The sequence below is a fragment of the uncultured Fretibacterium sp. genome, from assembly GCF_963544685.1.
Taxonomy (GTDB): Bacteria; Synergistota; Synergistia; order Synergistales; family Aminobacteriaceae; genus CAJPSE01.
In genome coordinates this window covers 1-57,435 of the sequence record NZ_CAUUGJ010000002.1, presented here as the reverse complement: position 1 = coordinate 57,435, position 57,435 = coordinate 1, and the positions used below count along the sequence as shown (strand labels likewise).

Below are 57,435 nucleotides of genomic sequence, written 5' to 3'. Positions count from 1 at the left end.
CACCGTTGTTTATCGAAATCCTTATAAAAACCTGACCCGCAGGCGAGAAAAAAAAAGATGCACCACAAGCGTTATTATTATGAACCGGAGGTAATACTCCCGCCAGATTACCCCTACCCCCAGCGATATACCGCTACAAATAAATAGAAAACGTTTGATGATGAGCCATCGGGCATACCGTTCACAAAAATGAGGCCCCTGACGCGGATCTCGGATTGCACGCCACAGCCATGCGCAGGGAACGGGAAATATCCAGACCAGCGTAACGATGGCCCACAGCAGACTCAGCGCCAATCGCCAGCTCATCATCCGATCATCCGTCCCTTTTGCGCATTCAGTAGCCAGACGCCACGATCCCGGTCGTAGCGGACATAGCCGTTGTTTACCCCCCATCCCAGAACGGTCCGGCGCATCTCCGCCATTCGCGCCCGGTCGGAAAGGTCCGGATCCCGCCCCTCCTTCAGTGCAAGAATCAGCTCCCGGTAGTGCGGCATCCACTCCCTGCGGATGGCATTGGCAAAGAGAAAGAACACGAAAGTCATCAGAATCGTCATCGGGATGCGAACGCAGAGAAAGGATAAGACCGCCGTATCCTGAACGAGAGCACATGAAGGATTCCTGATCGTTCGGACATCGTCATAGGTAAACCCCATGATCTGAACCAGAAGGAACGAAACCGCATAGAGGGTGCTCTGCCCCTTCAGAAAATAGGCTGCAGCGCGCAGGCAGGGGTTATCCCAAGCCCAGGCCCATGTATGAGAAAAATTGATTACCGCCGCTTTCTCCGAGATGGCCCTGCGATGTTCCGAGCGATACGATTCCATTTTCTTCAAAAAATACTTCTCGTTCAAACCGCCATACCACAAAGCGAGCATTTCCTTGTCGGTCAGCACCTCCTCGTCGTCCGCATCGAACAGGCCGTGTATGGGAGCTTCGAAGTAGAGCGCCAGAGCCCACAGCGAAAAAAATATTCCGGCCACATCCAGGCAGCGCGCCGCGTAGAGCGGGTGGAGTTCGGCATAGAACCCGATCGGCCCCAACGCAATGACGAAGCTCATCAGGCAAAATGCCTTCAGCACTCCGAAAACGGCATAAGCTCCCTCCTGCACGCTTGCACGAGGCGGAATGAAGTTCGAGGAACGCCACAGGTGAACGCACGGGATGAAAAAAGCCAGAAGAGCCGCCATAATAAGCCATGAGATTCCCAGGGAAAAGCTCAAGGGCATCACGCTCACCGCCCTCCTCTCCCGTATTTCAGCCGCCAATGATCGGCATACCGGACATAGCCGCTGTTCCATGCCCAGTCCAGAACAGCCCGGCGCATCTCCTCCATACGCACACGATCGGCAAGATCGGCGTCCTGCCCCCATTTCAGAGCCTCGGCCAAAACTCGGTAATGGGACATCCATACCCTGTATCCCCTCTTATACGACAACACGAAAAACGGAATGACGATGAGACCCCAAGGGATAAGAATGCTGCGAAGCAACAGCCCCAGATTTTCCAGCATGGCGGTATGCTCCATGCGGTCCAGAAAGCCTCCGACACAGGAACCGCCCCAAATAACACCCATTGACGCCGTTGCCAGCAGGCTGAATACAGCTTTACAATAATAGGCGGAGGCACGCATGTGGGGATTGTCCCACGTCCAGGCCCTGAAACATTCCCTTGGAATATCAGGTATAAATTCGAAAACCCACCGCCCCTCCTCACGGAATTTCTGCACGTAAATCCTGCTCAAGCCGCCGTACCACAGCGACAGCATCACCTCGTCGGTCAGCGCCGCCTCGGCCTCCTCGCTGCACGGCCCCAGGCTTTTGACCTCCGCACGTATCTCCATCGGCCTCTCGCCTCCATGATATGCAAATCCGTACCATCGGCGTTTTGTCCCCGGCATTTCGCTGCGGCCGCGTCGGATCGTCATGCCGTCATTCGATCAGCCGGCCGCCTTTCGAACCCCTGGAGGGAGCGTTCAGCCGCCAGCCCTTTTCACGGTCGTAGCGGACATAGCCGCTGTTCCACGCCCAGCCCAGAATCGTCCGGCGCATCTCCCCCATACGCGCCCGGTCGCACAGGTCCGGGTCCCACCCCTCACGCAACGCACGGGACAGAGCCCGACATTGAGGCATCCACTGGCTGTAAACATCAAGCGACAACATGAGGTGTGGGATCCCCAGGAGAATAAAAACGACCATAAATACATAAAAGGACACTCCGAAACTATCCCGTGCAAAAGTATGCTCGAAATCTTGCACATAATTGACCAGATACCAATTTCCAAGAAACAGGGCTGCGGACGCAATACCCAAGATCCCCCATACAGCCTTGCAGTAGTAGACAAAGACACGCAGATAAGGATTATCGGAAGCCCAGATACGTGTAAATTCTCGGGATGTATTCGTCTCCTGGGCAGGACAGAAAAACCATCGTCCTGCGCTGCGAAATCTCCTGACGTAAACTTTATTCACCCCCCCATACCAGAGGGACAAAATCGTCTCATCCGTCAACGCTGCCTTGCCCTCCTCGCTGCATGGACCGATACTTCCCCGTCGAGTCCTCATCTTCATTATTCTTCCTCATGTCTATAATTTCTTAGCGGTTTTTTTGCACATAAAATCTTACAGTATTAACTATGCTTGATATTGCTATCACGATAACGTATATTATTATTATCGACAGTGAATAGGATTCCATCCTTTTCCCCCAGATAAAAAACAACCCCAGCAGAATCCCGGCACAGTTTCGCTGTAATTGAAAAAGAACATCTTTCCAGGCATATTCGTCGACAAAAGATCTTTCCATTCCCCGAACACAACCCCGCCGCCATAGGCGTAGGCGTATCCAGGGAACAAAGAATATCCAGCCAGATGCTGTTATCAACCACAGAAGCCCCAATGAGAAACGTGTCTCCATGTTATTCGTCGAACCTCTGCTCATTTAGTTTCCAACATTGATTTTCCCGATCATAGCAGACATACCCCTTCTCCTGCCCCCAGGCCAAAATGGTCCGGCGCATTTCTGCCAACCGTGCCCGGTCAAACAGGTCCGGGTCCCGCCCTTCTTTCATAGCGCAAAACAGCGTATGGTAATGTGCCATCCACTCCCGGCGAATGGCACAGGCAAAAGTGAAAAGTACAATTCCCATAAAAATCGTCATAGGAATATAGATACACAAATCGGAGGCTTCAAGTTCACTCAGTTTATTGAGGTGACCAAGCATATTATCGACGATACCAATCGACAGCAATATCGACACAAACATAACGCCCTGTCCTTTGAGGTAATAGGCAAAAGCACGCAGGCGAGGAATATCCCAAGCCCACGCCCTTGTACGAGGAAAGTTAATTTCCAGCTTTCCTCTACTGAAAAACTTCGAATGGTACATATCTTTAAGGTATCGGATATAGTTCGCGTTCAATCCCCCGTACCACAAAGAAAGCATTTCCTCGTTTTCCAAAACTTCCTCATCATCCGCACCGAACAGGTCGTTTATGGGGGCCTCGAAATAGATCAGCCATAGTCCCAAAAGGAAGAGCATCAATGCAAATCTTACGCAAGAGGACTCAAGTTCTTTCCAAATTCCGCCCAATCCCACGACAATAGTCGCCCCGACCCAACAAAGTATCTTCAAGCTCCCCAAGACGGCGAATCTGCTGAAGTAAGCTCCGGAACGCCTGGGCTGATAATTCCGTGCTCGCCATAGATATCCTATAGGGTACAGAAATATCCCCAAACATACAATCAGCCATAAGATGCCCAGCGAAAAACGCAGAGTCGTCATCTCGCCGTCCTCTTGCCTTCAATCACCGTCACCCAATTCCCGATACACGCACCCATCGCCCTTTCCCTCCATGATATGTGAATCCCCCGGGTTAATCGGGGGATTTGCGGAATACCTTACGTCCTGTCGTCGGGCGCATCGCCCCCCAACAGCATCACCGTATGCAGTCCCCACCCGCCGGCGGAGAAACTGCAGGAGTGCTGCGTTGGAGAAAAGGCATGAAAAAGCCGTTGAGCTCCCCCCTTGGGGGAAATATCGTAGGACCTGCTGCGTCCCCTTACCTTCCCTTCTCGCAATTTCATCGCTTTGATAACCGCATTCCACGCATTGTGGAGGGCCTGCTCATGTTCCTGAGGCATCCGCGGTACCGATAGTTTCAAGTCCACATCCAAATAATCCAGGCTCCCAGCCAGGCCCCTGGCGATGACCTCGCCCAATGCCCGGACCTCCGGCAGCTTCAACATCAGTTCCCGAACCTCTGCCTCATACCCTTTTACATGCCTCTGCATCAGCACTATGGGCCAGATTTCCGTCAGCGCGGTGCTCATGCTGTCGATTATTATGGTTTTATCCCCCGGAATGTAGAACCCCTTCAGAAATATCCGCTCGTCCTCCTCTCCGTCTCGCGGAGGCAGGAAGGTATACAGACTGCATGTCACGTCCCGGGGCAAATTCAAAGGGCCAAAGCGGCCATCGGATGTCGGCCTCAACTCCACATCATCAAGCAACAAGGAAACGGTCAAGGAGGATAGTTCCACGCGAACTCCCTCGGGCAGAACGATCCGGCCGGTGATTTCCTTCCGACGAAGGAACACGACGGACTCGCTTCTTCCGTAACTGCCGACCACATACAAGGGGCCGGAGTCCGCCCTTTCCGGCAGCGGCGCCTCGAAGTGACCGGGCTCGCCCCCGGAGTTGTCCACGGACAACACGTCATCGCTGAACACCACACTCAGGGCCACGTTCAGGTTCCTCCCCTCGACGCGCACCCTGCCGCCGTCCGTCTGCACGGCGGAGGAAATGATCGGCGTGTGGACGTTCACCACACGGACCGTTATGGCGTACGTGCGCCGGTTGCCGAGGAACAAAAAGACCTCCCAGTGCCCCTCGCCCGTTCCCTCGGGCCAGCTGAACGACGCCTTGCCGTCCGTCACGGACGCGGGTCTCAGGTTCAGCGGTGTACCACGCTTACCGCCATGCCGCCACGACTCGCGAATCGCTATCCATGCGCTGCCCGCATCGGCCCCCGGAACGAACGAGCCCTGAAGCTCCACCTCGTCGCCGGGGACGGCCAGACCCTCCGCCCCCAGCGTCCTGTCGAAGAGCCCCGTAATGTAGGGCTGCGGCTCCTCCAGGTATTCCGCGGGCCTCAGCCGGTCGGGGTCGTTCACATCCAGAAGGCCGTCCTGATCGTCGTCAAAATCGATGTAATCGCGGACCCCATCGTCATCCGAATCCTCGATCCCCTCCACGCCGTCCGGCACCCCGTCGCCGTCCGTGTCGTTGCGGGGAAAAAACTGATCCAAGGGCAGGTTGAACGTTATGATCCTGTCGAAGGGGTAATATTCGATATAATCGGGAATGCCATCCCCGTCCGTATCGCTTTTCAGCGCCTTCGGTGGGTTCGGATCGGGATTCGAGGGCTTGGTGCTAGGGACCGGAGGCTGCGGCCTGGGCAAGGGCTTGGGGGAAGGAGGATTGGGTTGAGACGCGGGCGAGGATCGAGGCGGAGCTTCGGGCCCCGCCCCGCCGGAGCTTCCTCTGCAACCTCCCAGGGAGAGCAGCAGCAAGAGGAAGAGCAGGAACAAAAAGATTTCGTAGACGGACCGCCTTTTCACGAACATCGACCTCCCTTGCACGGCCCGGATGGGGCGGGCGCTTCACGCCCCGCAAGCTCCCATCCGCCCTGCCGTCAGGGCCAATATTTCGCAGACTTCGTCCTCACGATCACCGTCCAAAAAGAAAGGTGAGCCAACCGCATTGTAAGAGAAAGCGCACAAAAGGTCAAATCCATAGGGCGAACAGGCCGGCAGCCATAAGGTTATTCCCCGGGCGACGGAGATCGCTCCCCGGCTTCCGCAGCCTCCCGCATCGCCTCGAAGAGCCCGGAGGCCCCCGGAACCCCGCCGGGCCCGACGGCATGAGCGCCCAGAATGGTCCAGCCCCGCTTCTTCTTCAAAAACGGGGCCAGCCCGTCGAGTTTGCCCTCCGCCGAGGTACCACCCTTCCTGACCGAGACCGTGCGCAGCCCGAAGGCGGCCCCACAGTTCCGTATCGCCGTCAGGCCGGTGAGAAGACGGACGGGCTCGGGAAGGGGGCCGAAACGGTCCTCCATCTCCCCCATCAAGGCCATGAGCTCGTCCAGCCCCACCACCTGAAGGAGACGCCGATAGAGCGTGACCCGCACCCCCTCCTGAGGGATGTAGAAGGCGGGGATGGAGCCACCCTGGTCGTAGGCGACCTCCGTCAGCCGGTTCTCCACGCCGCGCAGGCGGTCCAGCTCCTCCTCCAGCATCCGATAAAAGAGGCTGAAGCCCCCCGTCCTGCTCTTTCCGTGCTGCGTGGTTCCGCCGATCTCCCCTCCGCCCCGGATGTCCAGGTCCCGCCGCGCAATCGAGTAGCCCGACCCCAGGTCCGTCAGAGTGGATATGGCCTCCAGTCTGTCCGCCGTCTCCTTCCTCAGTTCCTCACGCTCCGGATAGAAGAAGTAGGCAAAGGCGCTTTCCCCGCGGCGCCCCACCCGGCCGCGGAGCTGGTACATCTGGGCCAGCCCGAGCTCCTGGGAGTCGTCCACGATGATCGTGTTGGCACGGCCCACATCCAGGCCGCTCTCGATGATCGTCGTGCAGATCAGGATGTCGATAGCCCCCGCGTAGAAGTCCAGCATCGTCCTCTCCAACTCCCGTTCCGGCATCTGGCCGTGCGCGGCGTGGATTTTGGCCTCGGGGAAAAAAGCGGCAAGCATCCGCCGCTGTTCCTCCATACGCGCGATGCGGTTGACGACGAAATAGACCTGCCCTCCCCGCTCCAGCTCGCAGGCCACGGCCTTACGCACCAGCGCGGTCTGCCAGGGCCCCGCGAAGGTCGTTACGGGCAGGCGGTCCTCTGGGGGCGTGGAGAGCACCGAAATACTGCGCAGCCCCCTCAGCGCCATCGCCAGAGTGCGCGGTATGGGGGTTGCCGACAGGCTCAGGATATCGACCGCCCCATAGGTCCGCTTCAGACTCTCCTTGTGCATGACGCCGAAACGGTGCTCCTCGTCGACGACGAGAAGGCCCAGGTTCTTGAACTTGATCCCCTTCTGGAGCAGCTTGTGCGTCCCGATGACGATGTCGACGGACCCGTCCTCTGCGCTCGACGCGGTGCGCCCCGCCTCCGACCTCGAGGTGAATCGGGAGAGTATTCCCACAGAGACCGGAAAGCCCGAGAGGCGGGAACGGAAGGTTCCGTAATGCTGCTGAGCCAGGATCGTCGTCGGGACCAGTACGCAGACCTGACGCCCCGCGGCGACGGCCCGGAAAGCCGCCCTCAGCGCGACCTCCGTCTTGCCGAACCCTACGTCGCCGACGAGAAGGCGGTCCATCGGAAAGGGGCCGGACAGGTCCTCCATGATCTCCGCCGTGGCCTTGAGCTGGTCGGCCGTCTCCGTGTACGGAAAGGCCCTGACGAACGACTCGTAAAGCTCGCCCGGCTCCGTCAGGGGGTCTCGGCGCTCCAGCTCGCGACGCGCGAAAATCTCGATCAGGGCCCTGGCCTCCTCCTGGGCCCGTTTCTTGTCCTTCTCCATGGACTTGCGCCACCGGGAGCCCCGAAGGGTATCGAGCTCCGTCTCGTCGCTCTGGTGTTCCGCCAGCGCCGTGAGCTTGTGGGACTGGAGGACGGGGACCAGAAGGCGCTTGTTCTCGGCGAACTCGAGCACCAAGGCGTCCATGGAGGCCCCCGCCGAGACGATCTCCTCGATGCCGCGGAAGACGGCCAGCCCGTAGTCCTCGTGTACGACAAGCTGCCCTGCCGACAGCCGATCCCGCCACTCCAGCGGAGCGCGCCATTCCGAGGAGGCCGCTCTGGCGGAGACCCCGGAGAGCTCTCGGTCCGAGATGAAGGCACGTTTCGCGGCCCTGTCCACGAAGCCAGAGGAAAGGGCCCCTTTCCGGACCTCGACGAAGGGAGTCTGAGCGAACGGTCCGTTCTCCCCGTCCAGGAACCGGGCGTTCTCGCTGTACACGCACACGGCGCAGCCGAGCCGGTCCAGGTCCCGGCAGAGGCGCAGGACCGCCCCGAAGTCCCCCTTGAAGGGGGGAAGCTCCTCCACGTCGAGCTGAGCCTCCGTCCAATCCACTCCGCGCGTCACCCTCAGGCGCGGATAGCGTGCCAGGTCGCGAAACACCTCATTCCAGGAGGGGACGGGATCGACGTGCGCCTCCGAACACAGTTCATCCCAAAGCCAATGGAAGGAGACGGCCTGCGCCTCGATACTCTGAGGTTCATAGAGGATGACCCGAGTATCGGCCGGCAGCAGGGCCGGCGGCATGAAGGCCTGCGCGCCGGAGAGGCTGTGCAGGGAGACCGAGTCGAGCCCGGCTGCGGTCTTCTGCGTCGAGGGCTGAAAGGCGCCGATCCGTTCCACGACGTCGTCGAAGAACTCGAAACGCAGAGGAAGGGCGTGGGCGGGGTCGAAGACGTCCATGATGAAACCGCGCAGGACGTACTGACCCGGCGACCAGACGAGGTCCGCACGCTGATATCCGCTGCGCTCGAGCCAGGCCACCAGGCGGTCCCTGGCATATTCCTCCCCGCAGGTCACGGGAAGCTCCCCATCGGCCATGAGACAGGGGGACATCAGGGCCCCCGGGGTCGCCACCAGAACGCCGCCCTCCGTCGTCCAGCGCCGGATCGTCTCCCCCCGCTCGAGGAGAAGCGGCCGGCTGCCGATCGTCTGCAGGGTCAGAGGAAGCTCGGCGAGGCGGAAGAGGGGCCTATCGGGAAAAAATGCCTTACGGTCCAGTGCAAACTCCGAGGCCTGGCGCACGTCGGGAAAGACGGCTGCGACGCGTCCCTCCGGACACATCCAGGCCCGGGCCGCGCCGCCGGCGCGGTCGTGCACGCTTCCCCCGCTCTCCCAGAGCTCCTTCAATCCATCCAAATCGCCCACCACGGGGCGCTGCCGTCCCTGCACGCTCAAACCTCCCCAAAGAAAAAGGTAAAAAACAAAAAAACCGACGGAGGGAATCCGTCGGAATCATCGTCAGCGGACAAAAACAAAAAATGCCTCACAAAGTCAGCCGCGCAGGACCTCCAAGGCGCCGTTCCACATATCGCGGGCGCTGGTGGCCACGGAAAGGTTCGCCTCGTAGGCACGGCTCGCCACAAGCATATCCGTCATCTCCCGAACCAGGTTGACGTTGGGAAAGGCCACATACCCATCGGCGTTGGCGTCCGGATGCTCCGGCTGGTAGACCAGACGGGACGGGGTCTGGTCCTCCTCGATCTCCAAGACGCGAACCCCCCCGATGTCCTGGTACCCGCCGATCGTCTTGTCCAGCATCTCGGCGAAGACCGGTACCCTGCGCTTGTAGGGCCCCCCCGCAAGGGTGCGGGTGGTGTTGATGTTCGCCAGGTTAGAGGATATCGTGTCCATCCACAGGCGATGGGCCGTCAACGCGCTGCCCGCGACCTCCATGCTCTCGAATATTCTCATGATCCGAGCTCTCTCCTCAACACCGCAAAAACTACCGTCCCGCTATGACGGTGCGGTAAATGGCAAGTTTTTTGGCCGCCAGACGGTTCATGGCGTTATACATCATGCGCGTCTCCGCCAAGACCGCCATCTCCCGTTCCGGGTCGACGTTGTTGCCGTCGAGTCGATACGCTTCGTCGCGTATCTTCAGCTCCACGGGCTTTACATCCGAGACCAGGAGAGGGCGCGTGGGGATATGAGCGGGGTCCGTAACGGTCATGCGCAGTTTTTCCCCCGATTGGATGACGTCCCGAAGCTGGTCCTCGAAGGAAACGTTGCGCCGGGTGTAGCCCGGGGTATCCGCGTTGGCCACGTTTCTCGACACGGCCTTGAAGCGCTGTGCCAAGCCCTCCATGTCCTTCTCCAGTACGCTCCAGGTGAACTCGCCCAACATGTTCCTCACTCCTCCCCGCCCAAATTATACTACAGCGAGAGACCTGCGGAACAAAAAACAAACCTGTTTGCCCGCACCCTATTCCCCGGGTCCCCTGCGCGTCAATAGGCGACGCGGGCGGATGAGGCCACCCCCAGCTCCTCCACGAAAAGAGGGCTGAGCACCTTGATGTAGGTTCCCTTCATTCCCAGGCTGCGGCTCTCGATCAATCCGGCGCTCTCCAGCTTGCGCAGAGCGTTGACGATGACGCTGCGGGTCACGCCGACCCGATCCGCGACCTTGCTGGCCACAGCCACCCCCTCCTGTCCCCCGAGCTCCGCGATGATGTGCTTCATGGACTCGATCTCCGAGTAGGAAAGGGCGCGCATCGCCATCTGAACGGCGATACGGTCGCGGGAGTGCTCCTCGATGGTGCGGTTCCGGTCGTTGAGCATTTCAATACCGACAAGCGACCCCAGGTACTCCGCCAGCAGCACGTCCCGGACGACGAAGGGCGCATGGAAACGGACCAGAAGAACCGTCCCCAGCCGTTCCGCCGCAGCGCCGTAGATGGGGACGTACATCAGATGTTTCTCCGGCCTCTTCACCGAGCTGGGGTCATCGAACAGAAACGCATCCTCGTCGCAGATCACGGACTCCCGGTAACGGTTCATCTTGTCGGCCAGGCTCGCCGGCATCGCCCCCGCCCTCATGCTCTCCAGAAGCGTCCGGGACTCGTACTCGGGAAGCCAGGTATATCCCAGAAGCTTTCCCGGCTGATCCACGATGTAGACATTGGCGGTAGAAAACTCCGAGAGCAGTTTGGCCAACCTGGTGTAGTCCAGAGGGTCCCCCTCGCGGCGGCTCTGCAGAGCGCGCCCCACCTGCCGGGTCTTCTCCAGAAGATCCATCAGCGCCGCCTCGACGGCATCGGAATCCTTTATGCCCAAAGCCTTCGCGTTCAGCAAATTCCCTTTTCCGTCGTCCAACGCGACGGTAGGCCTTTCCTTCAAGTCGGCCTTTCTGGAGTTTCGGGGCGTCCCAGCCTCTTTTTTCATCGATCGAAGTCCTCCTTGAAACCTTTCGGTCGCCTCGCCCATTTCCGGCGGGCGCTCCTCTTTGTTTGGCCGAACCCGTCTCCGGGGCGGGGCCCCCGGTTTTCTGGAGACTCATGCCAAACATCGTAAAAAACTCCGAACCCATATTCGACAAATTTAGGATATAATAACAAAGACCGCAGAATAATTCAATACAATAGAAACAATGCCCAATAAAATGTCAAAGCGCTCCGGGCCTCCCAAAACCACAGGAAGAACGGCTGAAGGACAGACGGAAGCAAGCGGCAGAGCGATCCTGGATTTACAATTTACAATCCAGCATACGGGTTCGTTCCGAATCGCCATGAATTTCTACGCATATCATGGGGTCCGACAAAGCCAAGCCCCCTGACTCGTCAGGGGGCTTGTACGTCTATGAGATTCATTGAAATGATTGACTGGTGGACTGTGAGGGACTCGAACCCACGACCCGCTGATTAAGAGTCAGCTGCTCTACCAACTGAGCTAACAGTCCGTTTCTCTTTGGCGCGCCCGGCAGGATTCGAACCCGCGACCTACGGATCCGAAGTCCGTCGCTCTATCCAACTGAGCTACGAGCGCGTATTTTCCTATGGGGTGAGCGAGGGGACTTGAACCCCCAACCCCCGGAACCACAATCCGGTGCTCTAACCAATTGAACTACGCTCACCATTTTCAACTCTTGGCGCGCCCGGCAGGATTCGAACCCGCGACCTACGGCTTAGAAGGCCGTTGCTCTATCCAGCTGAGCTACAAGCGCGTCTCGTTCGTAATGGAGCGGGAAACGGGATTCGAACCCGCGACCTACGGCTTGGAAGGCCATCGCTCTAGCCAACTGAGCTATTCCCGCGTCGACACACTTTAGGTCTGCGCTGGTCGGGGCGAAAGGATTTGAACCTTCGACCCCCTGCTCCCAAAGCAGGTGCGCTGACCAGACTGCGCCACGCCCCGAAAAATAATGGTGGAGCTGAGGAGATTCGAACTCCCGACCTCTTCCGTGCGAGGGAAGCGCGCTCCCAGCTGCGCTACAGCCCCGTTGCAACAACGAGCAGTATTTTATACGCCAGACCCGATCTTGTCAATAAACGGCGTCCGTTTTTCAAAAAAGCAGGAGCCGCAACGACATCCGTCACTTCCCCCGATCCGACGGACGGATCCTCCCGGCCCCTCGACGGGGTGGAAAGGAGCCGATCTCCCAGCGGATCGGGGCGTGAACGAACGGAACGATCCGTTATGCCTCACACCACGGCGTGGTCGTGGTCATGGTCATACTGCTTCATGGGGATGACCTCCATCCCATGTTTGGCGCGGTAGTCGTTGAGCGCCGTATGGATGGCCTCCTCCGCCAGAACGGAACAGTGCATCTTGATGGGCGGCAGACCATCGAGCGCCTCGGCGACGGCACTGTTCGTCAGGTTCCAAGCCTCGTCGATCGTCTTTCCCTTGATGAGCTCAGTCGCCATGCTCGACGACGCGATAGCCGACGCGCATCCGAAGGTCTTGAACTTGACGTCCTCGATGACGTTGTCCTTGACCTTCAGATAGATTTTCATTATATCCCCGCACCTGGGGTTTCCGGCCTCGCCGACCCCATCGGCATTCTCTATCTCTCCCACGTTGCGCGGGTTGCTGAAATGCTCCATGACCTTCTCGCTGTAATCCAGTGCCACTTTGTCCACCCCCGAAATATATCTTTCGTCGAGCGCGCCTCCTGCCTTTTACCGGCAGAAGGCGAGCCGCCGCTACTTTCCTCCGCGGCGCTTCAGGAAGTCCTCCCAAAGCGGCGACATGGACCGCCGCCGGGCCACGATCTCCGGAAGCACGTCCAGAACGTAATCGATCTGTTCCTCGGTGGTTCCGCGCCCCAGCGTCATGCGGAGGGAACCGTGCGCCATCTCATGGGACAGCCCCATAGCCAGAAGCACGTGGGAGGGCTCGAGCGACCCCGAGGAACAGGCGCTGCCCGTCGAGGCCGATATCCCCTTCGAGTCCAGATCCAACAGGAGGGTCTCCCCCTCTATGCCGATGAAGCTGAAGTTCGTGTTGTTGGGCAGCCGCGCGTCCCCCCGTGCTCCATTCAGTTTGGCGTCGGGGATCCTGCTCAGGACGCCGTCGATCAGCCGGTCCCGAAGGGCGCAGAGGCGCGCCTTTTCTTCGGGCAGGCGCGCTTTCAGCCTCTCGATGGCGGCACCGAGGCCCACGATGCCCGCCAGGTTCTCGGTGCTGGCACGCCGTCCCTTCTCCTGGCCGCCGCCATGGACGAAGTTCTCGAGCCGCAGCCCCTTGCGCAGGTAGAAGGCCCCCACTCCCTTGGGGCCATACATCTTGTGCGCGGACAGGGACAGCATGTCGATGTTCAGGGCCTTGACGTCGATATCCAGCTGGGCCGCCGCCTGCACGGCATCCGTATGGAACAGAACTCCCCGCTGCCGGCAAAGCGAACCGATCTCTCCGATGGGCTGGATGGTCCCCACTTCATTGTTGGCAAACATCACGGAGACCAGAACGGTTTTGTCCGTCATCGCGGCCTCCAGGTCCTCCATGCGGACGCGCCCGTCGGGGTCGACGGGCAGGTAGGTCACGCGGAACCCCTCCACCTTCTCCAGGTATTCCGCCGTGTGGAGGATGGCGTGGTGTTCGATCTTCGTCGTAATCAGGTGGTCTCCCTTGCTTCGCAGGCGCTCCATGGTCCCCTTCAGCGCCCAGTTGTCCGCCTCAGTCCCGCTGCCGGTAAAAAAGATTTCGTCGGGACCGGCATTCAGGGCTTGGGCCACCTGGCCGCGTGCCGTATCGATCGCTTTGCGGCTCCTCACGGCAAAGGAATAAACGGACGAAGGATTGCCGAAGACCTCCGTAAAATAGGGCATCATTGCCGCCAGCACCTCGGGATCCGTCGGCGTCGTCGCCGCGTAATCGAGATATGCGCTTTGCATCGTCGTCCCCCCTAGTCGAACGTGGCTCAAGCCATTTCCTCAAATGCCCTCAGGGCAGAGATAAAATTCCGAAACATCATGGGGGCTCAAAATTCCTCCCCCTCATCCTGAAAAAGCGTCCTGTTCCGAACGAGGTCCTCCAAAGTCGTCGCCTTCAGTATCTCGTCGATCGAATCCCGAACCTTCCGCCACAGTGAAAAGGTGGGACAGATGTCTATCTGGTCGCATCCCGCCTCCGTCTGACAGTCTCCGAAGGTGATGGTCTCCCCCAGAGCTTCGACGATCTCCGCCACGGTGATCTCCCCGGCAGGGCGCGCTAGGAGATACCCTCCCTGGGCGCCGCGCACACTGCGCAGGATGTCGCCCCGCCGCAGCCTGGCGAAGAGCTGTTCCAGATAGTTGGCGGGAATGTCCTGACGCCGGGCGATGTCGCTCACGGCGACAGGCCCCTCGCCGCCTTGGGCGCAGAGGTCGGACAGAGCCCGCAGACCATATCGTGTGGTGGTCGACAACTTCACATGAGATCCCTCCTCCCAAGTCTGAATAAAGAATATCATACCCTATAATTTTTATCAAGATTTATTGTGCACAATCGTCGTTCTGTGATAATGCAGCTGCGCCATAAGCGGGAAAGCGAATCTTTGCGTTACGCGTATTCGAGCTTGGGGAGTTGATCAACCCTTCGGTCCACCCCATAAGCAGCCTGGAGGAAACGCCCCCGCGGCAGGCAGGCCTTCTGGATAGTATCGGGATGGAGCGGGGGGGGATAGCATTGTCACAAAAAGAGATCAAGCGGATCGAGGTCGTGGAGCTGCCGGTCAACGGGAGGAGGACCGATCAGGAAGCTGCTGAATATCGACCGCCAAGCGGAAAAACGACACATCAGCATATAAGGCTCATGAACAGCGGTGCTACAAGCACGGTCAGCAATCCGGTTACGACGATGGCAAGCCCGCTCATTGCCCCCTCCACTTCACCGATCTCCAACGCACGGACGGTCCCGAGGGCGTGCGAGGCGGTCCCTATGGAGAGCCCCACGGCCAGAGGGTCCTCGATTCCAAGCAGGGAACAGATCTTCGATGCCATGACGTTGCCGAGGATACCGCTCACAACGATGGCTGCAACCGTGATGTCGGAGATGCCCCCCAGCTCCTTGGAAAGCCCGATCCCTATGGCCGTGGTGATCGACTTGGGCAGCAATGTCGCGAACTGGACCCGAGAGAGCCCGAAGAACCATCCCAGGACCAGAAGACAGAGCGCATTGGCAATCACACCGAGGAGGATGCCTGCCAATACCGCCCCGGCATGTTTTCGAAGCAGGGGCAGCTGACGGTACAGGGGAACGGCCAGACAGATGGTCGCAGGCGTCATCAGCAGAACCAATGGCCGCACGGCTTCATCGTAACGGGAGGTATCAGCTCCCAAACGGTACAGGATCGCTGTCAGAAATATGATCCCGACCAGGAGGGGGTTGATCAGGGGGTTCTTCAAGCGCCTGTTGAGGACCAGCCCCAGAAGATAGGCCGACAGCGTAAGCCCCAGCCAGAAGTAATCGGAGCTTTCGATCAGGTGCATCGTTTCGCGCAGGTCCTTTGGAATCATTGTATCCGTCCCCTCCCGCTTTTCCGGCGGACGATCCCCTGTACGGCATATCCCGTGACGGCCATGACCACAACGGTCGAAACCACCGAGATGGCCAGCAGGGGGACCAGGATATCGCGGAGCTCGTCCCATAGATCGAGCAGTCTGGCGCTCACGGGGAGGAACGTTAAAGGCAGAATGCTCAATAGAAGATCTCCGGCCCTCTCGACCTGACAGAGCTTGACGATTTTGAAAACGAGGCAGAGGAACAGGAGCAAAAGTCCATAGATACTCGCCGGCACCGGAAAGGGCAGGATGTAGTTCAGCGCCTCCCCCGCAAAGGTTATGCCCAGAATGATCCCGAATTGACTGAGATAATGCATGGCCACCCAACTCTCCCGAACTCCGAAAAATGAAAAACGCGGAGGAAGCGTTCTCCTCCGCGAAGACGATCCTGTGGAAAAATAATGATACACCGCCGTACGCTTTTTGTCCTCCCCAAAATCTTCCTTTTTCAGCAATGTTCCTCAACTTTCAATGATATGATATCAAAATGGGGACGGTCATAAACCCGGTGACCTGGCGATGGGCGAGCGCCCGTCGAGGACCGGGGATGTCCCTCGGCCGGGAGACGATATCGTTGTCGTAAGCCCCGGACGAAGTCCGGCCATCCCGTTTTTCCCGGCAGAAAAGCCCATATGGAAAGAAAAGCCCGCATGGGATGGAACACCCTCGCTGCAGGAGCCGCCCGAAGTGGAGAGGAGAGACTTTGCGATGCCAATGAAGGATGAGACGATGACCCTGGCCCTGGACTTCCCGAACGGACTGCCCAGGATGCCCGAGTTCGACCCCGGCTGCCGCCGCGCGCCCGACAGAGGGTACACGCTGAACGTGCGGGAGACGGTGCTGGCGCTCAAAAACGCGCTGCGCTACATCCCCGAGCGTTTTCACAGGGAGATGGCGCCGGAGTTTCTGGAGGAGCTGAGGACCCGAGGCCGCATCTACGGCTACCGGTTCCGCCCCGAGGGCCGGCTCTGGGGCAGGCCCATCGGCGAGTACAGGGGGCGCTGCACGGAGGGACGCGCGTTCCAGGTGATGATTGACAACAACCTGGACTTCGACATCGCGCTCTACCCCTACGAGCTCGTCACCTACGGCGAGACCGGGCAGGTGTGCCAGAACTGGATGCAGTACCTCCTCATCAAGAAGTACCTGGAGGTCCTGACGCCCGACCAGACGCTGGTGGTGGAGTCCGGACACCCTCTGGGCCTGTTCCGGTCGAAGCCCGAGGCGCCGCGCGTCGTCATCACCAACGCGATGATGGTGGGGCTGTTCGACAACCAGGAGGAGTGGCACCGCGCCATGCAGCTCGGCGTGGCGAACTACGGACAGATGACCGCGGGCGGCTGGATGTACATCGGGCCTCAGGGCATCGTGCACGGGACGTTCAACACCGTGCTGAACGCCGGGCGCATGAAGTTCGGCGACAAACCGGACGTCCTGAAGGGGCGGCTCTTCGTCACCTCGGGCCTGGGCGGCATGAGCGGCGCCCAGCCCAAGGCGGCGGACATCGCGGGCTGCGTCTCCGTCACGGCGGAGGTGGACGAATCCCGCATCGCGACGCGGCACGGTCAGGGCTGGGTCAAGGAGATCGCGAAGACGCCCGAGGAGGCGTTCGGCCGGGCTCATGATCTGATGCGCAAGGGGGAGGTCCGATCCATCGCCTTTCACGGCAACGTCGTGGACCTGCTCCAGTACGCGGTGGACCACAATATAGGCATCGACCTGCTCTCCGACCAGACGAGCTGCCACGCGGCCTACGATGGCGGCTACTGCCCGGCGGGCATCACCTTCGAGGAGCGCACGCGCCTGCTGAAGGAGGACCCCGACCGCTTCCGCCTGCTGGTGGACGAGACCCTGCGGCGCCATTTCAACCTGGTGAGGACGCTCGTCGAGAGGGGGGCGTACTTCTTCGACTACGGAAACGCCTTCCTGCGCGCGGTCTTTGACGCCGGCGTGACGGAGGTGGCCAGGAACGGCCGCGACACCCACGAGGGCTTCATCTTCCCGAGCTACGTGGAGGACATCATGGGGCCCATGCTCTTCGACTACGGCTACGGACCGTTCCGCTGGTGCTGCTTGTCCCGGGACCCCGAGGACCTGAGGCGGACGGACAGGGCGGCGATGGACTGCATCGACCCCAACCGGCGCTTCCAGGACAAGGACAACTGGGTCTGGATCCGCGACGCGGAGAAGAACGAGCTGGTGGTCGGGACACAATGCCGCATCCTGTACCAGGACGCGGAGGGCCGCGTGCGCATCGCGCTGAAGTTCAACGAGATGGTGCGCAACGGGGAGATCGGGCCGGTGATGCTGGGCCGCGACCACCACGACGTGTCCGGGACGGACTCGCCCTACCGCGAGACGTCCAACGTCAAGGACGGCAGCAACATCATGGCGGACATGGCCACGCAGTGCTTCGCGGGCAACGCGGCGCGCGGCATGAGCCTGGTGGCGCTGCACAACGGCGGCGGCGTGGGCATCGGACGGGCGGTCAACGGCGGGTTCGGCCTGGTGCTGGACGGCTCGTTCCGGGTGGACGAAATAATCCGAAGCGCCATGAGCTGGGACGTCATGGGCGGCGTGGCGAGAAGGGCCTGGGCCCGCAACGAGAACGCCCTCGCGACGGCCGCGGCCTTCAACGAAAAGCGCACGGGCGAGCACATCACCCTGCCCTACCTGGCCGACGAGGCCTATTTGACGGAGCTGGCCGGAAGGCGGCACGGCGCCGACACCCCCGAAAGCTCCCGATAGAAATACAAAAATCAGGAGGAGACATCCGAAAAAGGGGCGGGATCATTCCCGCCCTCTTCTCTGGCTGAGCCCTTGCGCTATACTATATTGCGAATCCACATCAACATTTTTGAGGGGTGTTGAACGATGGAGAAGAAGGAACTGCTTCTGGGCAACGAGGCGATTGCGGGGGCGGTCGTCGCTGCGGGCTGTCAGGTCGCGACCGCCTATCCGGGGACGCCGTCCTCGGAGATCCTTCCGGCCATAGCCCGCTTCGCGGACGCGCAGGACGCGGAGATCGCCGTGGAGTGGGGCGCAAACGAGAAGGTCGCCTACGAGATGGCCGTCTCCGCGGCCTTCGCCGGGGCCCGTGCCTGCTGCGTCATGAAGCACGTAGGGCTGAACGTCGCCGCCGACCCTTTCATGACGACGGCCCTTTACGAACTCGAGGGCGGCATGCTCCTCATCGCCGCCGACGACCCCGGCCCCCACAGCTCGCAGAACGAACAGGACAGCCGCTTTTTCGCGATGTTCGCCAAGGTCCCCTGCCTCGACCCCGCCGACGCAGCGGAGGCCGTGGCCATGGTCGCCGACGCCTACGCGCTGTCCGAGCGGTACGGCGTCGCCACCGTCCTGCGCCCGACGACGCGCATCTCTCACTCACGCCAGGCGATTGCGCTGCCCTCCGTCCGGGCCGGCGGCCTGCCCGTCAAGTTCGACCGCAACCCAGCGCGCTGGTGCCCGCTGCCCGCTCTCGTGCGTATCTCCCATCCCAAGCACATCGCACGGCTGGAAAAAATCCGCGGGGAGTTTGAGACGGATTGGGCCCGCTACAACTACGAGCTCCCCGCCTCGAAGCCGGCGAAGCTGGGCGTCATCGCCTCGGGGATCGCCTTCGCGTCGCTGTGCGACGTGCTGAAGGAATGGGGCCGGGAGGACGTCGATATTCTCAAGATCGGCACGCCGTTCCCCCTGCCGGGGAGGATGGCGGACGCGTTCGTCGCGCGGCACGAGCGCGTGCTGGTCCTCGAGGAGAGTTACCCCGTCATCGAGATGCAGCTCACGGACCGGACGAACGTCCGGGGACGCTGCGACGGAACGGTCCCGGGCGCAGGGGAGCTCCTGCCCGAGCTCATCGCCTCGATCCTGACGGAGGTCCTGGGGGAGAAGCCTCCCAAGGCGGATGTCCTTCCGGATTTCGCCCCCGTCATCGAGGACCTGCACCTCGTCCCGCGCAAGCCTCAGCTCTGCGCCGGGTGCCCGCACCGCAGCAGTTTCTTCTCCATCCGCCGGGCGCTTCCCAACGCCATCAACCCATCGGATATCGGCTGCTACACGCTGGGCATCAACCAGAAGGGCATCGACACCAGCGTCTGCATGGGCGCCGCCGTCACGGTGTCGTCGGGATTTTTCCTGGCCCACGAGGTCACGGGCCAATCCCGGCCCATCGTCGCGACCATCGGGGACTCGACCTTCTTCCACATGGGCGTGCCCGGCCTTCTCAGCGCCGTGTACAACCGCCACGCGTTCGTCCTCTGCATCCTGGACAACAGCTCCACCGCCATGACGGGGGGGCAGTCGCATCCCGGCCTGGGGGACAAGCCCAGAAGGGACGACTCCGGCGTTGCCGTCGACCTCAAGCAGCTGGTCCGCGGATGCGGCGTCGCCTTCGTCGAGACCGTGCCCGCCTACGACCACGCCGTGGGGGTCGACGCGGTCAAACGCGCGTGGCAGCACGCGGAGGCGCAGCGGACCCCGGCGGTCCTGATCTTCAGGCATCCCTGCATGCTGCTGAGGCGCCCGCAGCCGGTCATCCCCATGACCGTCGACCACGAGAAGTGCGTGGGGTGCCGCTACTGCATCGACTACTTCGGCTGCCCGGGGCTGCATTTCGACGAGCACACAAAAAAGGTCTCGATCGACCCGCTCTACTGCATCTCCTGCGGGACATGCGAGCCGGTCTGTCCGCACGGGGCCATCGGGAAGAGGGAGGCGAACTGAGATGCGTCGGGACAAGGACATGCAGTACGTCGTCGTCGGGATAGGCGGCCAGGGCATCCTCTTCACCAGCAGGGTCCTGGGGCGGGTGGCGATCGGCAAGGGGCTGCCCGTGATCGGCAGCGAGGTCCACGGCATGGCCCAGCGCGGCGGATCGGTCATCAGCCACTTCAAAATCGGCGGCTACCGCAGCTCGCTGGTCCGCACGGGGCAGGCCGATGTCCTGATGGCCTTCGATCAGTCGGAGGGCATCCGCAACCTCCCCTACCTCAGGGAGGGAGGGACCTTCGTCGTCAACGTCCACGACGATGCCGTCTTCCAAAACGAGCGGCTCGCGGCCTATCTCTCGTCCCGGGGGATCGACGTCTGCCGCTTCGCGGGCTACGACATCCTGAACGCGCACATGAAGGGCAACTACCTCTTTCTGAACGTCCTCATCCTCGGCGCCGCCAGCGGCATGGGCATCGTCGGACTGGAACGGGACCTCGTCGAGAAGGCGCTCGAGGAGCTGGCTCCGCCCAAGCACCTGGAGGCAAACCTCCGGGTCTTCGAGCTGGGGCTGTCCGCCTCCGGGAGGTAAAACCTCCTGAGCCGTCACGATCGCCCGGAACGCTCCCGGACGCTTCTCCCGCTCGCGGCGCGCGTCGGGGCCCTCCCCCGCCCCGCCTTCACCCTGACGGAGGTGCTCATCGTCCTGTCGATCCTGGGACTGATGGCAGGGGCGGCGGCAGCGATAAACTGGGGCCGCGCGTCCCCCGAGCGGGAGGCGGGACGGGCCATGCACTGGATCCTCCGTTCCCTGACGAAGGCGAACCGGACGGGGCGTTCCTTTACCCTTCGGCTCAGCGCCGGGACCTCCGCGGAGACCCTGGCCCTGAGGTGGAAGGACGACCCGGATCCGGAGAGGTTCCCCGCTGCCCCGGGGCTCCGGTTCCAGCTCGTCCGCCACAGCGCCTTCGCCCCCGAGAGCATCTACAGCCCTCAGTGGGGAACCTTCACCCCGGCGGCCACGGTCCGTATCACGGCGCCGCGGGGGGCGAAGCCCCACTACCTGATCCTCTCGGGCTATGGCCGGGTGCGTACCGCTTCGTCGCCTCCTCCGGGAGGAGTGGAGTAATTCCAATTTCAAATCCTTCGTAAACTTCGTTGTTTTTGCTCGCCTCGCTCGACGTACCATTATGTACGCCTTCGCTTCATCTCGCAAAAGCCGCCTCGTCCACGAATGATTTAGAAATGGAATATGGGCATTCTTTTGTGTAAAATATACCGGATATATCGGTCGTTCTTCAATAAAAGAGAAAATGAAAGAGAAAAAGGCCCAAGGGCCGCCAAGGAGGGATGTTCATGATCTCGGTACTGAGAACGCACACGAACCTGAAGACCCCGGGTCACGAGGAGCTCTCCCTGGACAATCTCCGTCCCGGAAGCTGGATCAACATGACCGCACCCACCCGTCAGGAGCTGGAGGATGTGGCCCGTCTCGTCGCCGTGCCCCTGGATTTTCTGAGCGCCGCCCTGGACGTCGAGGAGTCGAGCCGCATCGACTTCGAGGAGATGGACGAGGACAGCGGCTACGACGCCTGCATACTGGTCGTCATCAATATCCCCAAACACCCCGAGAGCTTCGACTTCGACACCATCCCTCTGGGCATCGTCATCACCCCCGACACCTTCATCACGGTCTGTCTGGAGGAGAACCCGATCCTTCCGGGGCCGAGGGGCGGCGTCAGCGGGTTCTGCACCTGGAAGCGGACGCGGTTCCTGCTTCAGATCCTCTACAAGACGGCGGGGACCTATCTCCAGTACATCAACGAGATGAACCGGATGTCCGACAAGATCGAGGAGGCGCTGCGCCGTTCCATGAAGAACGAGGAGCTCTTCAAGCTGATGGACCTGGAGAAGGGCATGACCTTTTTCACGGGCTCCCTGAGGAGCAACCGCGTGGCCGTCGACAAGCTCGTCCGGACGCTCAAGAATCCCCAGTTCGACGAGCTCATCAAGCTCCGGGAGGAGGACGACGACCTACTCGAGGACGTGATCGTCGAGTACGACCAGGCCTACGACATGGTGCGGGTCTACAGCGACGTCCTGGGGGGCATGATGGACGCCTTCGCCTCCATCATCTCCAACAACCTGAACATCGTGATGAAGTTCCTGGCCTCCGTCACCATCATCATCTCGATCCCGACCGTCGTCTCCAGCTTCTGGGGTATGAACGTCGGCGTCCCGTTCCAGGAGCATCCGAGCGGCTTTCTGTGGGTGATGCTCGTCGCCCTCGGCCTCAGCGGCGCGGCGGCCTATTGGCTGTGGAAGAAGAGGATGTTTTAAGCAGACGGCCGCCTCTTCAAGGGCGTTAGCCCTTGAATGGCGTGCCGGTCGCTTATGCCAAAGGGCAGCACAATTGCTGCCCTTTGGCGAAGCAGCCGACCAGCCCTTTGGGGCCTATCGGCCCCAAATGCTGTGTCGGCGCTTACGTCGAATCGAAGCCCATAAGCAGGCAACCGCCTTCCGTGAGGCGTCAGCCTCGCGGGGCGCGTTGGTCGCTTACGTCGAATTGAAGCCTTGAGGCTTCAATTCGACGCAGTGAGGTGATACAGTTTTTCCAGGGCTGGTCGCCTGCTTGTCAGGCCCCAAAATTGAACGGTAAACGAAGGAGGGGCGTGTCGTGCCCCAGGTGCTGTCGAACAGACGAATTTCCCGGGACTTTTATCTGATGCGGGTGGCACAGCCCAACGACGCCCGAATGGGGCAGTTCTGTATGCTGCGCGCCTGGGGCCGCTATCCCCTTCTCTCGCGTCCCGTCAGCGTCTTCGACGCCGACACCGAAACGCTGAGCTTCCTGTACCGGGTGGTCGGCGAGGGCACGGACCTGCTCGCTCGGTGCCGGGAGGGGGACGCGGTCGAGACCGGCCGGGTCCTGGGCAACACCTTTCCCCTCGTCTCGGGAAGGGTCGCCCTGGTGGGCGGCGGGGCCGGCATCGCCCCCCTCTACCTCGCCGCGAGGACCCTCGGGGCGCACGGTCCGGCGACGGCCGTCGACCTCTTCCTCGGCTTCAGCGACGAGGTCCTGCTGGCCGAGGAGTACCGCGCCGTCGGCGACAGGACGACGGTGAAGGTCGGGGGCTTCATCACGGACGAGATCGACCCCGGAGACTACGACTGCGTGCTGACCTGCGGTCCGGAGGTCATGATGAGGACGCTTTACGGCAAATGCCGAGCCTCCGGGACGAAGCTCTACGTCAGCCTGGAAAAGAGGATGGCCTGCGGCTTCGGCGCGTGTCTCGCCTGCAGCTGCGGAACGACGAGGGGGCGCAGGAAGGTCTGCACGGACGGCCCCGTCTTCCCCGCAGAGGAGGTGTTCTGACGATGGCGAATGCGGCGTGCCCGGCGGTGAGCTTCGCCGGGGTCGCGATGAAGAACCCCGTGGTGCTCGCTTCGGGCACCTGCGGATTCGGGCGCGAGCTCGGCGGATACTTCGACATCTCGAGGCTCGGCGGGATCGCCTCCAAGGGGCTCACGCTGAACCCGCGCAGCGGCAACGAGGGCATCCGCGTCTGGGAGACGCCCAGCGGGCTCATGAACAGCATCGGGCTGGAGAACCCCGGCGTGCGCGGTTTCCTCGAGGACGAGCTCGACTGGATCAACGGGCACGACGTGGCGAACATCGTCAACCTGGGAGGGCACAGCATCGAGGACTACATCGAGGGCGTTTCGCTCCTCAACGACGCGAAGCTCGACCTGCTGGAGCTCAACATCTCCTGTCCCAACGTGAAGCAGGGCGGCATGAACTTCGGGGTCAGGACGGAGACGGCGCGCGAGGTCGTCCGCATCCTGCGCCGGGAGTGCCGGCACAAGCTCGTCGTCAAGCTCTCCCCCAACGCGGAGGACATCGTGGCCCTCGCCCGGGCCTGCGAGGAGGAGGGGGCGGACGGCCTTTCGCTCACGAATACCTACCTCGCGCTGGCCGTCGATATCGACAGGCGCAGGCCCGTCTTCGAGAACGTCTATGCCGGCCTCTCGGGCCCGGCCGTCCGGCCGATCTCGCTGCGCATGACGCATCAGGTCGCCCACGCGGTCAAGATCCCCGTTATGGGGATCGGAGGCATCGCCGCCTGGCGCGATGCGGTGGAGTTCATCATGGCCGGCGCGACGGCGGTGCAGGTCGGCACCGCGACCTTCACCAAACCGGACATCGCCCTGGACATCATCGAGGGGATCGAGGCCTTCATGGAGAAGGAGGGTATCGCGAACCTCTCCGAGATCCGGGGAATCGTGTAGAGGAATTAGAATTAGAATGGTCCCCGCGTCGAGACCTTAAAATCGGGACTGCCGGCTTGACCGGCGGTCCCGATTTGTCCTGGGGAATGATCGGAAATGGAATTACGTGAGCCGATATATGGGGTGGGCGGCAAAGGGCAGGATATCCCATATCGTCTCCGCCTGCCCCCCCGGGTAGTTTCGCAGCCCCTCCAGGCTGACGCTCCAGAGCTCCAGGGGCGACGCCGTCCCCGGAAGAGCCTCGGAGATCGGGCTCAGCAGCTTCGCGCAGCGCTCCGCATCGCCATCCGCCTCGAAGGCAAAGAGGAGCCAGTTGATGCCGTCCTGGTCCATCGCATCCAGGTCGACGTAGCCCGGAAGGTACAGCCTCCTGAGCATCGTCAGGAACATCTGGAACTCCCCGATTTTTTCCAGGTACTGGGTCAGGTTCCCGGGTACGGGAGGGGGCATGAAGGAGAAGAGGAATCGATCGGCATTGAACAGGCCGCAGGGATCCGCGGGCAGGGGCGGAAACTTTGCGTAGACCTGAAAGTCGTACCGGCTCTTGTAGAGCAGGTCGAACTCCGCGTCGTACAGGCTTGGGGCGTTGGCCTCCAGCCATGCACGGACCTCCCCGGCGTCGGGCATGGGCCGGCTCCGCGCGGCCGCCCCCGTCTCCGGGAAATCCTCGGCCATCTTTCTGAAGACGGGCGCTTCGGGATAGCGCCAGACCGGGACCTCCCCGTCCATGACAAAGAGGTCCGCTCCCGCGACTTGGGGCAGCGCGAACCGGAACGGGAAGACGTACTCCTTCACCCCCCACCGCTGGAGGTGCCGCTTGTCCAGGAGCAGCATCAGCTCTCCCCGCCGCGCGGTCCGCACCCTGTCCGACGTCACGCCCGGCCTCGAGGGCAGGCAGGCCTCGCCCGCCATCCTCAGGAACGCCTCCCTCCCCGCCTCCGACAGGCTGTAAATCCCCTTCTCGAACTCCAGCAGCCCCTCGCGCGCCAGCCCGTCGGCCGCCGACCGGTCCAGTCCCGCCAACGCCAGCATCGCAGGCGTCCAGCAGGGATATTGTTCGTCAAAGGACAGCAGCAAAACTTCCAATCCTTGTTCTAAAGCTTCCTGTTCCACAGCGTTTCGCCTCCCCGGTTGAAGCCTACGGCTCCAGACGCTCCACGCCGAACTTGTCGGCGTACTCGTCCAGCCGCCTCCACGTGGCCGGATCGAGCCAGATCCCCTCCTTCAGCGCCTTTTCCCGGCGCTCGAACTCCTTTTCGCCGTGGATGTAGATGCGCTCCTGCCCCTCGGCCCTGGGGCTGGAGCGAATCCGATCCAGGATGCCGGCCACATGCCTCTGCACCGCACCGGCATCCCCGAACAGGTCCATGCGCATGGCCTGAAAGCAATGGCAGATTCCACAGCCGTCCCCGTAGGTATCGAACGACGCCGTGCCCATGGAGAGGCCGGAGGTCAGAAGCTCGACGAGCAGACCCAGTCCATAGCCCTTGTGTCCTCCAAGGGTCTCCGTCGCTCCGCCCAAAAAGAGCAGGCCTCCGTAGGGGCTCTTGTTCCCGCGGCCGGTGTCCGCAACGGTGACGGCATCCGTGGTGTCCGTGCCCGTCTCGTCGACGGCCCATCCGGTCGGCATGGTACCCCCGCGCCGGGCGGCGACCTCGATTTTGCCGAACGCCACGGTCGTCGTCGCCATGTCCAGCATGAAGTGGGGCTTCCTGCCCGTGGGGATGGCCACGCTGATCGGATTGGTCCCCAACAGCCGCTCCCTGCCGAAAAGGGGAATCGCGGCGCCCAGCGTGTTGGTGAACGCCCAGCCGATCATGCCGCGGTTGGCCGCCTGCTCCGCCCAATAGCCCGCCATGCCGAAGTGGCAGGAGTCACGGACCACGGTCATGCAGGTGCCGTTCTCCTCGGCCTTCTCCAGGGTCCGCTCCATCGCCGTCCTCGAGACCGGGAACCCCGGAGCCCTGTTCCCCTGAATCACCAGGGAGACCGGCGTCTCGTGCACGATCTCGGGTTTTGCCTGCGGGACATTTTTTCCGTCCCACACCTCGGCCGCGTACATGCTGACCCGAGCCACCCCATGCGAGGCATGTCCCCTGGCATCCGCCTCGACCAACACCCTGGCCGTGATCTCGGCGGACTCCTCAGGATACTTCAGCCCCACCACAAACATCCTCTGCATGTAATGCCTCAGCTTGTCATAACCGACCGTCGTCCGTTCCATCTCCGCATCCTCTCCCTTCCTCCAGGAAGAAAAACATTTCCCCCCGCGCCCTCCAAACTCAGCGCCGCAGCCATACGGAACCTCGAAATACTATAGCACTCGGCTGCCCCGGTGTGGAGTGCGCCCGTCCCCTTCCCTGCCCGCGGCACAACCCGGCGCCCTTCTCCAAAAACAGGCTGCACCACAAGCTGCCTCAATCCTTCTCCATAAACATCGACGCGGAGATATTGCATTTGACAGCGAAAAAAATAGGTGTATAATTTAAGCAAACAGGTTCCTATTTACTCTTATATAAGAATCTGTTGACTTTGACAAAACGAGGGGGAATCGCGATGTTCTGTTACCAGTGCGAGCAGACTGCCAAGGGGACGGGCTGCACCGTGATGGGGGTGTGCGGCAAGTCCGCGGAGGTTTCGGACCTTCAGGACCTTTTGATCCACGCGGCAAAGGGAATTGCGATGTACGCGCACCGTGCGCGCGGCCTCGGGGCGGTCGACGGGGAGATCGACCGCTTCGTGGTCGAGGCGCTTTTCACGACGGTGACCAACGTCAACTTCGACAACATCCGCATGGCCGAGATGATCACCCAGGCAGGGGTCGTCCGGGGCAAGGCGAGGAAGCTCTACGGGGACGCCTGCGCCCGCGCGGGCAGGACCGCCGAGTCCCTATCCGGCCCCGCTGTGGACTCGCTCCCCGAGAGCATGGCCGACATGGCGATAGCGGGCGGGCAGTACACGCCTCAAAGCTGGGCCGAGAAGCGCGGCGACGTCGTCCAGGGCCTTTACGACCTGATCCTGCTCGGACTGAAGGGCAGCGCGGCGTACACGCACCACGCCTTCGTCTTGGGTTATGAGGACGAGCGCATATACGGGTTCTTCCACGAGAAGCTGGACGCCCTGAGCCGCGAGGTCATGACCGTCGAGGAGCTGACGGCCCATGCGATGGACGCCGGCAAGTGGAACATCGAGGTCATGAACCTCCTGGACAGGGCAAACACCGAGGTCTACGGGCATCCGGAGCCGACGCCGGTCCGCATCCATCCGCTGAAGGGCAAGGCCATCCTGGTTTCGGGACACGACCTGCGCGATCTGGACCTGCTGCTTCAGCAGACGGAGGGCAAGGGCATCAACATCTATACCCACGGCGAGATGCTGCCCTGCCACGGCTACCCGCGCCTCAAGAAGTATCCGCACCTGGCCGGCAACTACGGTGGGGCCTGGCAGGATCAGCAGAAGGAGTTCGCGGCCTTCCCCGGCGCCATCCTGATGACCACCAACTGCATCCAGAAGCCCACGAACTACACGGACCGCATCTTCACCACGGGCCTGGTGGCCTTCCCCGGCGTCCGGCACATCGACGAAAAGAAGGATTTCACGCCCGTTATCGAGGCCGCCCTGGCCGCGCCGGGCTTCGAGGAGGACGGCGACGACAAGCGGATTCTGGTGGGCTTCGGCCACAACGCCGTGCTGAACGCCGCCGGGAAGGTCGTGGAGCTGGTCAAGGCCGGGAAGATCCGTCACTTTTTCCTGGTCGGCGGCTGCGACGGGGCCAAGAGCGGCCGCAACTACTACACGGACTTCACGTCTCAGGCTCCGAAGGACACCGTGATCCTCACCCTGGCCTGCGGCAAGTTCCGCTTCAACAAGCTGGACTTCGGGGACATCGACGGCCTGCCGCGCCTGTTGGACGTCGGGCAGTGCAACGACGCCGCGTCGGCGCTCAAGATCGCCTCGGCGCTCGCCGAGGCCTTCGGAACCGACGTCAACGGCCTGCCCCTCTCCCTGGTGCTCTCCTGGTACGAGCAGAAGGCCGTCTGCATCCTGCTCTCCCTGCTCTCGCTGGGCATCAAAAACATCCGGCTGGGGCCCTCGCTGCCCGCGTTCGTCAAACCGCTCGTGCTGGAGTTCCTTCAGAAGACCTTCAACATCCAGCCCATCACGACCCCCGAGGCCGACCTCAAGGCCATCCTGGGGTAACGGAAATAACGACGGCAATGACAAACTCGAGGGTCCCCGGAACGTTCCGGGGACCCTCGAGTTTGTACCGAGTTTCAAACGAATCGGTATGGAGAATCGTCCAACCGCAGCATCTCGAGTCGTTTGTCATGTCTCCGCGTCATATCCCCTCGCCCCTGGGATGGCGTCCGAACTTTCTCAGGATCAGGGCGGACCATATCGTGAAGCAGTCGTGGAAATTCCATGGGTCCAGGCCCAGGAGGTCACGCAGTTTCTTCAGGCGGTACTGCAGCGTGTTTCGATGGATGGACAGGGAACGGGCCACATCCGTAGGAGCGAAGGGGTTTCGGCACCAGGCAAGAAATGTGTCCGTCAGCTCCGGCGAGATGCCCTCCATGCCCCGCAGCACCCGCTCGACATGCTGACGCTTGCGCCCCGCCGGAATGTAGGAGAGCAGCATCTCGGCTCCGAGCGAGCTCGCCGGGCAGATCCGCATCCCGAGCGCCCGGCCTGTGGAGAGCGCCTCCCGAGCCAGATGCGCGGATTGTGCCAGCAGAGGAAGGGTATCGGCGTCGACGCCGATACCCGCTTCCAGGAGCATACCATCCTTCTCCATGTGGTCCGAAAGGGCCTCGCAGAGGTGAAACGCGGACTCCTCCATCTCTCCCTCGTGGCGGTTGCAGGGCAGAGCGAGAAAAAGAACGATCTGTCGGTTTCGCAGGGGGGCGATGAGGTGTGCGGAATTTGAAAAAAAGTTGATGATGCAGTTCAGCGCCATGTCGCGGAAGGCATCCTGCCCCTCCGGCCGACGGCGCAGGTCCTGAAGCTCGAGGATCACGGCTATGCGGCAACGCTCCAGGTCGATCCCCAGCTCTTTGCCGTGCAGGAGGAGGATGTCCGTGTTCTCGTCCTCCGGGCGATAGAGCATGATGCTCTCGGCCAGGTCGCGAACGGCCAACTGCTGGCGCAGCTTGAGCTCCAGAAACGTCTGTTCCATCAGAAGTATCTCCGCCTGTTTGCGTACCAGCAGCCCGTAACGCTCCGCCCTTTGAGGAGGGGCAGCGATGGAGATGGTCCCCACGACCTGGGCGGACAGGGCGATCGGCGCCGTATATCCGGGCTTTACGCCCTCGAGCCTTGCGGCCTCCTCCTTGGAGGTCAAGGCGGGCTGACCTGTCCGCATCACCTCCAGGGAGGGTTCGTGGAGTGTTCCGACGCGCTTCTCGTCATTGCAGCCGATGATGATGCCGCGTTCGTCCGTCACCAGAACGCCGTAACCGATCACCTCGCTGGTGGTCTTCGCGATAGCCTGGGCCGTTTTTTTATGCATTGCCGCATCTCCCTCTCGAGATTTCCGTAGAAGCAAAAAGCTTGAGACATTTTATGCTTTTGACCAATTTTTATTTTAATGGATTCCGTTTTTATGGGCAAGGGCCTAATGAAGAATGGATTGCTCATTTGTATCCTTTTAAGGAGCGTTGAAAGGCTTTCCGGTGCGTGGGCCCGTCATGATTTGAAACGGGCTGGAGCAGGACGAAAGGAGGCAGCAGCATGAAGCTGGAACTGCACAAGGTGAAGGTTCGGGACGTCCAATGGGGTGACGCCACCTGCGTGAAGGATGGCGTGCTCTACGTCAACAAGGCGGAGGCCATTGCCTGCGTCAGTGAGGAAAAGCGCTTTGCCAAGGTGGACCTGGAACTGGCCCGTCCGGGGGAGAGCGCGCGCATCATCCCCGTTAAGGACGCGGTGGAGCCGCGCGTGAAAATGGACGGGAAGGGGTATTATCCCGGGTTCAGTGCGCCCATGAGCCGCTGCGGCGAGGGGCGGACGTTCGTGCTGGACGGGGCGGCCGTCATAACCTGCGGCCCCATCGTGGCGTTTCAGGAGGGGTTCGTCGACATGAGCGGCCCCGGAGCCGTCTACACTCCGTTCTCCGCGACGCAGAACGTGGTGCTGGTGGTCGAGCCGATCGCGGATCTGGAGCAGCATCAGTACGAACAGATCCTGCGCGAGGGCGGGCTGAAGCTGGCCGTGTACCTGGCCGACAAGTGCAAGGATGCCAAACCGGACTGCATCGATGTCTTCGAGAAAGGCACCGTCCCGGAGGAGAACGTCAAACACGCCTCCTTGCCTAAGGTCATCTACGTGTGCATGAACATCACCCAGGGGCTTCTGCACGATACCTACGTCTACGGCGCGGATATCCGGCCGAGCCTTCCGACCCTCCTTCACCCCAACGAGGTGCTGGATGGAGCGATGGTCTCGGGCAACTGCGTCTCGGCCTGCGACAAGAACACCACGTGGCATCACGTCCACAATCCCATTGTTGCGGCGCTTTACGCGCGTCACGGCAAGGACCTGAACTTCCTGGGCGTCATTCCGACCCAGGAGAGCACCGTCCTGGCGGGCAAGCTGCGCGCGTCGCAGATGAACCTGTCCATCGCCCGGGAGCTGGGGGCGGACGGCGTCATCGTCTCGGAGGAGGGGTACGGCAATCCGGATACGGACCTCTGCCTGAACGCCAAGAACTTCGAGCTGGCGGGGATCAAGTCCGTCGTGGTCTCCGACGAGGCTGCCGGAACGGATGGCGCCAGCCAGAGCCTCGCCGACGCCACTCCGGAGATGACGGGGTTCATATCCACGGGCAACGTCAACGAGATGCTGGAGGTCCCGGCCATGAAGAAGGTTATCGGATGGCCGGAGTCCATCGCGCACCTCTCGGGCGGTGCTGCGGAGAGTCTTCGTAAGGACGGTTCCATGTTCGTGGAGATGCAGGCGATCATCGCATCGACGGCGGAGATCGGGTTCAACCGCGTCGGCTGCGAGTGGATTTGACGGATGGGCGTCTGTAAGGGAGGAAGATGACCATGAAGCGTGTCGTACATTACATAAATCAGTTTTATGCCGGCATCGGCGGCGAGGATAAGGCGGACCAGACGCCCCTCTTCAAGACGGAATTGGTCGGGCCTGGCGTGGGGTTGGCGAAGGAGCTGGAGGGCAAGGCCGAGATCGTCGGAACGGTCGTCTGCGGCGACGGCTATTATGGCGAGCACACCGACGAGGCGCGCGCCGAATGCCTCAAGATGATCAAGGAGGCGAAGCCCGACCTGCTGGTTGCCGGTCCTGCCTTCAACGCGGGGCGCTACGGCTTTGCCTGCGGCGACATCGCGGCCACGGCAGCGGCGGAGCTGAATATCCCGACCGTGACGGCCATGTATCCGGAAAACCCCGGCGTCGAGCTTTATTCCAAGAAGACGTACATCGTGCCCTGCGCCGACAGCGCCCGGGGTATGGCCCCGGCCCTGAAGGGCATCGCCGCGCTCTCCGCCAAGCTGCTGTCGGGGGAGAAGATGGGGCCGGCCCGCGAGGAGGGCTATATCCACAGGGGGATCCGAAAGAACTTCATCCATGAAAAGAGCGGAGCGGAGCGCGCCGTCGAAATGCTTCTCAAGAAGCTGAAGGGCGAGGAGTTCCGTACGGAATACGAGATGCCCAAGTTCAACAAGATCCCGCCTGCAGCCCCCGTGAAGGACCTCAAGCATGCGACGATCGCCCTGGTGAGCTCGGGGGGCATCGTGCCGCTGGGCAATCCGGACCATATCCGGGTCTCCTCCGCCGAGAGCTATGGCCGGTATGACATCTCCAAGCTCGAGGATATGACGGACAAGAACTACGAGTCCGTGCACGGCGGCTACGACCGCGTGTGGGCCAACGAGGACCCGGATGTCGTCGTTCCGCTCGACGTAATGCGCGAGCTGGAGAAGGAGGGCGTCTACGGCAAGCTGCACCCGTACTTCTACACCACCACGGGAACCGGAACGGCCGTGGCGTTCGCGGAGAAGTTCGGACGGGAGATAGGCGAGGAACTCAAGAAGGCCGGGGTGGACGCGGCGATTCTGACATCGACCTGAGGCACCTGTACTCGATGCGGTGCATCGATGACGCGCGAGATCGAGAAGGCAGCGGGTATTCCCGTCGTTCAGATTGCAACGATCGTTCCCATCATGCTGACGGTCGGCGCCAACCGTATCGTCCCCGGTGTGGCGATTCCTCACCCGGTGGGTGCTCCCGAACTGGGGGAGGAGGAGGACAAGGCCACGCGGCGTGAGCTGATCCTCCGTTCTTTCAAGGCCATGGAGACCCCGATCGACGAACAGACCGTTTTCGAGAAGTAGGCTTGACCGAGAGGGCCATGAGCGAGCTCGGACATCTCGAAATCGTCACCAACAACCCCAGGCTGACCGCGGATTTCGCGGCCAGCCATGGGGTTGTTCGCATCGAAGCCGTGGAGGGATCCCCCCTCGACGTCCTGTCCCGAACGGAGGAGCTGCTCCAGGATGGGTATCGCCTCGTCTCTGCCCCTCTGCCGCCCAACATCCCACTGATGCGCGCGCCTTACAGGTCGCTCCTGGTCGAGCGGGCCGACAGGCGCTACGACGTCGCGGGCCTGACGGCCCTTTCCAAGGCGCGGGAGCGCCTGGAGACCCAGCGGGCAATCGACTCGAGCGCAGGATCGGGAACGGACGCGGACTTCGCCTTGATCGACGAGGAGCTTCTGCTGAGGACCCTGCGGGACTATGGCCTGGGCCTCGCCCTTTGACATGAGGGCTTGTCTCGGTCCAAAAGCTCCAAAGCCCTTCGTAACAACAGTATCTCCGCGCGGGAATCGCCCCGCGCATACTAACGGAAAGGCGGAATGAACATGACGGAACAGCGTGAGAATTGGGGAAGTCGTATCGGTTTCATCCTTTCAGCGGCCGGGTTTTCCATAGGTCTTGGAAACATCTGGCGTTTTCCGTACCTTGTGGGGACCTACGGAGGCGGCGCGTTTCTGCTGGTCTACGTGCTGATCTGCGTTCTGATCGGTGTTCCCCTCTTCATCGCCGAGGTCGGCCTGGGACGCAAAACCATGCTGACGCCCATCGTCGGCATGAAGAAGCTGGCGGGCGGCAAGAGTACTCCCTGGTCGCTCATCGGCTGGGTGGGCTGCCTGGCCTGTATCGTCCTGATGTCCTACTATATGGTGATCATCGGCTGGATGTTCGCCTACGCCGTCAAGTCCGTCTCCGGTACCTTCAATGGAATTGATCCCGAGGGCACCAAGGCCATATTCCAGGAGTTCATGAACAGCCCCGTGGAGATGGCAGGCTACACGCTGTTCGTCATCGCCGTCCTGGGCCTCACCGTCACTCAAGGGCTGAAGAACGGCGTGGAGCGGGCCTGCAAGTGGATGCTCCCGATCCTGGGCATCATGCTGGTGGTGCTGGCGGCGCGTTCCCTCACCATGACACCTCAGGTGGAGGGCGGCAAGACGGCCCTGGATGGGCTGAAGTGGTACCTGACGCCGGACTTCAGCAAGATCACGGGCCAGGCCATCCTGGCGGCCCTGGGACAGTCCTTCTTCTCCATCGGCATCGGCATTTCCACGGCCATCGTCTATGGTTCTTACCTCAAGCCCGACAGCAACATCCCCGTGGACAGCTGCTGGGTCGTCTCCATGGATACCGGCTTCGCCGTCATTGCGGGAATCGTGATCTTCCCCGCCCTCTTCTGCTACGGCATGGATCCGACGTCCCGCGGCTTCGGGCTGGTCTTCGAGACGCTGCCGATCATCTTCGGCAAGCTGGCCGGCGGGCAGTTCTGGGGTACGATGTTCTTCTTCCTGGCCGCGCTGGCGGGTTTCACGTCGGGCATTGGCTATCTGGAGGCCCCCGCGGCCAGTTTCGCGGAGTACTTCGGGATCAGCCGCAAGAAGTCCACGTGGGGCTGCCTTGCGGTCATGTTCCTGCTGGGGATTCCCTCCATCCTTTCCCTGAGCGCGGGCAGCGTCTGGAGCACCTACAAGATCATGGGCAGGAGCATCTTCGATTTCGCGGACCATCTGTCCGGCGACATCATGATGCCCGTCGACGCCCTGCTGGTTGCCCTCTACCTGACGTTCGTGTGGAAGTTCGAGAACTACCGGGACGAGTGCAACGTGGGAGCCACGGGTCTGATCCGCGTCGCTACCTGGTGGAAGCCGTTGGTGGCGTATCTCATTCCGCTCGCCCTCCTGACCATTCTCTACAGGGGACTGTAGTAGAGCGTACCGCTGTAAGAACGGGGCCATCGGCGCAGCCGGTGGCCCCGTTTTCTATCAGAGTTCCGCCAGCCCAGCAGGTTCGCCACGATATCGAACGCCTTGTGCTGCCGACCTCCAAGCTCCATCACTTATTTGTTTTTGCACCTTGCAGGAGATGGCTTTCAGCTTTTCAATCGAAGCTCGACATCGTTTTCCCCAACCGTCCCTGCAGGCGCTTTTTTTTTTACCTGCAATTTGGGCACGCCGAACTGCAGGTTCTCCTCCGAGCCCATTTTGTCCTTTTCATGGACAAGGTCCCCTACCCGGAGGATGTCGAAGCCGGGGTTTCCAAGCTGGAGCTCCAGCTCTTCGATTTTCGGGATGAGATGCGCGGTTTCCCGATCCTCGTGTCGACATGATCGTGTTATTATGAACAAATGCGCGTTTTCGCCGCAGACCGTTTATCGGGTTGTTTTGTCGAAAGTAGGTTATCGAGAGGAGACATCTGTTTTGAGAACGATTTTGGAAACGGCGTCCGTATTCACGTTGTTTGTCCTGTCCCTGTCCTGCGTGGTCCTGCTGCTGCCGGGGAGGGCCCGGGCCGAGGCTCGTCCCGCCGCGGTGTTCGAGACCAACAGGGGGACCTTCAGGGTCGAGCTCTTCACCGACCTGGCGCCCAAGACGGCACAGAACTTCATCGACCTGGCAAAAAAGGGATTCTATGACGGCGTGATCTTCCACCGGGTGATCGACGGCTTCATGATCCAGGGAGGGGACCCGAAGGGCACGGGGACGGGGGGCCCCGGCTACACGATCCCCGACGAGTTCGGTCCCGGGCTGAAGCATGACGGGCCGGGAGTGCTCTCCATGGCCAACGCCGGCCCGAACACGGGCGGGTCGCAGTTCTTCATCACCCTGGTCCCCACCCCCTGGTTGGATGGGAAACACGCCATTTTCGGCCGGGTGGTATCCGGGATGGACGTGGTCGAGGCCATCGGAAAGGTCAAGACGGGGCCTCAGGACAGACCGGTGGAGGATGTGGTCATGAACTCGGTGAGGATCGAGGAGGGTGCCGAGGCGAAGTAGCCCGCTTGGGGCGCGCGACGTCTGCATGGCGGATGCCGGGGGGGCGACCGGAAAGGGTGCTCTCCTGGTATCCGCTATTTTTTCTCGTTTTCGTGGTAAAATTTGAAAATTATTCCCGTTTTTGTGGCGGGTAAAATTTGGAGAAGGGCAACGGCTCCGGGACCTTCGGGACGGGCCGGAGTCACTTGAACGGTAGGGGGCGGGTTTCATGTGCAAGGATTGCAAGGACTACAAGGACACGTTGAATCTCCCCGTCACGAACTTCCCCATGAGGGCCAACCTGGCGAAGCGGGAGCCCGGTTTTCTGAAGTTCTGGCAGGAGCACGACACGTACCATAAGGCCGTGGAGGCCAGAAAGGGTGCGGACGAGCGCTTCGTCCTTCACGACGGCCCGCCCTACGCCAACGCAAACATACACATCGGGACCGCCTTCAACAAAGTTCTGAAGGATTTCATCCCCAAGTACAAGACGATGACGGGCCGGTACGCGCCCTACGTCCCGGGGTGGGACACGCACGGCCTCCCCATCGAGCTGAGGGTGCTGAAGGACGAGAAGCTCTCGAAGGAATCCGTGGACCCCCTGGAGCTGCGCAAGAAATGCACGGATACCGCGCTGCACTACCTGGACGTCCAGCGCGAGGAGTTCAAACGGCTGGGGGTGTTCGGCGAGTGGGACAAGCCCTACATCACCCTGGACCCCGGCTTCGAGACCCTGGAGCTCCGCGCCTTTGCCGACATGGTGGAGAAGGGTCTGGTGTATCGCGGGCTGAAGCCCGTCTACTGGTGCATCGACTGTCAGACGGCCCTGGCGGCGGGGGAGATCGAGTATTGGGACGAATCCTCGCCCTCGGTCTATATCGCCTATCCTATGCCGAGGGCTGCGGAGAAGTTCCCCCAGCTTGCAGGGCGGGACGTCAGCGTCGTCATCTGGACGACCACGCCCTGGACCCTGGCCGCCAGCATGGCGGTGGCGCTGCATCCGCAGTACGAGTACGGCTTCTACGACTGCGGCGGAAAGGTGTACCTCTTCGCCGTCGGCCTCAAGGATGCCGTGTTTGCGGCGACCGGCCTGAAGGGCGGCGAACCGCTGCTCACGGTCCGGGGCTCGGACCTGGAGAACCTGCTGGCCGTTCACCCCTTCTGCGATGACCGGGACATCAAGCTGGTCCTGGCGGATTACGTGATGCTGGACTCCGGCACGGGGTGCGTCCACACGGCCCCGGGGCACGGCGTCGAGGACTACGAGACGGGGGTCCGCTACGGCATCGACATCTACAATCCGGTGGATGACGCGGGCGTCTATGAAAAGGGCACCCCTTTCTTAGAGGGCATGCCCATCGAGGAGGGCGGGAAGCGAGCCATCGAGATGATCGCCGAGCGCGGGCGCCTTCTGGGGAGCGGGACGATCATGCACAGCTATCCGCACTGCTGGCGCTGCAAGAAGCCGGTGATTTTCCGCGCGACCGACCAGTGGTTCATCGCCGTCTCCAAGTTCAGGGACAGGGCTCTTGACGTCATCGATAAGGATGTCCGATGGATTCCGGAGTGGGGACGCGACCGCATCCACAACATGGTGAGCGACCGGTCCGACTGGTGCATCAGCCGGCAGAGGGTCTGGGGGGTGCCCGTCCCCGCGCTCAAATGCCGGGACTGCGGGGCGCACAGCCTGACGCCCGACCGGGTACGCAGCTTTGCGGATAAGGTTGGGGAGAGCCCCGAGGGGTCGTCGATCTGGTGGAGCCGAACGGTGGAGGAGCTCTTCGGAGACCGCGCCGTGTGCGATGCCTGCGGCTCCCGCAACGTGGAGAAGGATGGCAACATCCTGGACGTGTGGTTCGACTCCGGGGTGACGCATCTGGCCGTCCTGAACGAGCGTTTCGGCCTGAGCTGGCCCACGGAGATGTACCTGGAGGGCAGCGATCAGCATCGCGGCTGGTTCCAGTCCTCGCTTTTGACCGCCGTGGCGGTGAAGGACCAGGCTCCATACCGTAACGTCCTGACCCACGGCTTCATCCTGGACGGCGAGGGGCGCAAGATGTCCAAGTCCCTGGGCAACGTGGTGCTGCCTCAGGAGGTCGTGGACGAGTATGGGGCGGACATCCTGCGTCTGTGGGTGGCCTCCACCGACTACCGGAACGACGTCCGCATCTCTCAGACCATCATGAAGTCCCTGTCGGAGACGTACCGGCGCATCCGCAACACCGCGCGCTTCCTGCTGGGCAACCTGCACGGGTTCGCCCCCCGGAAGGACGCGCTTCCCTATGAAGAGCTCCTGTCGATGGACCGCTGGATCCTCGACCGCCTGCACCGGGTCATCGGAAAGGCGCGCGAGGCCTTCGAGGAGTACGAGTTCCACGTGCCGACCAACGCCATCCACTCGCTGTGCGTCAACGAGCTGAGCGCGTTCTATCTGGACGTGAGCAAGGACCGGCTCTACGTGGAGGGAGCGGACTCCCTGGGGCGCCGGAGCGCACGGACGGCGATGTGGGAGGTGCTCTCGGTCCTGACGCGGATGCTGGCCCCGATCCTGAGCTTCACGGCTGAGGAGATCTGGCAGGAGATGCGGACCCTCGATGCCTCGTTGCCCGAGAGCGTGTTCCTGTCGGACTTCCCGGCGGTGGATCCCTCCCGGATCGACGAGGGGCTGAACGATCTGTGGCAGGACGCGCTGCTGCTCCGCGGGGCCGTGAGCCGGATGCTGGAGGGGCTGCGCGCCGCGAAGACCATCGGCACCTCCCTGGAGGCGGCCGTCCAGGTCAAGCGCAACTCCGCCATGGATCGCGTGGCAGGCGCCTTCTCGGAGCAGGAGCTGGCGGATCTCGTCATCGTCTCCCGATTCGAGTGGACGGACGCGCTTAGCCTCGGGGCCCCGATCCGGGACGAGGCGACGGGGCTCGAGATGGCTGCGGGATTCACGCCCGGCGTCAAGTGCCCGCGTTGCTGGAAGTACACGGAGGGCGCGGCCGGGGACGGCCTGTGCTCGCGATGTGCCGCGGTTCTGAAGGATCGGAACTGAGGAGACGAAGTTGACGGCCGAACGCTGTGCCGATGCCGGAATGCCGTCCGGAACGCAGAAGAGCTCCCCTCTTGAGGGGGGCTCTTCTGCAGATGGAGTCGGGATGGGGCCCGCCGGGGTATCGGGACGGGAGCTCTCCGACGAAGAGGGCGGGAGCCCGATCGAGGAGGTCCTGTGCACGGGTGCCGACGCGGGGATGCGGCTGGACGTCCTGCTGGCCCGCCGTCTGGGGCTCACCCGTTCCTTCGCCCAGCGGCTGGTGCGCGAGGGGCGCGTGTCCTGCGGCGGCCTCAGGCCGAAGCCCTCGCTGAGGGTTGCGGAGGGGACGGTCTGCCGCATCGAAATGCCGCCCCCCGAGAACCTCGAGATCGAGCCGGAGCCCGTGGACTTTCGGGTCGTCCACGAGGACGACGCCCTGCTGGTGGTGGACAAACTCGCCGGCCTGGTGGTCCACCCCGCGCCCGGCCACTGGTGCGGTACGCTCGTCCACGGCCTGATGTGGCGCTATCCGGATATGGGGCCGTTCAACAATGTGCGGAGGCCGGGCATTGTGCACCGGCTGGACGCGACGACCTCCGGGCTTATGGTCGTGGCGCGCCGACAGGACGCGATGGAGGCGCTTCAGGCGATGTTCCGGGACCGCTCGGTGGAGAAGGAGTATCTGGCCCTGGTGCATGGGCGCCCCGCGCCCGGCGAGGGGACGCTTTCGGGTCCTGTTGGCCGCGACCCTGCAAACCGCCTGCGGATGGCTGTGGTCGAGGGCGGTCGGCCGGCCCTCACGGGGTACCGCGTCCTGAGCCATCGTGGGGGGCTTTCCCTGGTGCTCTGTGCGCTCCACACGGGCCGCACACACCAGATCCGGGTGCACCTCGCGGCTCTGGGACATCCGCTGGTCGGCGACGTGCTCTACGGGGCCCCGGACGAGCCGGGGTTCGGGCGCGTCTTCCTGCACTCCTGGCGGCTGGCCTTCGCACACCCCATGACCGGGGCACGGTTGGAGTTCCGCTCGCCGATGCCCGACGAACTGCTGGAGTATCTGAGCCGAAGGTTCTTGTAGTTTTCCCCCCTTCCCATGTGGAGGACCGTCTGTCCTCTCCGCAAATATATTCCCCGCGAATATATTTGACCTTCCCGCTGTGCCGTGACAAACTGAATACAGAGAAACAAAGGCTTACTGCATAGTGCTTTGCCGATGGACCGACGGAGTGCTTCGGGGTCGTTCGCGGGCCTTGGAGGATGAGGCCGTTACGTGCGGCCGGATGTGGAGGGATGGTCAATGGCTGTTGCGACGGCGTTCATGAGGGATGAGCTCGACCGCATGAAGCGGGAGGGGCTCTATGGGAATATCCGCACGCTGACGGGCCCCCAGGGGGCCCGGATTGAGATCGACGGCAAGAGGTACCTGAACCTCTGTTCCAACAACTATCTGGGGCTGGCCAACGACCCGCGTGTCTGTGCGCGGGCCAGGGAGCTCATCGACCGTTATGGGGTCGGTCCGGGGGCCGTCCGCACCATCGCGGGGACGATGGACATCCACCTGGAGCTCGAGAGGAAGCTGGCACGATTCAAGGGTACCGAGGCCGCCATCACCGTGCAATCCGGCTTCTGCGGCAACCTTGCCGTGATGCCGACCGTGACGGGCGAGGGGGACCTGATCTTCAGCGACGCGCTGAACCACGCCTCGATTATCGACGCCTGCCGGCTCTCCAAGGCGCGAACCCTGCGCTATGGGCACTCCGACATCGAGGACCTGCGGTCGAAGCTCAGGGAGCATGCCTCCGAGCCGGGACGCAGACTGATCGTCACGGACGGCGTGTTCTCGATGGACGGCGATGTCGCCAGGCTGCCGGAGATCGTGGAGGCCGCCGAGGAGTTCGGCGCGATGGTCGCGGTGGACGATGCGCATGGGGAGGGGGTCCTGGGGCGCGGCGGGCGCGGCATCGTCGATCACTTTGGCCTGCACGGCCGGGTGGACATCGAGATCGGGACGATGTCCAAGGCGTTCGGCGTCGTGGGGGGCATCGTGGCCGGAAGTGCGACGCTGATCGATTTCCTGCGCCAGAAGGCTCGCCCCAACCTCTTCAGCAGCGCCATGACCGTTCCCGACGTCGCGGCGAACCTGGCGGCGGTCGAGATCATGGAGGAGAGCGACGAGCGGGTGACGCGCCTCTGGGAGAACGGCCGTTACCTCAAGGCGGAGATGAAGCGGTATGGCTTCGACGTCGGCAAGAGCGAGACGCCCATCACCCCGGTGATCGTGGGGGAGGCCCAGACGGCCAAGGACCTCAGCGCCGCCCTCTTCGAGCGCGGGGTCTTCGCCACGGCTATCGTTTTCCCGACGGTTCCCAGGGGCACCGCACGCATCCGCGTGATGGTCAGCGCCGCGCACAGCCGGGAGGACCTCGACGAGGGGGTGGCGCAGTTTGTCGCCGTCGGGCGCGAGCTGGGAATTGTCGGTTAGGCCGGGCAGGTTGGAAGAACGCCCCTTCGGGGCGATGTGAGGGGGCGGAACCATGAAAAAAATTCTTGTGACGGGCTGCGGCGGCCAGGTGGGTACGGAGCTGGTGGCGCATCTGCGTGGCCTGTACGGGGACGCCAACGTCATGGCGTCGGACTTCAGGGCGCAGGAGGGGCATTCGGGCCCCTTCGCCCTGCTGGACGTGAGGGACGGAAAGGCCGTTGCGGCGCTCCTGGATTCCTTCAAGCCCGATACGGTCATGCACCTGGCGGGCATCCTCTCCGCGCGTGGGGAGGAAAGGCCCCAGCAGCTCTGGGAGACGAACATGGGGGGGACCTACAACATGCTGGAGGCCGCCCGCGAGCGGGGCTGCGCGGTATTCTTCCCCAGCTCTATCGCCGCGTTCGGCCCCGGCACGCCGGCGGACCGTACCCCGCAGGACACGATCCAGCGTCCCACGACCATCTACGGGGTCAGCAAGGTGACGGGGGAGCTTCTGGGAGAGTACTATCACCTGAAGTATGGGCTGGACGTCCGGGGGGTTCGCTTCCCCGGGCTGATCTCCTACGAGGCCCTGCCGGGCGGCGGCACGACGGACTACGCCGTCCACATCTACTACGAGGCGCGGGCCAAGGGACGGTACACCAGTTACATCGGGGCCGGCAGCTTCATGGACATGATGTACATGCCGGATGCGCTCGACGCGGTGGTGCGCCTGATGGAGGCCGACCCCGCGCGACTGCGTCACCGCTGCGCCTTCAACATCTCCGCCATGAGCTTCGACCCCGAGGGGATCGCGGCATCCATCCGTAAGGTGCTGCCGGACTTCAGGCTGGACTACGACGTGGACCCCGTACGTCAGGCCATCGCGGATTCCTGGCCCAACTCCCTGGACTGCTCCGCGGCACGCGAGGAGTGGGGGTTCGCCCCCCGTTACGACCTCGACGCCATGACTCGGGACATGTTGGCGCGCGTGCCGGGCGCAGTGAGTTCCTTGACGCCGAACTGATTTTTTAGTAGAATAAAGCTTGTTATCAGTGTCATTGTTCTTTTGTTGTTCCTTGAAAAAGGCGGCATAGCCAAGTGGTAAGGCAGAGGACTGCAAATCCTTTATCCCCAGTTCGAATCTGGGTGCCGCCTCCAGCAGACAATCCGGCGTAGTCCGTTACATTACACCCCCCGCTCATGAGCGGGGGGTTCGCTTTTCGACGGTCCGCCAATATCCGACGCGTACCCGTTATCCGTATTCGTAAAAACGCTAGAGAAGGTAACGGCGGATATCCCTGTCCTCGACCAGCCCGTTCAGCCGTTCCCGGACCATGTCCGCGTCGATCTCGATTCGTTCCGTCGGCGCATCGCAGACGCTGAAGCTGATCTCCTCGAGCAGCTGCTCAAGCATCGTGTGCAGCCGACGCGCCCCAATGTCCTCCATCTCTGCGTTCATACGGCTGGCCAGTTCCGCGATCTCGCGGGTCGCGTCCTCCGTGAAACGCAGCTCCGTCCCCTCGGTGGCGATCAGGGCACTGTACTGTTTCAGGAGGCTGTTCTCCGGCTCCGTCAATATCTGCTGAAGGTTCTCCCAGGACAGGGGCTGGAGCTCGACACGAATGGGAAAGCGCCCCTGGAGCTCGGGGATCAGGTCGGAAGGTTTTACGCCGCTGAAGGCGCCGGCCGCAATGAAGAGGATGTGGTCCGTCCTGACCGGGCCGTAGCGGGTTTGAACGACCGACCCCTCGACGATCGGAAGGAGGTCCCGCTGCACCCCCTCGCGGCTCACGTCGGGACCGCCGGCCCCTCCCCTGGCGACGACCTTGTCCAGCTCGTCCAGAAAGACGATGCCGTCCTCCTGGACCTTCTCCAATGCCTCCTGCGCGAGGGCGTCCGAGTCTATCAGCTTCTCGGCCTCCTCACCCTGAAAAGCCCTCAGGGCCTCCCCTACCTTCATCCGGCGCTTCTTCGACCTCTTGGGCAGGATTCCGCTGAGCATCTCGTTCAGGTTGATTCCCACGGAGTCCATCCCGGCGCCGCCCAGGACGGGAATGGCCGCCGAGTTGTCCGAGACCTCGACGTCGACCTCGCGGTCGTTCAGTCGCCCATCCCGCAGCATCGCCAGGAGCTTGGCCCGGGTCGTCTCCTGCCCGTGCTCCTCCTCGGCGGGACGTTCCTCCTCCGTATCGGCCCCTGCCCCGAACACCTTCATGAAATCGGGGACGGAGAATTTCTTTTCGCTCCTGGGCAGCAGGACGTCGACCAAACGCTGCTCCGCCCGCTCCAGAGCGGGGCCCTGGACGTCCTCCAGCATCCGCCTGCGCACCATGGTCACGGCAAACTCGACGAGGTCGCGGATCATGGACTCCACGTCCCGTCCCACATACCCCACCTCCGTGAACTTCGTGGCCTCGACCTTGATGAAGGGGGCATGAACCAGCGTCGCCAGACGCCGGGCTATTTCAGTCTTCCCCACGCCCGTCGGCCCCACCATCAGGATGTTCTTGGGCATGACCTCGCGCGCCATCTCGGGCGGGAGCAACCTGCGGCGCAGGCGGTTGCGAAGCGCCACCGCCACCGCGCGCTTGGCCTTTTCCTGACCTACGATATAGCGGTCCAGATACTCGATCACCCGGGAGGGCGTCAGGGCGGACTCCAAACGGGGCGTCATTCCAGCACCTCCAGCGTCACCACGTTGTCCGTGTAGATGCAGATCTCCGAGGCCAGCTCGATGGCCCGTTTGGCGATGCGCTCTGGCGGCCAGTCCGTCCCCTCGCAGAACGCCCGCGCCGCGGCCAGGGCATAACCGGACCCCGACCCGATGGACGCCGCGTTGCCCTCCGGCTCCAGGATGTCCCCCGCCCCGCTGAGCAGCAGGGTGAGCCTGGAATCCGCCGCCAGCATCATCGCCTCGAGGCGGCGCAGCGCTTTGTCCGTGCGCCATTCCCTAACCAGCTTGACGGCCGCCTTCATCAGATCGCCCTTCTCCTGCTCCAGACGGTTCTCGAACCGCTCGAGCAGGGTCATGGCGTCGGCGGTGCTGCCCGCGAAACCCGTCAAAATTTTTCTGTTGAAGAGGCGGCGCACCTTCCGCGCCCCCGACTTGACGATCTGGCTTCCCAGGGTCACCTGGCCGTCCCCGGCCATGGCCACCCTCTCTCCTGAGCGGACGCACACGATGGTCGTTCCCTTAAACAGTGTCCTCATCCTTTCCGCAGCTTCCGCTGCCGTTCTCTCTTTATCGCTGCCGTCGTATATCCCTGTATGTTCCGGTTCCACGGGCCGGCCTCACGGGGCGTCCCCGCCGACCCTGGCCCGGGGATGGGCCGAGGCGTAGCTCTCCTTCATCCAGGACGCGCTGATGGTGAGGTAGATCTGCGTCGTGGAGAGGCTCTCGTGCCCCAGGAATTCCTGCACGAACTTCAGCGACGCCCCCCGCTCCACCAGGTGCGTCGCACAGCTGTGGCGCAGGACGTGGGGCGTCACGCCCTTCAGCCCCGCGCGTCCGGCCAGGGTCGTAACAATGCGGTGCACCGTCCGGACCGTGAGGGCCTTGCCCCCGCGTCCCGAAAAGACGTAGGGCTCCGCCGGGTCACGCTGCGCCCCAAGCCGCTCGAGCGCCCTCTGCGCACAGCCGCCGAAGGGCACGCGCCTTTCCTTGTCCCCCTTGCCCAGGACGACGATCCAGCGCTCCTGAAGGTCCACGTCCGCCCACCTGAGCCCCGTGAGCTCCGACACCCGAAGTCCGCACCCATAGAGCAGCTCCATGACGGCCGTGTCTCGGATGGGGGACTCGCTCTCCGAGGCCATCTCGAGCATCCGGTTCACGGCCTCCTCCGAGAGGGCCTTCGGCAGCCCCCGGGGAGCCGAGGGGCCGCGCAGGGCACGGGCCGGGTCCCTGTCCAGGACGCCGCGCTCCCTCAGAAAGGAGAAAAGGCCGCGCAGGGAGGAGAGTTTGCGGGATATCGTCGTCCGGGCATAGCCCCACCCGGACAGTTCCCGGAGGTAGGCGCGCAGGACCGCAGGGTCCACAAGGCCGACGTCCGATAGGGACCGCCCCTCCAGATACTCCGAAAACTGCTTCAGGTCCACCGCATAATTGGTCAGCGTATGTTCGGAAGCGGTCCTGCTGCCGACATGCGCCAAAAAGGCGCCGATGGCGCCGTCTATCGTCTTTGCGTCCATTTTTCAAATATTATCAGGTTTGAGTCCAAACTCAAGAGCGGTATCCGCCCGATATATTGCGGATATCGCGCGCTTGACTTCGGCCCGGCACCGGCCTAAAATAAAGTGCATACAAAAGAATATCGTTTGCGGGGGAACTGAAGTGCGTTGAGAAGGTTAAAACCTGACCCCTTGAACCTGTCGGCTAATACCGGCGTAGGGAAGCAGAGATGTGTGTCGTCACGAAGAAGGGCGCTTTCCTGTTGTGGAAAGGCGCCCTTCAATTTTCGAGCAGGGAGGTCCTTGCCATGCGTAAAGTGTTGACCGTAGCGGGCTCCGATTGCAGCGGCGGAGCGGGAATCCAGGCCGACCTCAAGACGTTCTCGGCCCATGGGGTCTTCGGCATGAGCGTCGTCGTATCGGTGGTGGCGGAGAACACCAGCCGGGTGATCGCCATCCAGGACGTGACGCCGGACATGATCGAGAAGCAGATGGACGCAGTCTTCGAGGATATCGGGGCGGATGCCGTGAAGGTGGGGATGCTCTCCACCCCCGTGTGCATGAGGGCCGTCGCGGGGAAGCTAAAGCAATATGCCCCCAAAAACGTGGTCGTCGATCCGGTCATGTACGCCAAGAACGGCTGCCCCCTGATGGACCCCGGGGCGGTGGGCGCCTTGATCGAGGTGATCGTCCCCCTGGCGGACGTCCTGACGCCGAACATCCCGGAGGCCGAACGGATCGCCGAGATGAAGATCGAAGCGCTGGACGACATGAAGGAGGCGGCGCGGCGCATCCATGCCATGGGCTGCCGCAGCGTCCTGGTGAAGGGCGGGCATGCCCTGGGGGACGCCGTCGACGTCCTTTTCGACGGAACGGACTTCCGGCTCCTCGAGGCGCGCCGCATCGACACCAAAAACACGCATGGCACGGGCTGCACGTTCTCCTCGGCCATCGCCTCGAACCTGGCCCTGGGATACGACGTCGCCGAGGCCGCGGAACGGGCCAAGCGCTACGTCACCACAGCCATCGAGCACGCGCTTCCCATCGGGAAGGGACATGGCCCCACGCACCACTTCTACGACCTCTACCGGGAGGGCCTGAGGGGAATGGACGGAGGGGAGAGGAGATCATGAGCGCGCAGGCAGGGCTCGAAAAGGTATCCACGTTCAGCCAGATGCTCCTGTGGTTCGGCGCGGCGGTCTCCATCGCGGAGATCCTCACCGGCGCTCTGCTGGCTCCCCTTGGCTTTGAAAGGGGCATGGGGGCCATCCTGGCGGGGCACGTCATCGGGGCCGCCCTGCTCCTCCCCGCAGGGCTGATCGGCGCGCAAAGCGGCCTCTCGGCCGCCAGGTCGGTCCGCATCTCCTTCGGGAGGTACGGCTCCTACGTCTTCTCCATCCTCAATCTGGTGCAGCTGCTGGGCTGGACGGCCATCATGATCGTCAGCGGAGCCAAGGCCATGGACGGCATCACGGGGGAGCTCTGGGGGTTCCGGAACGAGGCCGCGGGGTGCGCCGTCATCGGAATCCTGATCGCCCTGTGGGTCCTCATGGGCATCAAGAACCTGGCCCGCGTCAACGTCGTCGTGGTGACGATGCTCTTCGGACTCTCCCTCGTCCTGGGATTCGCGGTACTGGGCCAGACGGGGGCCGGAGCGGCGAGGGAGCCGATTTCCTTCGGGGCCGCCGTCGAGCTGAACGTCGCCATGTCGCTCTCATGGATGCCTCTCATCTCCGATTACACCCGGAGGCTGAGGTACCCGTTCCGTGGGACTGCGGTCAGCGTGCTGAGCTATTTCATCGGGAGCGTGCTGATGTTCGCCATCGGGCTGGGCGCGTCCCTCTTCGCCGGGACCTCCGACATCGCCCGGATCCTCCTTGCGGCCGGCCTGGGGCTCGCCGCCCTGCTGATCGTCCTCTTCTCCACCGTGACCACCACCTTCCTCGACGTCTACTCGGCCGGGGTCAGCGCCGCCAACCTCAGCGAGAGGCTAAACGAGAAAACGGTTGCGGTCCTGGTCTGCGTCCTCGGGACCGTATTGGCCGCGTCCGTATCCATGGAGCAGTACGAGAACTTCCTGTTCTTCATCGGCTCCGTGTTCGCCCCGCTGTTCTCGATCCTGTTCGTGGACTATTGGCTCTTCGGCAGGCGGGAGATCGACCCCGGCCGTTTGCTGGACCTCAAGAATGCCCTTTTGTGGGCGGCCGGCTTCGTCCTCTATCGCCTGCTCCTGCCTTACGATACCCCGGTGGGGATCACCCTGCCGGTGATGCTGCTGGTCGGGGTATCGAGCGTCGTCGTGCGGCGGGCCGGCAAAAACGTCTGAACGAGGGAAAGCGGCCGTCCTCGAGAGCCGTGCGGCGCCGCTTCGGACGGACGTAAAACCTGTGAAGGAGAGGGAAACAGCGAATTGCCTTTTGCCGCCTTTCAGCGTAAAATATGAAGAGACTATTGAAATTACGTTCGGGAGGTTGCCGTGGTACAGATCAGTCGGGAAACGCAAGCGATTATTGACAGCCTGTCGGATCCTGTCCTCATCATAGGGCCGAGGATGGGACGCATCCTCGCCTGCAACGCGGCTTTCATCCGTGAGCTGGGTTTCTTCGGCGAGGGGATCAAAGACAGGTCTTTTATCCGTATTCCTCAACTGACGCGCCCGATCCGTCATGGTCTGCTCGACCTTTATTTCAGGGCTAAGCGCAGCAGGGAGGACAAGGCCCCGTTCGTCTTTCAATTCGCGGACCCGCAGGGCAGCCTGAAAACGATCTCCGCCACCATCGACATCCTGCCCTGCGACGGCCGGGAGCTCGTCATGGCGCACCTGCACGTCGTACAGCCGAGCGACGCGGCCCTTTCGCATCATGCCGAGGACATCGCCGCCTTCAACGCCTTCACCGACATGACCCAGGAGCCGTGGCTGGAGTTCCGCCTCCGTTCGCAGGACGTGCCCATCCTGCTCGACGAGGAGGACCGGATCAGTTACCTCATGAACCTGGGGCGGGAATTCGTCGTCCATAAGGCGAGCAAAGCCGCGCGGAAGCTGTTCGGCCAGGACACATCCAGCTTGGGAGTATCCGATTTTCCGTTGAGGGGAAAGGGCTTTATGTCCTTTTTCTACCGGGACGAGGATGCTCTGCGTTTTCTGGATATGCTCTCCAAGGTGGGGCAGCTTCAGGCCCCGACCACCCTGGTCGGGGAGTCGGGCGACATCCTGGAGGTGGAGATGTCCTGTTCCGTCCACTTCGGCACCGAGGACACCATCGCGGCCCTCTACTGCATTCCACGCCGTATCGAGCAGGATCGGGACCTCATCGTCCAACACAGCGTGAGCGGCCAGGAGCAGGACTTCATCTTCTCCCAACCCTTCCTCGGGCTGGGGCGCATGGTCCCCCTGCAGCCCCTGATGAGGCCTCAGCCCGCGAATGCCGATGCGATTTTGAACCGTTATCTGGACGACATCCTCCTCACCAACGCCAACGATACCCTGGGGGAGCTCTATGGGGTCGAGAAAAACGCCCTGCTGATGCAGTCCATGCCCTTCCTCTTCCCCGATCGCTCCGCGGCGATCCAGGTTCTGAAAGAGCTGTTCGTGACGCGCCAGTCCTCGTTCGCGACGTACCGCGAGGATACGGGGGAGCTCCTGAGGATAGCCCTCTTCAAGGCCGTCTTCAACGACGCCGACCACATGGCCCGGATTTTCCTGGCCGTATCCCCTCAGGTCCAGGGTCCTTCGGAACGCCACGAGACGCGAAAGCTGCGTTCCGTTCCATCGTTCATTTAGGGGGACGGCCGGATTCCGGATCCGGGTATCCGAGACTCCCGGGGTCAAGGAGAGGGAAAGGCTCCGGCGCTATCGTTTGGGCTCGGCGATGTACCACCAGCGTCCCCCCAAAGATACGGCCGCCATTCCCTCTCTGAAGGGGCGCGCCGCGTCGAGAAAGGGCGGGACGACGACGGTTCCGTCCATGTTCCTGTAGCCCCAGGCGCCCGTATCCGAGCGATAGGGCAGGATGCCGGGGACGGAGCCGGAGGCGGAATCGACGGAACCGACAGGGGGCTCCCCGATATAGCGTCCGCCGCGGTTCACATACCGCCACCTCCCCTTCGAAGTCTCCAGGCAGGCGACGCCCCAGCGAAAGCGGGGGGCCTCGCCCGTCCAGGGGATGAAGTTCCCCCGTATCACGACATTGCCCTTTTTGTCTATAAAGAGGGTTTTGCCGCCGCTCAACACGGCGGCCAGACCCTCCGAAAACCTTCCCGCCTCGCTCCCCCGGGAGGGGACCTCGAAGCGGCAGGGTACCCTGAGCTTTCCGGATACGTCGATGTAGCCGAGCTTCTTCCCCTTCCGGACCGCGGCCAGTCCCTCCGAGAAGGGCCAGACCTCCTCATGGGCGTTCTTCACGGCCCAGTTTCCATTTTTGTCGATAAATCCCCATCGTCCCCTCATGCGGACCGCGAGCAGCCCCCCGGAGCAGGGGCCCGCCGCCTCGAAACGAGGGGGGATCACCATACGCCCCTTACGGTCGATGTACCCCCAACGGTCCCCGGAGAGCACGGCGGCCAGCCCCTCCGAAAAATCCCGGGCATCCGCGAACATCCCCTCGAAGGCGTCCCGTCCCTGCACGTCGATGTAACGCTTTTTGGCCCCCTCGCCCACAAGGGCGAGCCCATCCGCGAAGGTCCCGGCCTCCTCAAAGCTCCGCCCTCCGAAAAGGGGCGGAATGCTGCGTCCCACATAGCCCCATCTGCCGTTGGAGGCGCTGCGTGCCGGGGCCAGGCCCTCCGAGAAGGGCCAGGCCTCCAGGTAGACGGGGTCGGCCATCCAGGCGCCCCGGCGGTCGATGTAGCCCCATCGTCCCTGGCTGGCCGCACCGGCCGCCCCCTCCGAGAAGGACATCACGTCCTGGAAGGCATAGGGGATCGCCAGCTCTCCCGACGAGGAGATGAAGCCCCAGAGCCCCGCGCGGCGCACCGCAGCCAGGCCCTCGCTGTAATCCAGGACCGCCTCGTACGAGGGCTCCACGGCCCAGTCTCCAGCCGAATCGATGAACCCCCAGAGACCTTGAAGCGCAACCCCCGAAACGCCCCCGGAGAAAACCTTTCCGCCCAGCACGGGATCGTAGCGCGGCTCGACGGCGGTTTCCCCCGAGAGGCCCAGGAACCCCAGTTTTCCCTTTACGAGGACCGCCGCGCGGTCCTCCACAAAGGGCCATGCTCCATCGTAGACCGGGGCGACGGCCCATTTTCCACGTCGGTCGACGAACCCATAACGTCCCTCAAGCGCCACCGCCGCCCGCCCCTGATAGAAGTCGCCGGCCAGGTCGAAGCTGGCGGGTATCGCAAGCCGGCCCGACCGGTCGATGTATCCCCATTTGTCCGCGGACCGTACCGCGGCGAGTTCCTCACAGAAGGCCCCGGCGGCTTCGAAGGCCGGAGGGATGATGAATTTCCCCTTCCTGTCCACGAACCCCCAGCGGCCCCGCACCGAGACGGCCGCGGCCCCCTCCCTGAAGGGGTGGGCATCCGACAAGGTCGGCCCCACGACCCAGCGCCCTCCCGGTTCGATGTAGCCCCAATACCCGCCGGATCGTACGGCGGCGAGCCCCTCGGAGAACCGGGAGGCCCGTTCCCATACGGGCTGCAGGAACCAGTCGATCCGGGCCGCACCGGCCGGAAGGACCGGAGAGGCACAGGACAAAGCGGCGGCAAGGCACGCCAGCAGAAACGTACGGCGAATCGTCATCCTATGGATTCATCCCTATTCGTCAATCGCGGGGGGATTTGAGCCTGGGGATGGGGAGACGTCCGGGGTCCTCGGCGCTCCAGAGCGTATAGAAGCCGTTTTCGTCGGGCTCGCCGCCCGCGCCCAGAAAGTCCAGAACGCGCGTTCCGGCCCTCCGCGTCCGGTCCAGCTCCGACGCGGGGAGCCCCGCATGGTTGAAGCTCCCCCCCGTTCCGGCGTAGACGACCTCGGCCCGCCGCCGCCCGCCCGAGGGGACGAGGGCCACCCGCGTCGGAGCGACGGAGACACGGACCAAACGGGCTCCCTCGTCCTCGGCCGCTTTTTCGACCTCGACCGCGAGCACGCAGCTGCGTTCCCGGGGCAGCGTCCGCTGAAAGGACACGAAGTTCCCCAGGGACCATGCGACGAGCCGGGCATCGGTACCATGCACCGAGGAGGCGACGCTGACCTCCATCGGCTGCAGAACATGAGGGTGGGTCCCGATGACCAGATGGGCCCCCCCTGCCAACGCCGCCTCGGCAGCCCTCCTCTGATGGGCCGACGGGACGAAATGATACTCCTCCCCCCAGTGGAAACAGGCCGCGATGATGTCGGGGCTCAGGGTCCGCGCCCGTGCGAGCCCCTCGGATATCGCCGAGTCCGAGATCACGTTGAGGTGGACGTCGCTCGAGGAGAGAAGCCGGTTGCTCCCGTAGGAGTAGTTGACGAAAGCCCATCTCAGCCCCCCATGTTCCACCAGAAGCGCGTCGTTTTTGGGAACGTCGTCCAGCCCCAGCCCCGTCCACAGGATGCCCGCCCGGTTCAGGACCTCGACGGTCCGGCGCGCGCCTCCCGCTCCACGGTCCAGGATATGGTTGTTCGCCAGGGTGACGACGTGGACCCCCAGACCGACCAGCGCGTCCGCAAGCGAGTCCGGGGTGTTGAACAAGGGATACCCGGCGTACCCCCTTTCGGGGCCGGCGAACGTCGTCTCCAGGTTCCCGACGATCAGGGCATCGCCCCAAAAGAGCGGCCGCACCCTTCGGAACTGCGGGGCGAAGTCCCACTCCACGGCGCCGTTTCTCCTCGTCGCCGCAGCGTCCAGCTGCTGATCGTGGGCCATGATGTCCCCGATGAAAAGCGCCCGAGCCCGCAGGGGCAAAGCCAGTACGGGCATCGGGGTGAACGAAGCGAACGACGCAAGGATCACGAGAGAAATGGCGAGAAAAAAAGTCCGCCTCACGATCGGTCCCCTCCTCAGTCTTTCGGCTCAATCCTCCAGTTCGATCCTCCGGCTCGTGCCGTCGAGCTCTTACGGCAGGACTATCCGTCGATGTACGAGTCGAAGTAACCCGAGATGTGAATGACGGGGGTGCCCCTGTCCCCGCTCCCGGAGACGAGGTCGCACAGGGAGCCCAGAAGATCCGTATAGCGCCTCGGGGTGGTCCCGAGGGCGTTTTTCTCCTCCGCCAGCCCCGACTCCCTTCCGCTTGCGGCGGGCTTCGAGCGGATGGCGCTGCGAACGGCCTCCTCCGCGTCCCCCTGGGCGTTGTCCGCGATCATCTTGAACTTGATCTCGGAGGGGGTGCCTTTCAGGCCGTCCGTGTATCCGGGAGAGACGACGGGGTCGGCCAGCTCCCAGATCCCGCAGACGGGGTCCTTGAAGGCGCCGTCCCCGTAGACCAGGACCTCGACCCTGCGCCCGGTGAGTCGAAGGATCTCCTGCTGGAGGCTGCGCGCGAAGGGTCCCGCATCGCGAGGAAAAAGCTTGACGGTCCCCTCCTGAGAGTAGTTGGACCCCAGAAGCCCGAACTCGGGATTGTAACCGCCCCCATTGGAGCGCGGTTCCGTGCAGATCTGATCCAGGGTCCAGACCGAAGCCCCCCTTTCCCGCAGAAGGCCGGCATAGAGGACTCGATTGTGGATGTTCGCCATCACCACCCGGGAGGTGACGTCCAGGATGCGCAGCGGGTTGTTCGTGAAGTGGATTTCTATCCTTCCCGGGGCCAGGTCCTTGTAGAGCTCCACGTAGTCCACCCCCGTGAAGGGATGCCTATAGCGCCCGAACCGCGCGTCGTACTCCGCCGTGCCGAAGCACTCCGGCATTCCCGAGGAACGTTTGAGGTACTCGGCGGGGTCGATCAGCTGGTTGCCCACCTCGTCCGAGGGGAAGGAGAGGAAGAGATGCACCTTTCCCCGGATGCCCCGGACGATCCCGTCGAGCAGGGACATGAACCGGTTGCGGCTGAGGATGGGAAAGGCGACCGCCGCATCCCCCTCCGGGATCTTGTCGCGAACGTCCGCGGCGATCTCCTCCAGAGTGACGATATTGCCCTGCGCCCTCGCCACGAGGGACTCCGTGACCCCCACCACGTCGCGGTCCCTGATGGTAAAGGGCGCGTAGCCCGATGCCGCGGCCTCGACGAGGTGTTCCGCTGCCATCTTCACCAGGTCGTCGCCCCTGCGGATCACGGGCATACGAATTCCATGCACCTCAACGCCAACCTTACGAAGCACTGCCTCTCCCATAATGATCCGTTACCTCCATAAAAACTTCAGCATGAGCCCTGCTCTGTCGATTTTACAACAAAAAAAGTATACAATACGAGGGAAATTTTATCCCGATCCGCCCCGTTTATCAAAAAGATGAAATGCGCCGGCGGGAGAAGGCAACACGCGGATGCTTCCAAGGGCGTACCACGCGCCGCCTCGGATGCCAACGTCGAGCGGGCGTCATACTGGCCGGAGGTGAACAGCTCGTGAACAACCTGTACGAACAGATGGATTTTGTCTTGTCCGGAGGAGCGCTGAAATCGCTTACGGACTTTCTTGCCCTCAGGGTCCCGTCCGCCCTCATCCTGGTTCCCCGAGGGGCGGACCTCCATATCCTCGACGCTGTGGGAGTGAACCCGACGCAGCTCATTCTGCCGGGCGAGGGCCTTCGCCTGGGTTCCCTTTTCTCGAGCCGCCCCGCCGTGTCCCCCTGCGAGCTGGAACAGGCTCGGACGGAGAAGGAAGAATGGCCGTGGGCTCTGCGCATGCGCGGGCCCCACTGGGAGGTCTATGTCCTGCTGAGGGAAAAGGCCGACGAGTCCCTGCTGGAGGAACTGAAGCCCTACGCCGGCATGGTTCGGCTCTGGCAGCAGTTTCAGAGGGTCGACGCCAACGAGGGCAAGCTCTCCCGCCTCTCCTACATGATCCTGGCAACGAAGAGCACCCTGGCCTCCATATTCGAGCCCATGCCCCTCGAATACTTCGCCTCGTTCGTCGCGGACGTCCTTCGCGAGAGCCTGTTTCCGAGGTCCATCTCCATTCTGAAGGACGAAGGAGGCCATCTGAGCCTCCTGGCCGGGAAGATGGACGCCCTTCCGCCGCGCGAGGGCATCTACGCGCAGGCCATCCTTCCCTCCGCGCCGGTCCTGGACCAGGGTTCCGCCCCCTATCGGGCCGTGCTTCCCATCGCCGAGGCGGAGACGCGGCTCTTCTGCATCCTGGAATGGGAGGACCTCCCGGACGGCGAGATGCTTCATTTCCTCGAGCTCCTGGGAAATCTCGCCTCCCGCGCCCTCGCCATCAACAGCCTCCGTTCGAAGAACACCCTGGCGGCGTCTCAGGCCTCCTCGAGGGACTTCACGATCCTCTCCCTCTCCAGCGTCCTGAAAGCCCTGAGGGACGAGGGGGACCGCAGCCGTTTCCTGGCCCTCGCCGCGGATGTGTTCCTGGAGATGGGGCAGATGTCGGAATGTCTTTTGTCCGTGTGGGACGGGGAACACGGGGGCTACGCCCTGGCGGAGCATCGTTCCGGAGGCGTCAGGGATTGCTCGGACCATACCGTCCTGCGAGCTTCCCGGCGATGCGAGGTCTCCCGCAGCCTGCAGCCGCTCTACGACCTGAAGCAGACCCCGGCTGCAGAGCTCCTCGGCTCCTGGGGGCTGGACGCCGCCTCATGGAAGGAGCTCGAACACATGCAGTATCTGGTCCCGATCCATGACGGCAAGAGCATCGAGGGGTTCGTCGCCCTCGCCTCGGACTCCGGCGTCGCGCCCGGCGAACCCCAGCGGGAGGCCCTGAGCATCGCGGCCCAGTTCACGGGCTACGAAATCCGGAAGTTCAACAGCTAGGGAAGAAACACGGGGCGCCCCTCGGAGGCGCCCCGCACTTTCTGAACGGGCTTTCGGATCCTTATCGGGAGGTGCTGCCGATCTCCCTTCCCGACGTCAGAACCCCCTTCACACTTCCGGACGCCATGCAATTTTCCAGTCTTCCGGAGACCATCTCCCCGACCAGGCCCCCGACCGATTTGCCTCCCTCGACGTAGCCCAGTGTCTCGCAGCGATCCGCGATTCCCCTCTCCATCCGGCCCGCGAAGCCGCCCACTCCCGCGGTTCCGCTGACAGTGGCCTCCACGATGCAGCGCCGTGCCAGGCCGTTGACCCAGAGCCCCGCCACCCCGCCCGTCCGCTCCCATCCCAGGACGGAGCCGGAGACGGTGTTGTCGGTCAGGGTCCCGGACTCCACCCAGCCCACAAGCCCGCCTGTATTCTCCTTGCCCTCGACCATCCCGTCGAAGAGGGACCGGCGGATGATGACGGAATCGGAGGCGAAGCCAATCAGGCCGCCAACCGTCTTGCGGCCCTGTACCCCCAGCTCGCGGGTCCTCACCTCGCTCAGCTCTCCCTGACGGACGTTGCCCGCCAGTCCGCCGACGTTATCCTGGCCCGAAATTTCCCCGCGGACCTCGGCTCGGGCGAGAACGGTGCCGAACATGGATCCGATCAGTCCCCCGGCACTCGATGCGCGGCCCTTGATCGTCCCCGAGAAGGAAAGCCCGGACATCCGGCTCTCGGAGGCCTTCCCGATCATCCCTCCCACGTTCTCCGTGCCCAGCACGCTGCCGGATACGGAACAGTTCTTCAACTCGGAGCGTACGGCAAGCCCCGCCAGAATGCCGACATTGGAGCCGCCCGATACGGAGGCGTCCTCGATGGTGAGCCTCACGACGGTCGCCCCCTCCAATACCCCGAAGAGTCCCGCCATGCCCGCGGCCGGAGCCTCGATGTTGAGCCCGCGCACGACATGGCCGTTCCCGTCGAAGACGCCCTTGAACGGGCGGCTTCCGCGCTCCCGGTAAAAACCGATGGGATTCCAGCGCCTGCCGCTCAAATCGAGGTCGGCCATCAGGCGAATCCTCTGACCGGAATAGGAATTGCCCTGATTGACGGATTGGGCCAGGGCCTCCATCTGGGCCGCCGTGCGAACGATCCAGGGACTCTTGACCGATCCGTTTCCCGATGCGAAAATTCTGCCGCTCTTTCTCCGAGAACCTCTCCTCCTGAGCGAGGCCTTACGGACGGACCCGCGGCTCTTTACTCCGGACTTCTTGGAAACAACCTCGACGTCTCCAGCCTTTGCGGGTGACGTCCAGAAAGCCGAGATCCCCAGGAAAAACGAAAGGCCCAGCACCAAAACAAAAAATCTTCCCATCCGCATCGCACAAAATCTCTTGAGCTCCGTAAACAATTTTCGACATCCTTTCCCGAAAATATCCCTCGTCTGCAGGGGAAATCCGCTCTTCAAAACGTTTGCTCAGCCATGGCACCCCACTCAGACGAAGCTCCCCGGAGTCTTCCAGGCACTTTCTCTTATTCTATCCCATTCCTCCCAAAATACGGAACAAAAACTCATTCATTTTACGTTTTTATCTCAACAGATGATGTTTTCATCCCGACAGGATGCCCCGGGACGGGAAATACCACCCCTGATCCCGCCCCGATCCAGCCTCCCAAGGCTTGACATGGCATTCCTTTCCAATCACAATGAGGTCAGGGAAGAACGTCGGGGACGCCCTTCCCCAATTTGCTCGGCAAATGGAGGAAAGGATTCGAACATGAACTGCAGACACTGCGGCGCGGCCCTGCCCATCGGGGCCGAACGATGTGAGTATTGCGGTGCGGCCACGCCACACGCGGCGGACAATCTCGAGGCGATCCTGAAGGAAAAGAAAAGGAAAGGCCTTCTCTCCATGAAGCGGGTGTCGGGGGGAATGCTCTTCTTCCTTTATTTTTTCACCTTCGGCGTTTACGGCAGCGTCTGGCATGTCCTCAGGAACAAATCCCTGAACCGCCTCGCCCCAAATATCCAGATTCCCCTCTGGGCGGCGTGCCTGCAGCTCGCCCTTCACCTGAGCTGGATTCTGATCCCCCAGAGCTCC

49 protein-coding genes, 8 tRNA genes and 1 riboswitch are annotated in these 57,435 nt (G+C 62.6%); of the genes, 23 read left to right on the top strand and 34 right to left on the bottom strand.

Annotated features, from left to right (window positions below):
* Window positions 1-305: 305 nt before the first annotated feature.
* The 21 genes from ABLA28_RS00635 to ABLA28_RS00535 form a co-directional block, all read right to left on the bottom strand.
* Window positions 306-1,229, bottom strand: coding sequence for a hypothetical protein (locus tag ABLA28_RS00635; RefSeq protein WP_347712089.1), 924 nt, complete (start codon window positions 1,227-1,229; stop codon window positions 306-308).
* A gap of 2 nt (window positions 1,230-1,231) precedes the next feature.
* Window positions 1,232-1,840, bottom strand: coding sequence for a hypothetical protein (locus tag ABLA28_RS00630; protein WP_347712088.1), 609 nt, complete (start codon window positions 1,838-1,840; stop codon window positions 1,232-1,234).
* 88 nt (window positions 1,841-1,928) lie between these two features.
* Window positions 1,929-2,507: a hypothetical protein gene (locus ABLA28_RS00625; RefSeq protein ID WP_347712087.1), complete on the bottom strand. Its 579-nt coding sequence runs from the start codon at window positions 2,505-2,507 to the stop codon at window positions 1,929-1,931.
* 407 nt (window positions 2,508-2,914) lie between these two features.
* Window positions 2,915-3,781: a hypothetical protein gene (locus ABLA28_RS00620; protein ID WP_347712086.1), complete on the bottom strand. Its 867-nt coding sequence runs from the start codon at window positions 3,779-3,781 to the stop codon at window positions 2,915-2,917.
* Window positions 3,782-3,897: 116 nt separating this feature from the next.
* Window positions 3,898-5,619 carry a hypothetical protein gene (locus tag ABLA28_RS00615; RefSeq protein WP_347712085.1) on the bottom strand — a complete coding sequence of 574 codons (1,722 nt, stop codon included), beginning with the start codon at window positions 5,617-5,619 and terminating at the stop codon, window positions 3,898-3,900.
* 203 nt (window positions 5,620-5,822) lie between these two features.
* On the bottom strand, window positions 5,823-8,957 hold the full coding sequence (locus ABLA28_RS00610) for a DEAD/DEAH box helicase (protein WP_347712084.1): 3,135 nt from the start codon (window positions 8,955-8,957) through the stop codon (window positions 5,823-5,825).
* Window positions 8,958-9,059: 102 nt separating this feature from the next.
* A complete protein-coding gene (flgC, locus tag ABLA28_RS00605) occupies window positions 9,060-9,479 on the bottom strand; it encodes a flagellar basal body rod protein FlgC (protein ID WP_347712083.1) in 420 nt (139 codons plus the stop codon).
* A 31-nt stretch (window positions 9,480-9,510) separates the two neighbouring features.
* The gene (gene flgB, locus ABLA28_RS00600; RefSeq protein ID WP_347712082.1) at window positions 9,511-9,912 is read right to left on the bottom strand and encodes a flagellar basal body rod protein FlgB; all 402 of its coding nucleotides are present in this window, start codon (window positions 9,910-9,912) and stop codon (window positions 9,511-9,513) included.
* A 101-nt stretch (window positions 9,913-10,013) separates the two neighbouring features.
* The gene (gene codY / locus ABLA28_RS00595; RefSeq protein ID WP_314716326.1) at window positions 10,014-10,802 is read right to left on the bottom strand and encodes a GTP-sensing pleiotropic transcriptional regulator CodY; all 789 of its coding nucleotides are present in this window, start codon (window positions 10,800-10,802) and stop codon (window positions 10,014-10,016) included.
* A 585-nt stretch (window positions 10,803-11,387) separates the two neighbouring features.
* Window positions 11,388-11,463, bottom strand: a tRNA-Lys gene (locus tag ABLA28_RS00590).
* Between the two features lie 9 nt (window positions 11,464-11,472).
* Window positions 11,473-11,549, bottom strand: a tRNA-Arg gene (locus tag ABLA28_RS00585).
* An 11-nt stretch (window positions 11,550-11,560) separates the two neighbouring features.
* Window positions 11,561-11,637 (bottom strand) — tRNA-His (locus tag ABLA28_RS00580).
* A gap of 13 nt (window positions 11,638-11,650) precedes the next feature.
* Window positions 11,651-11,727, bottom strand: a tRNA-Arg gene (locus tag ABLA28_RS00575).
* 13 nt (window positions 11,728-11,740) lie between these two features.
* A tRNA-Gly gene (locus ABLA28_RS00570) sits at window positions 11,741-11,817 on the bottom strand.
* 23 nt (window positions 11,818-11,840) lie between these two features.
* A tRNA-Pro gene (locus ABLA28_RS00565) sits at window positions 11,841-11,918 on the bottom strand.
* A gap of 8 nt (window positions 11,919-11,926) precedes the next feature.
* Window positions 11,927-12,002: transfer RNA gene (locus ABLA28_RS00560), tRNA-Ala, on the bottom strand.
* Window positions 12,003-12,205: 203 nt separating this feature from the next.
* Window positions 12,206-12,631 (bottom strand): Fe-S cluster assembly scaffold protein NifU, encoded by a 426-nt coding sequence (gene nifU / locus ABLA28_RS00555; protein ID WP_299299132.1) that lies wholly within the window; start codon window positions 12,629-12,631, stop codon window positions 12,206-12,208.
* Between the two features lie 78 nt (window positions 12,632-12,709).
* Complete coding sequence (nifS, locus tag ABLA28_RS00550; protein ID WP_347712081.1) at window positions 12,710-13,900, bottom strand: cysteine desulfurase NifS; 1,191 nt, start codon at window positions 13,898-13,900, stop codon at window positions 12,710-12,712.
* An 86-nt stretch (window positions 13,901-13,986) separates the two neighbouring features.
* The gene (locus ABLA28_RS00545; protein WP_347712080.1) at window positions 13,987-14,418 is read right to left on the bottom strand and encodes an Rrf2 family transcriptional regulator; all 432 of its coding nucleotides are present in this window, start codon (window positions 14,416-14,418) and stop codon (window positions 13,987-13,989) included.
* Between the two features lie 364 nt (window positions 14,419-14,782).
* The gene (locus ABLA28_RS00540) at window positions 14,783-15,502 is read right to left on the bottom strand and encodes an LrgB family protein (RefSeq protein WP_347712079.1); all 720 of its coding nucleotides are present in this window, start codon (window positions 15,500-15,502) and stop codon (window positions 14,783-14,785) included.
* On the bottom strand, window positions 15,499-15,864 hold the full coding sequence (locus ABLA28_RS00535; RefSeq protein WP_347712078.1) for a CidA/LrgA family protein: 366 nt from the start codon (window positions 15,862-15,864) through the stop codon (window positions 15,499-15,501). Before ABLA28_RS00535 ends, ABLA28_RS00540 begins: the two co-directional genes overlap by 4 nt.
* Window positions 15,865-16,255: 391 nt before the next feature.
* Between ABLA28_RS00535 and ABLA28_RS00530 the strand changes: the two genes are divergently transcribed.
* The 3 genes from ABLA28_RS00530 (at window position 16,256) to ABLA28_RS00520 (ending at window position 20,852) form a co-directional block, all read left to right on the top strand.
* Entirely contained in the window at window positions 16,256-18,295 is a 2,040-nt protein-coding gene (locus ABLA28_RS00530) for a urocanate hydratase (RefSeq protein WP_347712077.1), read from the top strand.
* Between the two features lie 126 nt (window positions 18,296-18,421).
* Window positions 18,422-20,275 carry a thiamine pyrophosphate-dependent enzyme gene (locus ABLA28_RS00525; protein ID WP_347712076.1) on the top strand — a complete coding sequence of 618 codons (1,854 nt, stop codon included), beginning with the start codon at window positions 18,422-18,424 and terminating at the stop codon, window positions 20,273-20,275.
* Between the two features lies 1 nt (window position 20,276).
* Window positions 20,277-20,852: a 2-oxoacid:acceptor oxidoreductase family protein gene (locus ABLA28_RS00520; protein ID WP_347712075.1), complete on the top strand. Its 576-nt coding sequence runs from the start codon at window positions 20,277-20,279 to the stop codon at window positions 20,850-20,852.
* Between the two features lie 14 nt (window positions 20,853-20,866).
* Here ABLA28_RS00520 and ABLA28_RS00515 read toward each other — a convergent pair whose 3' ends face one another.
* Window positions 20,867-21,052, bottom strand: coding sequence for a hypothetical protein (locus tag ABLA28_RS00515; RefSeq protein WP_347712074.1), 186 nt, complete (start codon window positions 21,050-21,052; stop codon window positions 20,867-20,869).
* Here ABLA28_RS00515 and ABLA28_RS00510 point away from each other — a divergent pair.
* The 4 genes from ABLA28_RS00510 to ABLA28_RS00495 all read left to right on the top strand — a co-directional run bounded on the left by ABLA28_RS00510 (window position 21,051) and on the right by ABLA28_RS00495 (window position 24,550).
* Window positions 21,051-21,389 carry a hypothetical protein gene (locus ABLA28_RS00510; protein WP_347712073.1) on the top strand — a complete coding sequence of 113 codons (339 nt, stop codon included), beginning with the start codon at window positions 21,051-21,053 and terminating at the stop codon, window positions 21,387-21,389. The two genes, ABLA28_RS00515 and ABLA28_RS00510, sit on opposite strands and share 2 nt — an antisense overlap.
* Before the next feature lie 227 nt (window positions 21,390-21,616).
* Window positions 21,617-22,600 carry a magnesium transporter CorA family protein gene (locus ABLA28_RS00505; RefSeq protein WP_347712072.1) on the top strand — a complete coding sequence of 328 codons (984 nt, stop codon included), beginning with the start codon at window positions 21,617-21,619 and terminating at the stop codon, window positions 22,598-22,600.
* Window positions 22,601-22,937: 337 nt separating this feature from the next.
* Complete coding sequence (locus ABLA28_RS00500) at window positions 22,938-23,636, top strand: dihydroorotate dehydrogenase electron transfer subunit (RefSeq protein ID WP_347712071.1); 699 nt, start codon at window positions 22,938-22,940, stop codon at window positions 23,634-23,636.
* A gap of 2 nt (window positions 23,637-23,638) precedes the next feature.
* Complete coding sequence (locus ABLA28_RS00495) at window positions 23,639-24,550, top strand: dihydroorotate dehydrogenase (protein ID WP_347712070.1); 912 nt, start codon at window positions 23,639-23,641, stop codon at window positions 24,548-24,550.
* A 102-nt stretch (window positions 24,551-24,652) separates the two neighbouring features.
* Here the strand turns inward: ABLA28_RS00495 and ABLA28_RS00490 are convergent, their stop codons facing one another.
* Together ABLA28_RS00490 and ABLA28_RS00485 are read right to left on the bottom strand one after the other, a co-directional pair.
* Entirely contained in the window at window positions 24,653-25,636 is a 984-nt protein-coding gene (locus ABLA28_RS00490; protein ID WP_347712069.1) for a hypothetical protein, read from the bottom strand.
* Between the two features lie 52 nt (window positions 25,637-25,688).
* The gene (locus tag ABLA28_RS00485; protein WP_347712068.1) at window positions 25,689-26,774 is read right to left on the bottom strand and encodes an Ldh family oxidoreductase; all 1,086 of its coding nucleotides are present in this window, start codon (window positions 26,772-26,774) and stop codon (window positions 25,689-25,691) included.
* 332 nt (window positions 26,775-27,106) lie between these two features.
* Between ABLA28_RS00485 and hcp the strand changes: the two genes are divergently transcribed.
* Window positions 27,107-28,750 carry a hydroxylamine reductase gene (gene hcp, locus ABLA28_RS00480; protein WP_347712067.1) on the top strand — a complete coding sequence of 548 codons (1,644 nt, stop codon included), beginning with the start codon at window positions 27,107-27,109 and terminating at the stop codon, window positions 28,748-28,750.
* Window positions 28,751-28,889: 139 nt separating this feature from the next.
* On the opposite strand, the gene ABLA28_RS00475 is transcribed toward hcp, so the two are convergent.
* Window positions 28,890-30,059 carry a sugar diacid recognition domain-containing protein gene (locus ABLA28_RS00475; RefSeq protein WP_347712066.1) on the bottom strand — a complete coding sequence of 390 codons (1,170 nt, stop codon included), beginning with the start codon at window positions 30,057-30,059 and terminating at the stop codon, window positions 28,890-28,892.
* Window positions 30,060-30,280: 221 nt separating this feature from the next.
* On the opposite strand from ABLA28_RS00475, the gene ABLA28_RS00470 reads away from it, so the two are divergent.
* From ABLA28_RS00470 to ABLA28_RS00455, 4 genes are all read left to right on the top strand, one after another.
* The gene (locus ABLA28_RS00470; RefSeq protein ID WP_299301125.1) at window positions 30,281-31,564 is read left to right on the top strand and encodes a glycine/sarcosine/betaine reductase component B subunit; all 1,284 of its coding nucleotides are present in this window, start codon (window positions 30,281-30,283) and stop codon (window positions 31,562-31,564) included.
* A gap of 26 nt (window positions 31,565-31,590) precedes the next feature.
* A complete protein-coding gene (locus tag ABLA28_RS00465; protein ID WP_347712065.1) occupies window positions 31,591-32,904 on the top strand; it encodes a glycine/betaine/sarcosine/D-proline family reductase selenoprotein B in 1,314 nt (437 codons plus the stop codon).
* 2 nt (window positions 32,905-32,906) lie between these two features.
* Entirely contained in the window at window positions 32,907-33,329 is a 423-nt protein-coding gene (locus tag ABLA28_RS00460; protein ID WP_299301130.1) for a GrdX family protein, read from the top strand.
* 102 nt (window positions 33,330-33,431) lie between these two features.
* Window positions 33,432-34,808, top strand: a complete 1,377-nt coding sequence (locus ABLA28_RS00455; RefSeq protein ID WP_347712064.1) for a sodium-dependent transporter — start codon at window positions 33,432-33,434, stop codon at window positions 34,806-34,808.
* Here the strand turns inward: ABLA28_RS00455 and ABLA28_RS00450 are convergent.
* Both ABLA28_RS00450 and ABLA28_RS00445 read right to left on the bottom strand, forming a co-directional pair.
* Complete coding sequence (locus ABLA28_RS00450; RefSeq protein WP_347712063.1) at window positions 34,793-34,939, bottom strand: hypothetical protein; 147 nt, start codon at window positions 34,937-34,939, stop codon at window positions 34,793-34,795. The two genes, ABLA28_RS00455 and ABLA28_RS00450, sit on opposite strands and share 16 nt — an antisense overlap.
* A gap of 33 nt (window positions 34,940-34,972) precedes the next feature.
* A complete protein-coding gene (locus tag ABLA28_RS00445) occupies window positions 34,973-35,227 on the bottom strand; it encodes a hypothetical protein (protein WP_347712062.1) in 255 nt (84 codons plus the stop codon).
* A gap of 184 nt (window positions 35,228-35,411) precedes the next feature.
* Between ABLA28_RS00445 and ABLA28_RS00440 the strand changes: the two genes are divergently transcribed.
* From ABLA28_RS00440 to ABLA28_RS00415, 6 genes are all read left to right on the top strand, one after another.
* Window positions 35,412-35,876, top strand: coding sequence for a peptidylprolyl isomerase (locus ABLA28_RS00440; protein WP_347712091.1), 465 nt, complete (start codon window positions 35,412-35,414; stop codon window positions 35,874-35,876).
* A 208-nt stretch (window positions 35,877-36,084) separates the two neighbouring features.
* Complete coding sequence (gene ileS / locus ABLA28_RS00435; protein WP_347712061.1) at window positions 36,085-38,892, top strand: isoleucine--tRNA ligase; 2,808 nt, start codon at window positions 36,085-36,087, stop codon at window positions 38,890-38,892.
* Window positions 38,893-38,902: 10 nt separating this feature from the next.
* Window positions 38,903-39,949: an RluA family pseudouridine synthase gene (locus tag ABLA28_RS00430; protein WP_347712060.1), complete on the top strand. Its 1,047-nt coding sequence runs from the start codon at window positions 38,903-38,905 to the stop codon at window positions 39,947-39,949.
* A 219-nt stretch (window positions 39,950-40,168) separates the two neighbouring features.
* Window positions 40,169-41,353 carry a glycine C-acetyltransferase gene (locus ABLA28_RS00425; protein ID WP_347712059.1) on the top strand — a complete coding sequence of 395 codons (1,185 nt, stop codon included), beginning with the start codon at window positions 40,169-40,171 and terminating at the stop codon, window positions 41,351-41,353.
* Window positions 41,354-41,405: 52 nt separating this feature from the next.
* Window positions 41,406-42,359, top strand: coding sequence for an NAD-dependent epimerase/dehydratase family protein (locus tag ABLA28_RS00420; protein WP_347712058.1), 954 nt, complete (start codon window positions 41,406-41,408; stop codon window positions 42,357-42,359).
* A 60-nt stretch (window positions 42,360-42,419) separates the two neighbouring features.
* A tRNA-Cys gene (locus ABLA28_RS00415) sits at window positions 42,420-42,493 on the top strand.
* Window positions 42,494-42,608: 115 nt separating this feature from the next.
* On the opposite strand, the gene hslU is transcribed toward ABLA28_RS00415, so the two are convergent.
* The 3 genes from hslU to ABLA28_RS00400 all read right to left on the bottom strand — a co-directional run bounded on the left by hslU (window position 42,609) and on the right by ABLA28_RS00400 (window position 45,523).
* Window positions 42,609-44,009, bottom strand: a complete 1,401-nt coding sequence (hslU, locus tag ABLA28_RS00410; RefSeq protein WP_347712057.1) for an ATP-dependent protease ATPase subunit HslU — start codon at window positions 44,007-44,009, stop codon at window positions 42,609-42,611.
* Complete coding sequence (gene hslV, locus ABLA28_RS00405; RefSeq protein WP_347712056.1) at window positions 44,006-44,545, bottom strand: ATP-dependent protease subunit HslV; 540 nt, start codon at window positions 44,543-44,545, stop codon at window positions 44,006-44,008. The genes hslU and hslV overlap by 4 nt, the downstream gene beginning before the upstream one ends.
* An 81-nt stretch (window positions 44,546-44,626) precedes the next feature.
* Window positions 44,627-45,523 (bottom strand): tyrosine recombinase XerC, encoded by an 897-nt coding sequence (locus ABLA28_RS00400; protein WP_347712055.1) that lies wholly within the window; start codon window positions 45,521-45,523, stop codon window positions 44,627-44,629.
* Window positions 45,524-45,643: 120 nt separating this feature from the next.
* A riboswitch (TPP riboswitch) is annotated at window positions 45,644-45,742 on the top strand.
* Between the two features lie 68 nt (window positions 45,743-45,810).
* Between ABLA28_RS00400 and thiD the strand changes: the two genes are divergently transcribed.
* The 3 genes from thiD (at window position 45,811) to ABLA28_RS00385 (ending at window position 49,283) form a co-directional block, all read left to right on the top strand.
* Window positions 45,811-46,635: a bifunctional hydroxymethylpyrimidine kinase/phosphomethylpyrimidine kinase gene (gene thiD, locus ABLA28_RS00395; RefSeq protein WP_347712054.1), complete on the top strand. Its 825-nt coding sequence runs from the start codon at window positions 45,811-45,813 to the stop codon at window positions 46,633-46,635.
* Entirely contained in the window at window positions 46,632-47,828 is a 1,197-nt protein-coding gene (gene cytX, locus ABLA28_RS00390; RefSeq protein WP_347712053.1) for a putative hydroxymethylpyrimidine transporter CytX, read from the top strand. Before thiD ends, cytX begins: the two co-directional genes overlap by 4 nt.
* 150 nt (window positions 47,829-47,978) lie before the next feature.
* Complete coding sequence (locus ABLA28_RS00385) at window positions 47,979-49,283, top strand: PAS domain-containing protein (protein WP_299299413.1); 1,305 nt, start codon at window positions 47,979-47,981, stop codon at window positions 49,281-49,283.
* A gap of 69 nt (window positions 49,284-49,352) precedes the next feature.
* Here ABLA28_RS00385 and ABLA28_RS00380 read toward each other — a convergent pair whose 3' ends face one another.
* The 3 genes from ABLA28_RS00380 to ABLA28_RS00370 form a co-directional block, all read right to left on the bottom strand.
* On the bottom strand, window positions 49,353-51,245 hold the full coding sequence (locus ABLA28_RS00380) for a WG repeat-containing protein (RefSeq protein ID WP_347712052.1): 1,893 nt from the start codon (window positions 51,243-51,245) through the stop codon (window positions 49,353-49,355).
* 22 nt (window positions 51,246-51,267) lie between these two features.
* Window positions 51,268-52,467, bottom strand: a complete 1,200-nt coding sequence (locus ABLA28_RS00375) for a CapA family protein (RefSeq protein WP_347712051.1) — start codon at window positions 52,465-52,467, stop codon at window positions 51,268-51,270.
* Window positions 52,468-52,547: 80 nt separating this feature from the next.
* Entirely contained in the window at window positions 52,548-53,753 is a 1,206-nt protein-coding gene (locus ABLA28_RS00370) for a coenzyme F420-0:L-glutamate ligase (RefSeq protein WP_347712050.1), read from the bottom strand.
* Window positions 53,754-53,983: 230 nt separating this feature from the next.
* Here ABLA28_RS00370 and ABLA28_RS00365 point away from each other — a divergent pair, with 230 nt between their 5' ends.
* The gene (locus ABLA28_RS00365) at window positions 53,984-55,345 is read left to right on the top strand and encodes a hypothetical protein (protein ID WP_347712049.1); all 1,362 of its coding nucleotides are present in this window, start codon (window positions 53,984-53,986) and stop codon (window positions 55,343-55,345) included.
* Window positions 55,346-55,406: 61 nt separating this feature from the next.
* Here the strand turns inward: ABLA28_RS00365 and ABLA28_RS00360 are convergent, their stop codons facing one another.
* On the bottom strand, window positions 55,407-56,714 hold the full coding sequence (locus tag ABLA28_RS00360; protein ID WP_347712048.1) for a GLUG motif-containing protein: 1,308 nt from the start codon (window positions 56,712-56,714) through the stop codon (window positions 55,407-55,409).
* 397 nt (window positions 56,715-57,111) lie between these two features.
* Here ABLA28_RS00360 and ABLA28_RS00355 point away from each other — a divergent pair.
* Window positions 57,112-57,435: DUF4234 domain-containing protein (locus ABLA28_RS00355; RefSeq protein WP_347712047.1), on the top strand; the 324-nt coding region annotated here is incomplete at its 3' end.

Coding starts and splice junctions, on each gene's coding strand:
- ABLA28_RS00630 (WP_347712088.1), bottom strand. CDS start 1,840: ATGGAGATACGTGCGGAGGTCAAAAGCCTGGGGCCGTGCAGCGAGGAG.
- ABLA28_RS00620 (WP_347712086.1), bottom strand. CDS start 3,781: ATGACGACTCTGCGTTTTTCGCTGGGCATCTTATGGCTGATTGTATGT.
- flgC (WP_347712083.1), bottom strand. CDS start 9,479: ATGAGAATATTCGAGAGCATGGAGGTCGCGGGCAGCGCGTTGACGGCC.
- flgB (WP_347712082.1), bottom strand. CDS start 9,912: ATGTTGGGCGAGTTCACCTGGAGCGTACTGGAGAAGGACATGGAGGGC.
- codY (WP_314716326.1), bottom strand. CDS start 10,802: ATGGATCTTCTGGAGAAGACCCGGCAGGTGGGGCGCGCTCTGCAGAGC.
- nifS (WP_347712081.1), bottom strand. CDS start 13,900: ATGCAAAGCGCATATCTCGATTACGCGGCGACGACGCCGACGGATCCC.
- ABLA28_RS00540 (WP_347712079.1), bottom strand. CDS start 15,502: ATGATTCCAAAGGACCTGCGCGAAACGATGCACCTGATCGAAAGCTCC.
- ABLA28_RS00535 (WP_347712078.1), bottom strand. CDS start 15,864: ATGCATTATCTCAGTCAATTCGGGATCATTCTGGGCATAACCTTTGCG.
- ABLA28_RS00530 (WP_347712077.1), top strand. CDS start 16,256: ATGCCAATGAAGGATGAGACGATGACCCTGGCCCTGGACTTCCCGAAC.
- ABLA28_RS00525 (WP_347712076.1), top strand. CDS start 18,422: ATGGAGAAGAAGGAACTGCTTCTGGGCAACGAGGCGATTGCGGGGGCG.
- ABLA28_RS00520 (WP_347712075.1), top strand. CDS start 20,277: ATGCGTCGGGACAAGGACATGCAGTACGTCGTCGTCGGGATAGGCGGC.
- ABLA28_RS00510 (WP_347712073.1), top strand. CDS start 21,051: ATGCACTGGATCCTCCGTTCCCTGACGAAGGCGAACCGGACGGGGCGT.
- ABLA28_RS00515 (WP_347712074.1), bottom strand. CDS start 21,052: ATGGCCCGTCCCGCCTCCCGCTCGGGGGACGCGCGGCCCCAGTTTATC.
- ABLA28_RS00505 (WP_347712072.1), top strand. CDS start 21,617: ATGATCTCGGTACTGAGAACGCACACGAACCTGAAGACCCCGGGTCAC.
- ABLA28_RS00495 (WP_347712070.1), top strand. CDS start 23,639: ATGGCGAATGCGGCGTGCCCGGCGGTGAGCTTCGCCGGGGTCGCGATG.
- ABLA28_RS00485 (WP_347712068.1), bottom strand. CDS start 26,774: ATGGAACGGACGACGGTCGGTTATGACAAGCTGAGGCATTACATGCAG.
- hcp (WP_347712067.1), top strand. CDS start 27,107: ATGTTCTGTTACCAGTGCGAGCAGACTGCCAAGGGGACGGGCTGCACC.
- ABLA28_RS00475 (WP_347712066.1), bottom strand. CDS start 30,059: ATGCATAAAAAAACGGCCCAGGCTATCGCGAAGACCACCAGCGAGGTG.
- ABLA28_RS00470 (WP_299301125.1), top strand. CDS start 30,281: ATGAAGCTGGAACTGCACAAGGTGAAGGTTCGGGACGTCCAATGGGGT.
- ABLA28_RS00455 (WP_347712064.1), top strand. CDS start 33,432: ATGACGGAACAGCGTGAGAATTGGGGAAGTCGTATCGGTTTCATCCTT.
- ileS (WP_347712061.1), top strand. CDS start 36,085: ATGTGCAAGGATTGCAAGGACTACAAGGACACGTTGAATCTCCCCGTC.
- ABLA28_RS00425 (WP_347712059.1), top strand. CDS start 40,169: ATGGCTGTTGCGACGGCGTTCATGAGGGATGAGCTCGACCGCATGAAG.
- ABLA28_RS00420 (WP_347712058.1), top strand. CDS start 41,406: ATGAAAAAAATTCTTGTGACGGGCTGCGGCGGCCAGGTGGGTACGGAG.
- hslU (WP_347712057.1), bottom strand. CDS start 44,009: ATGACGCCCCGTTTGGAGTCCGCCCTGACGCCCTCCCGGGTGATCGAG.
- hslV (WP_347712056.1), bottom strand. CDS start 44,545: ATGAGGACACTGTTTAAGGGAACGACCATCGTGTGCGTCCGCTCAGGA.
- ABLA28_RS00400 (WP_347712055.1), bottom strand. CDS start 45,523: ATGGACGCAAAGACGATAGACGGCGCCATCGGCGCCTTTTTGGCGCAT.
- thiD (WP_347712054.1), top strand. CDS start 45,811: ATGCGTAAAGTGTTGACCGTAGCGGGCTCCGATTGCAGCGGCGGAGCG.
- cytX (WP_347712053.1), top strand. CDS start 46,632: ATGAGCGCGCAGGCAGGGCTCGAAAAGGTATCCACGTTCAGCCAGATG.
- ABLA28_RS00380 (WP_347712052.1), bottom strand. CDS start 51,245: ATGACGATTCGCCGTACGTTTCTGCTGGCGTGCCTTGCCGCCGCTTTG.
- ABLA28_RS00370 (WP_347712050.1), bottom strand. CDS start 53,753: ATGGGAGAGGCAGTGCTTCGTAAGGTTGGCGTTGAGGTGCATGGAATT.
- ABLA28_RS00360 (WP_347712048.1), bottom strand. CDS start 56,714: ATGCGGATGGGAAGATTTTTTGTTTTGGTGCTGGGCCTTTCGTTTTTC.